Source organism: Hansschlegelia plantiphila, assembly GCF_027922265.1.
In the GTDB taxonomy this organism is placed as follows: Bacteria; Pseudomonadota; Alphaproteobacteria; order Rhizobiales; family Methylopilaceae; genus Methylopila; species Methylopila plantiphila.
Genome location: NZ_BSFI01000007.1, coordinates 667,716 through 716,959 on the forward strand (window position 1 = coordinate 667,716; position 49,244 = coordinate 716,959).

Below are 49,244 nucleotides of genomic sequence, written 5' to 3' on the forward strand. Positions count from 1 at the left end.
TCGGGCTCGCCGCGTCCTGGGCGATCGCGAAGTTCGACTTCCGCGGCAAGAGCTTCTTCGTGACGTTGATCGATCTGCCGTTCTCGGTGTCGCCGGTTGTCTCCGGGCTCTGCTACGTCGTGCTGTTCGGCGCGCAGGGCTATTTCGGGCCCTGGCTCGCGGCCCATGACCTGCAGATCATCTTCGCGCTTCCGGGCATCGTGCTCGCGACCGTGTTCGTCACCTTTCCCTTCGTCGCCCGCGAACTGATTCCGCTGATGCAGGAGCAGGGGACGAGCGAGGAGGAGGCGGCGCTGTCGCTCGGCGCCGGCGGCTTCCGCACCTTCTGGTCGGTCACGCTGCCGAACGTGCGCTGGGCGCTGCTCTACGGCGTGCTGTTGTGCAACGCCCGCGCGATGGGCGAGTTCGGCGCGGTCTCGGTGGTCTCAGGCCATCTCAGGGGGCTCACCAACACTGTCCCTCTGCAGGTCGAGATCCTCTACAACGACTACAATTTCGTCGCGGCCTTCGCCGTCGCCTCCGTGCTCGCGGGCCTCGGCCTCGTGACGCTCGCGATCAAGTCGGGCCTCGAATGGCGCTACGGGGACGAGATGTCCTCCGCCCACCGCCGCTGAAGAACGGACAAGACGATGGACCTCAAGATCCGCAACCTGCGCAAGGACTACGGCAGGTTCCCCGCTCTCAACGGCGTGAACCTCGACATCCGGTCTGGCGAGCTGATCGCGCTGCTCGGCCCCTCCGGCTCCGGCAAGACGACGCTGCTGCGCTCGATCGCAGGACTGGAGATTCCGGATGGCGGGCAGATCCTGTTCGGCGACGAGGACGCGCTGCAGAAGAGCGTGCAGGAGCGCAACGTCGGCTTCGTGTTCCAGAGCTATGCGCTGTTCCGCCATATGAAGGTGTTCGACAACATCGCCTTCGGGCTGCGCGTGCGCGATCGCGCCAGGCGTCCGGCCGAGGGCGAGATCCGCCGCAAGGTCCTGGAATTGCTTGATCTGGTGCAGCTCTCCGGCCTCGAAGGGCGCTATCCCGCGCAGCTTTCCGGCGGCCAGCGGCAGCGCGTCGCGCTCGCCCGCGCGCTCGCGATCGAGCCGCAGGTGCTGCTGCTCGACGAGCCGTTCGGGGCGCTCGACGCGCAGGTCCGCAAGGAGCTCCGCCGCTGGCTCCGCCAGATCCACGACGAGACCGGGCACACCACGGTGTTCGTGACGCACGACCAGGAGGAGGCGATGGAGCTCGCCGACCGCGTGGCGGTTCTCCATAAGGGCGACCTGCAGCAGGTCGGCACGCCGGACGACGTCTACGACCTGCCGGCGACGCCGTTCGTCTACGCCTTCATCGGCGAGTCGACCTCGCTGCCGGTGACGATCTCGCGCGGACAGGCCTCGCTCGACGGACGCCCGCTCGCGCTCGACCGCTTCGACGCGCCGGACGGTCCGGCGCGTCTGCACATCCGCCCTCAGGACGTGACGATCCAGAGCGAGGACGGCGCGGTGCTGACCGGCGCGGTCGTCGGCCTGCGCCGGTCCGGCCCCTATCGCCGCGCCGACATCTCGGTCGGCGCCGGCCATGCGCGGATCGAGGCGCTGCTGCCTCCGGACGTCGAGATCGCGATCGGCGACCGCGTCGGCCTCGCCTTCAGCCGCTCCGCGGTGTTTCCGGAGGACGAGAAGGTTCTGCGCAAGGCGGCGTGAGCGCGGCGCCTTCGCTGGCGGACGCCCCCAAGCGAGCGCGTGCGCCACTACTCCCGGCTCCCCGAGCCCGCTAAGGTCCCGCCCGCGCCGCGGTCTGCGGGGATTCGGCGCGTCCCTGAACCCGGAAGCGGCGCGATGACGGTTCATGTGGCGTAAGGCGGCGTCCGTCGGCGGGCTCACGCTGGTTTCGCGCCTGTTCGGCTTCGTGCGCGACATCATGATGGCGGCGATGCTCGGCGCCGGGCCGCTCGCGGACGCCTTCATGGTCGCCTTCCGGCTCCCGAACCATTTTCGCGCGATCTTCGCGGAAGGCGCGTTCAACGCGGCGTTCGTGCCGCGCTACGCACGAGCGCTGACGCGGGACGGGGAGGGCGCCGCCAAGGCCTTCGCTGAGGACGTGCTGGCGCTGACGCTCGCCGCCCAGATCGTCCTGCTCGTGCTGGCGCTGATCTTCGCGCCTTTCGTGGTGGCGCTGCTCGCGCCGGGCTTCGTCGAGGAGCCGGGTCAGCTCTCGCTCACCGCGAGCCTCACCCGGATCACCTTCCCCTACCTCCTGCTCATCTCGTGGATGACGCTCGTCGCCGGCGTCCTGAACGCGCATGACCGCTTTGCGGTCGCGGCCTCCGCCTCGATCCTGCTCAACATCTGCATGATCGGCGCGCTGCTGATGACCGGGCTGTTTCCGACGGTGGCGCATGCCCTCGCCGTCGGCGTGCTGGTCTCCGGCTTCGCGCAGCTTGGCGTCGTCTTGTGGGACGCACGCCGCGCCGGCGTGTCGCTCAGGTTCCGGCGGCCGCGGATGACGGAGCACGTCCGCAACTTCCTGCGCGGCTTCGGTCCGGCCGTGGTCGGCTCCGCGGGCGTCCAGATCGCGATGTTCGCCGACACGATCCTCGCCTCGTTCCTTCCGGCGGGCTCGGTCTCCTATCTGTATTACGCCGACAGGCTCTACCAGCTGCCGCTCGCGGTCGTCGGCATCGCGATCGGCACGGTGCTCCTGCCCGAGCTCGCGCGCCGCCTCGCCGCCGACGACCTTCCCGGCGCGCGCGACCGGCTCAACCGCGCGCTCGAGGGCGCGCTCGCTATGACCTTGCCGTTCGTCGCTCTGTTCGCGGCGGCCCCCGGTCCGATCGTCGCCGCGCTGTTCGGCCGTGGGGCCTTCGACGCGGCCGCCGTCGACGGTTCGGCCGCTGCGCTGCAGGCCTATTCGGTCGGGCTGCCGGCGATCGTGGCGCTCCGCTGCGTGACCCCGGCCTTTCACGCCTCGGGCGACACCGCGACGCCGGTGAAGGCGCTGGCGATCGCCACCATCGCCAACGTGGCTCTGAAGTTCGCGCTGGTCGGATCGCTGTTCAGCGCGGGCCTCGCCTTCGCGACCTCGGTCGGCGCCTGGGCGAACCTCCTGCTGCTGACCTGGCTGCTCGCCCGCCGCAGCGGCTTCGCGGCCGACCGGCGGTTCGTCGTCGCGATGGCGTCCCTCGCCGCCGCGACCGCGGCTTCGGCGCTCGCGGTCCGCTGGTCGCTCGGTCCCGCTGCGGGGTTCAGGGGATTGATCCCTCAGTTTCCGGACTTCGCGCCGGCGGTTGTGATCGGCGTGGTGGGCGTCGCAACCTACGGCGTGATCGCAGCCGCAGGCCTTCTGCTCGCACGGCGCGCCCGCTAGCCGCCGCGCTTCGCGATCGAGGCGTCGGCGTCAGGCGGCGCGGCGGAACGCCTCTCCAGACGGGATGCGAAGCGGCGTTTTCCGCCGCTCATAGGCAGCCGTCGCGGCGATGAAGCCCCAGGTCATGCCGAGCAGCGCCCACTGGTGACGCCAGTGATCGATGTCGATGACGGCGGCTTCCACCATCAGCACGACCCAGGTCGAAAAGGTGCAGATGAAGATCGGTCGCCACGGCGTCGCCGCCAGGACATAGCGGAAGCCGGAAACCAGCGTGAGGATCGTCATGACCGGCAGCACGACGCCGCCAAGCCAGCCGTAGGACATGAAGGCGTTGAGGTAGGTGTTGTGGACGTCGGCGCCGAAGCGCTTGGCGAACTGGAAGATCCCGATGCCGAACGGCTTGTCGAGCGCCAGGCGGAAACCCATCACATGGTTCGAGAACCGGCCGCCGTGCTCGGTGTCGTAGTTCTGCTCGAGGCTTGCGCGTTCGGCGAACAGGCTCGAGACCGACGGCAGGTGGATGATGACGGCGATCATCAGCGCCGCGCCAAGGGTCGCCGCGAGGCAGGTGAGCAGGATGCGCGCGCGCGCCGACGGCGTCGGGGCCGCGAGCACCGTCAGCACCGTCATCAGCGCGGCGGAGGCGATCAGATGGCCCCATGAACCGCGGGAGAAGCTGAGCAGGACGCCGGCCATGATGACGCCGAGGGGCGCGAGCAGCGCCAGCGACCTCCTCGCGTTGCTCGAATAGAGCCGCTGCATGAGCACCAGCGCCGGAAAGATCAGATGCGGCGCGAACACGTTCGGGTCCTTGAAGGCGCCCTTCGCGCGATTGTAACGCAGCAGGCTCTCGGAGAACGGGACGAGGTGGAAGTAGCCCGCGATCGCGAGCAGGCCGCTCGCGACGCCCGCGATCACCCAGGCGTTTGCGATCAGCTTCGCCCGGATCTCGGTGCGTTCGGCCAGAAACAGCGAGTAGAAGCAGCCGGTGCCGGCGAGGAATACGCCGACCGTCGTCCATTTTTGCGTGTCGGCGCGGTCGAAGACCAGGGTCAGGGTCAGGATCGCGCCGAGCTGATAGAGCGCCACGAGCAGCAGGAACGGCAGCAGCGTCCTCGGCAGCTTGAGGCCCGTCCCGACGAACAGCACGATCGCCACGATCATGATGAGGTCGTAGGCCGCGGGCTCGAACATCACGAAGAAGCTCGACGCGACGGCGAGCCACACCACTCCCTCGCGGAAGGACTCCGCGCTGATCGTCAGCGGACGGCGGCCCGCCCCTGCGTGAACGGCCCCCGTTCTGCTCAATAGGCGTTGTCCGTCCTGGCGAGCGCGAAGGGGGTTTTCATGAGGATGATGGCGTCGAACAGGATCGACCAGTTCTCGATGTAATAGAGGTCATGATCGACGCGCTTGCGCAGCTTGTCCTGCGTGTCGACCTCGCCGCGCCAGCCGTTGATCTGCGCCCAGCCGGTGACGCCGGGCTTGACCCTGTGGCGCGCGAAATAGCCGTCGACGACGTCGTTCCACAGCCGCTCGGAAGTGTGGGCGTTGACTGCGTGCGGGCGCGGGCCGACGAGCGAGAGTTCGCCGCGGAGGACGTTGAGGAGCTGCGGCAGTTCGTCGATCGAGGTCTTGCGGATGAAGCGGCCGATCCGTGTGACCCGAGAGTCGTTCTTGGTGACGACGGTCTTCGCTTCCGGGTCCGACATCTCGTGCCGGAGCGAGCGGAACTTGAAGACCTCGATGACCTCGTTGTTGAAGCCATAACGCTTCTGCCGGAAGAACACGGGACCGCGCGTGTCGAGCTTGATCGCGATCGCGGTCGCCAGCATCAGCGGCGAGAGCGCGACCAGCAGCAATGTCCCGACGACCAGGTCGAAGGCTCGTTTCGCGACGAAATCCCAGTTCTGGATGGGTTTCTCGGCGAGCTCCACCATCGGGATCGCGCCGACATACGAGTAAGCGCGCGGCCGGAAGCGGAGCTTGTCGGTGTGCGCGGAAAGCCGGATGTCGACGGGGAGCACCCAGAGCGTCTTCAGGATTTCGGCGACGCGCCCCTTCGCGCTCACTGGGATCGTGACGATCAGCAGGTCGATGTGGGCCAGCCTGCCGAACTCGACGAGTTCGGCGACGTTGCCGAGCTTCGGATAGCCGGCGACGACGGCGGGCGACCGGTCGTTGGACCGATCGTCGAACACGCCGCAGATGTGAACGTCGTTGCCGGGGGTCGATTCGAGCGAGCGGATCAGATCCGCGGCCGGCTCGCCGCCGCCGACGATCACGGCCTTGCGGCCGAGCCGACCTTGCTCCGCCCAGCGTTTCACGAGAATCGCGAGCGCCGTGTGGCCGATAATGAACCCGCCTGCGCCCAGCGCGAACCAGTAGCCGAACCACCGGCGATCAAGCATGCCGCCGAGGTCGAAGAACGCGCCGATCGCGGCGAAGCCGGCGAAGACCAGCGTCCAGGCGCCGATCATCCGGCCGATCTGGCCGCCGAGCAGGCGGAAGGCGACGACATTGTAAGCGTCGGCCGCCTGCGCGAACACCAGCGTGAGCACGAGCCCGCCGGTCATCGACACGAGGTACGGCCAGCCGATCCCGCCAAGACCGCCGAACGAAATGAAATAGGCCGCGAGACCCGCAGCGATCACGATGGCGGAATCGGCGAAGCGCGCGGCGCCGATCAGCACCACCGGCGAAATCGAGGACGCGCTGAAGCGCTCGGCGATCTCGCGCGCCTGTTCGTTCAGCCTTGCCTGCCGGCGCGTCGGAGCCGATTGAGGCTTCTCGCGAGCCTTAAGGTCGGCCATCGATAGGTGGGTCACGGTGTTCGGTTTCCGATCGGTCAGGAAAACCTTGCCGATAAACTCCCAACAACCCTTTACGCGCGACTCTTAAATATCGCTTTGTAATCGTTCGATCGCCGTGCGGTAAACTTTTTCGACGCGCGAGGACATTTCGGAGACCGAGAACTCGCCAGAGATGTGCCGCTTGCGCGCCGCCGCGCCCGCGGCGGCCGCGTCCGGATCGGCGATCAGCGCCGCCATGGCGGCCGCGAGCGCCTGAGGGTCGCCCGGCGCGATCAATTCTTCCGTGAAGGGCCCGAAAATCTCCGGTATGCCGCCCACCCGCGTCGCGATGATCGGAAGCGACGCCGCGATCGCCTCGAGCACGACATAGGGCATTGATTCCGCCCGTGACGGGACAACGACGGCGCGGCCGAGCGCAAAGGCCTCCCGGGTCGGCGTGGACGGCCGGAAATCGACGAGGTTGTCCAGTCGGAGCTCCGCCGTCATGGCGCGATAGCGGGCTTCCTCCGGACCGTCGCCCACGATGATCGCCGTCGCCGGCCGATCCGTCCCGGCGAGAAGCGCGACCGCCTGGATGAAGACGTCGACCCCCTTCAGGTCGCGCAACATGCCGAGATACAGGAAGTCTCGAGCGTCCGTGGCCGGGGCCACAGGCACGAACTCCTGCGGCGTCAGGCCGTTGCGGACCACGACGGCGGGGCAGCGCGGCTCGCCGACATGACTGACATAAGCTTGCCGCTCGTAGTCGCTGACGTGGATAAGCGCGTCGGTGAAGCGTTCGAGCGCGCGTTCGACGCGGAAATAGATCCACCCTTCCAGCGATTTCGGATCGTAGTGCAGGCTGCCTCCATGCGGGGCGTAGAGCCGCGCCACGGGTCGGCGGCGATTGAGCCATGCGCCGACGATCCGGCCGAAGGCGCCGCCCTTCGCGCCATGGCAGTGGATGACGTCAGGCTGCAGCGGCTCAAGAATTGCGCGGACCTGCGAGATCGCCCGGAAATCCGACGCGCTGATCTGGCGGGAGATCGGAACGCGGGTCGCGCCGAGCGCGAGCATCGGTTCGAGCGCTCGGATACGCTGGTCCTCGAACGGACCGCCGGTGAGGCTGTCGCAGACGAAGCCCACGAGGTGGCCGGCCGCCGCCTGCGCCGAGATCAGATCCGCGATGTGACGAAAGATCCCGCCGACGGGCGAGCGCACGAGATGGACGATCCGCAGTTGCCTTGCGTCGCTCATGGAAAGTCCCCGCGGATCGGAGCGCCCGCGTTGCGGTGCTTGTCGGACCGTTCGAGCGCCGCGAAGGGAAGTTCGGCCTAGAACCAGCGCTCTTCGACGGTGAGGGTGTCGCCGGGACGGATGGGATAGGTGAGGGGCACCTCGGCCTTGTAGACCCGGTCGCCGAGCCGGCGCGTGAGCTCCACGCGGTCGCGCATCGCCCGGGGCGTGAAACCGCTCGCGATCGCGACGGCGTTCTGCGCGGTCATGCCGGCGACGTAAGGGTACTGTCCGGCGGTCGTGACCTCGCCGAGGATGTAGAATGGGCGGTAGGACTCGATCTCCACGGAGACGCTGGGATCGCGGAGGAATCCGCCTTTGAGCTTGGCTTCGAGGCCGGCCCGCACCTGATCCGATGTCTTGCCGTCGACCTGATAGCGGCCGACGAGCGGCATCGCGATGCTTCCGTCGGGCTCGACCGCGTAGCTGTTAGACAGGTTCTGTTGGCCGAAAACGTTGACGCGCAGCTTGTCGCCGCTCGACAGCACGTAGGGCTCATTGAAGGTCGCGGCCAACTGCGGCGGCACCGCGCGCGGCGCGGCGCAGCCGGCGAGCGACGCGGCGAACGAGAGCGCGATCAGCGAACGGCGCGATCCCATGACGACGGTCCCCAAAACCCAAGATGCACCGTCGTAATCGCAACAGGGTTAACAATGTGTTTTCCTGAGTGCGGCGGCGGCGCGGGCGATTAACTCTGCGGCAACCATGTTTGTGCTGTTGTGCGAGAGCGAACGCTTTGAGTGCGAGAGTCGAGGACTAGGCATGGTGCAGCGCGTCAGCTACCGCGAGGAGGACGATCGCCCCCAGAGCGGGGAGATCGACCTGCGCGCGCTCGGCCGGGGGCTCTGGCGCCGCAAGCGCTGGATCATCGGGCCGACCGCGCTCGCCGCGCTGCTGGCCTTCGCCTTCGTTCAGTTGAGCTCGCCCTATTTCCGTTCGGCCGCTCTCATCCTGATCGAGAACCGAGAAGGCGCCGCGCCGCGGCCCGGCGGCGACCGCGACACGCCACTGCCGGACGAGCAGGCGGTCGCGAGCCAGGTTCAGCTGATCCAGTCGCGCGACCTTGTGCGCGACGTCGTGAAGGCGCTCGATCTCGGCGGCGATCCCGAGTTCTCCGGCCAGAGGGAGTCTTATGTCCGCAAGCTGTTCCGCATGGTCGGGCTGGGCGGCGCTCAGGACGACCTGCCCTATAAGGAGCGGGTCGTCGATAAGGTCGCGGAGAACCTGACGGTTTATCCGGTGCAGGGCTCCCGCGTCGTCGGCGTCGAATTCGTCGCGCAGGACGCGGACCTCGCGGCGCGTGTCGTCAACGGCTTCATCGACGCCTATCTCGCCATCCAGCGCGAAGCCAAGCGCGAGTCGAACAAGCAGGCGAACCAGTATCTCTCCGACGAGATCGCCAATCTGCGCGGCCGGGTCGGCGAGGCTGAGGATCGGGTGGAGACCTTCCGCTCGAAGGCCGGCCTTCTCGTGGGCACCAACAACACGACCGTCGCCGCCCAGCAGCTTGGAGACACGACGATCCAGCTTTCGAGCGCCCGGACCCAGCAGGCCGAGGCGCAGGCGAAGGCGGACATGATACGCTCCGTCATGCGCCAGGGCCGTCCGGCCGAGGCGCTCGACATCGCCAATTCGGACCTCGTCCGCTCGCTTTCCCAGCAGCGTTCGCAACTCGCCGCGCAGATCGCGAGCGACAGCCGGACGCTGCTGCCGCAGCATCCGCGGATGCGCGAGCTCCAGGCGCAGCTTTCCGGACTGGACGAGCAGATCCGCAGCGAGGCCGAGAAGCTCGCCCGCGCTTTCGAGAACGACGCCAAGACCGCGGGCGCACGGGTCGCGGCCTTCGGCAAGCAGCTCGAGGAACTGAAGAAGACCGCGTCGACCGCGAACGGTCAGGAAGTCCAGCTGCGCGCGCTCGAGCGCGAGGCTCGCTCCCAGCGCGACCTTCTGGAGCAGCTCCTCACGCGCTATCGGGAGACCTCGGCGCGCGACAATCCCGACGCGCTCCTGGCGGACGCCCGCGTGATCTCGCGTGGCGCGGCGGCGACCGAGCCGTATTTCCCCAAGAAGACGCCGACGATCGCGCTCGCGACGCTTGGCGCCTTCGTCCTCTCGCTGTTCGCAGCCGCTGCGGCCGAGGTGTTCGGCGGCCAGCGTCGCCCCGACGACACCGACGCCGCTCCGCCGCCCGCGATCGGCGCCGTGCCGGTGTTCGGACGGCTTCAGGAGCCGATGCGCATCCAGGGGCCGACGCCGCCCGGCGGTCAGCCGGGATCGGCGTCGGCGCCGGACGACGATCCTAAGGCCGACGGCGAGTCGGGCTCGGCCCACGGGGCTGATCCCGCTGCGCCGCTGACCGCCGCGGCCGAAGCTGTCTCCAGCGAAGCGCCGCGCCGCAATGCAGGCCGGGCGGCGACGATCGAATGCGCGGATGCGACGCTCGTCGCTGCGCTCGCACGGCAGCTCGCCTCGATGCCGACGGGCGAGGGGGCGCTGCGCATCCTCACGACCGGCGCGGCGCCAGATCTCGCCGTCAGGTCGGTCGCGGCCGAGCTCGCGGCCACCATCTCGGCCTCCGGCCGCCGCGTCGTCGCGATCGACGCAGGCGGCGGCGTGCCACGAGGCGGAGACGTGCCCTCCGAGCCCGGCCTCTCGGACCTTCTGACCGGCGCCGCCACATTCGCCCAGGCGATCCATCGCGATCCGGGCTCGCGGGTTCACATCGTTCCGCGCGGCTCGGAGAGCTTCGACACGCTGGACGCGGCCGCTCAGGGCAGGCTCGGCGTGGTTCTCGAGGCGCTCGCCCTGACCTATGATTTCGTGATGCTGATGGCCCCGAGCGGTCCCGGCGGCGCGGACGTGTTCGCCGTACACTGCGGCGCGGCAGTGCTGGTCTCCAACGCCGGCGCCGCCGACTTCGTGACGGTGGACGCCCACGAACGCCTGAAGGCGACCGGCATCGAGGACGTCGTGGTCCTGCTCGTCAGCGACGGCGGCGGCGCGCCAAAAGACCGCTCACTCGCCGCTTGAGGCATGTCAGTCGTCTGCTGCGGCCTCCGGCTCGGAGCGCTGTCGCGCTCGAAGGCCGCGCAGGCGCGTCACCAGAGCGTAGGCCCGCGGGTTCGACTTCACCCAGGTCGTGGCCGCTGTCCGGGCTGAAAGCACGCCAGCGACGGCGCGGCCGATCGGCGTGACGCCAAGCAGGGTGTCGCGAAGGATCTCGACGTTCGGGCAGTACATCGTCTTGTAGCCGGCGGCCCCGACGCCGAGGTCGAAGGTGCGCGCGCCCCGGCGGATCTGTTCGGCGACGACGAAGTTCAGCAGCATCTCGCCGGGGCTGTATTTGGCGTGCTCGCCGCTGGTGATCGACAGCAGCATGCCTGAATAGCGGCCGTCATGGATGAGGCCTCCAGCGACAGCGATCGCCTCGCCCTCGACGTCGAAGCCATAGAGGTCCAGCGCCGGCGGGCGGCCACCGATTCCGGCCGCGCTCGCGAGAAAATCGCGCACGCCGGGTTTGTCGAAGACGTCGCCGACGCCTCGGCCCGCGAACTGGCGCGCCTTCTGGTCGAGGAAGGCGTCGATCAGCCGGCGCCGGTCCGCGTCGTTGTCCGCGTGATAGAGGCGCGTCGAGCCGCGCTCCTCGAAGCGGCGCATCTTGCGGCGCTGCTTCGAGCGGGCCTTGGCGGAGAAATTGAGCCGCTCAAAGTCCTCGAAGCTTGGCGCGAGCGGTCCGCTATAGGCGGGATCCGTCGAAGGGAGGCTCGGCAGGGCGGCGAAGGGATTGGCTTCGCCCTCCCACTCGGCGGGCTGGCGGCGGAGAACATAGAGATCGACGCCGGTCTGGCGGGCGGCCTCGGCGAGGAGCCTCAACGACTCGTCTCGGGTGAATCGGGCGAGGGCGTCGCGACGGATGACCGGCGCGTTGTAGTTCACGTGGCTGCCGCCAAGGAATTCGGCGATGCGCGCTCCAAGCTGACGGCGGCGGCCGAGAGGCAGCAGCGCGACTGCACGACCCTCCTCGTCGCGCGCGACGACGATCATCGGCCGCACGCCCTCGTGCGCCGCGACATTGTCGACCCACGCCTTGAGGAAGGACGGGTTCTGATAGGTGCTCACGAACGCCGTCTGGATCAGCGCGGTCCAGATGGGTTGCGCCTTGTCGATGTCGTCATAGACCTCGATGGAGGCGAACGCGCCGCCGGGAACGGGCGTCATGGCGCTGCAAGCCTCCGCGGCGCGCGGTCGGACGGACGGGATTTTCCCCTGTCCAGCGTCCGTTCGCCCGGACATCTTTGGCGCCCTGAGGGCTGAAGAAAGCACGTCCATCGTCTCCCGCCGCGCGCCACGCCTACTTGCTGACGCGCAGGTTCGACAACGATCCGGCGATCGTCTGGAAGGCTGCGGTCAGCGATGTCGAATCGCCAGCGTCGAAATAATAGGCGGTCGTGGTCGCGCAGCTCTGCAGCAAGGACTTCGTGGCCTTTGCCGGGTTGTTGAAGGCGATGGTGTACAGCACGATCCCCTTGGCTTTGATCTTGCCGCAGACGGTCGTCAGGCGGGTGTCGAGTTCGGTCTCAGCGGAGCCCGCATTCCGGGTGCCGAGATTGCCTTCCGAGAGGTAGCCATAGGCGGTGTAGATGCTGGAGCTCATCGTATTGTCGCCATCGGTCATCAGCACCATGGCCTTGTTCATATTCTTCGTTTCATAGTTCAACGGCAGGATTGTCCCGTTCCACGCCAGAGTTCCCCAATAATTGCGCCATGATGGCGAGATCATGCGCCATCCCCACACTGCGCCAAGGTTGATGTGCGTGTTGCCGTCGGCGGTCATCTTTCCAACGGCGGTCTTGATGGTCGCCTTGACGTTCGTCATGGGCGTTATTTCCTTGGGGCAGTAAAGGCTGCCGCCATTGTTCGGATAATAATAGTCAGTGAATTTATATGTGTTGCTTGATGGCGGGTCGTCCGTCTGGTCGAGGCCGCCGCTCCGCGCCATGACGCAACCCTTCCAGTTCGACTTGGACGAATTTACGAAATTCACCCAGCTCGAACGCGACGTGCCGATGTTGACCGTGTGCGAGAACGGCACGAGGCCGATGAAGAGGTTCGTCGCCGTGGTGTCCGAGCCGAACAGGATGTCGATGAGGCTGTTGGCCGCGTTCTTGAGCGACGTCATCGACCCGGACATCGATCCCGTATTGTCGAGCGCCAGCACGAGCTCGAGACCCGTCGTCTTGCGCGTGATCTCCGAAGACGCCTTCACGGTGACGGACTTCGTCCCGAAGAGCTTTATGAAAGCCGTCGGCATCGTTGCGGTCGCCGTCAGCGTGATCACGCTCTTCGAGGCGTTCGGAGTGGCGGTGACGTTCGTGACGGTCGCGCCGCTGTAGTTCGCCTTAAAGTTGGCGCTGACGAATTTGAGGGCGTCCGCGTTGAAGTCGGTCGTCGCCAGTCTTGCGCCGACGGCGAGGCCGGCCGCGTCCAGCGCGTCGGCGAGCCGCGCCTTCACCAGCACCGAACGGCCGACGTCGATCCCAAGGCCCACGCAGCCGATGAGCGCCAGCATCATGAAGCCGAGCAGCGGGGCGACGGCGCCGCGATCCGACCGTCGGAAGCGGCTCAGAAGGCTGTCATGCGGACGGCGCGGACGGGTGGTCATGGGAACTCAGCAGGGTTTGGTGGTGAGGGCGCCGAGACGGGGGCGATACATCGACGACGTGTAGATCATGAAACCGTTCTTGAAGAACTGCGAGAATAGTGGCGTGAATTTATAGTATACTTCAGCGACCATCAGATTGTCGTTGACGTCGGCGAGCAAGGCGGAGTTGACGGCGGCGGTTCCAGCCTCGACGCCGATCTTGCTCTTCCAGGCGGCGCCGGCGCTACTGTAGCACTGCCATTTTACCTTGGCCTTGCTGCTGGAATCCAAGTAGACGGACGTCAGGATCGTCACCCCGTTGGTTCCGGAGACATAGGACGGCATGCTCGACCCGGTGATCTTGAAGATCTGGGTCATCGAGGCGGCCGACAGCTCCTTGTACTGCGACGTCACGTCCGCGACGGAGAAGCCGACCTTGTCGACATTGGAGCGGATGCCGACGAAGCGCGCGACGTCGTAGCCGCCAAGCAGCAGCAGCGCGAGGAACGGCGCGCACAGCGCGAGCTCCAGGGCGGCGACGCCTTTTTCCGAGCGGCGAAATCGGCCGAACACGGCTTTCAGCGCGCGCGATCTCATGAATAGGGCTCGTTCTTGACGACGATGCGCGACTTCAGGGGAACGACGCCCTTCACGCCGATAACTTTTCCCAACAGCGGGGTGAACAGCTTCCAGCTGTAGGTCGCAGTGTAGACGACGATCTGCGCCGACGCGCCATAGCCGCTCGCGCCCTGGTCGGCGTCCCATTTTCCGTTGCCGTTGACGTCGGTGAAGGATTCCCCGGCGTCCCATTTGCCGTTGCTGTTCTTGTCGGTGAACGGCTCTGGTTGGCCGATGTTGCCGTAGTCGGCGTAGGCGAGGCTCGTCACCGTGATCTTGGCGGGATCGAGAAGCGTTGACGCGGCCTTCTTCACCGCGGCCGTAATCGTCTGAGCCTGCGTTGAACCGCTCGCGGAATAGCCGGTCTTGCCGACGCGCGAGGCGGAGAACGAGGCGTTGTCGAGGATGTTCTGCGCCGTGACCATCAGTCCGAGCTCGACGATCCCCATGATGAACGTGATCAGCACCGGGGCGATCAGTGCGAATTCGACGACGGTCACGCCATCGGCGTCGCGTCGAAACCGTCCCAATACGCGTGCCGTCGCGGAAAACGTCATGTCGTGGCGCTGTTATCCCGGGCCCCGAGCCCGTCAGGCGGCGACGCTAGGAAGAAAAAAATCTACATTCAGTGAAAGTAGCTGGATAAAACTTGATGTAATTGCTCGCGACTTAGGTCCGATCGGTCGTGCGCCGCGGCCGGGAAGCAAGCGATGACGCCGAAAAGTCGGCGCTGCATCGTCGGTTGCGTCTCGATCGCCCCAGTCGTCATTCGGCGATACATTTCGTTCACTCTCCTCTCCGAAAGTGACGGGCTGAGACCGACGCGGGGACTGAGATCATGAGCGGAGCGCGGACGCGCCTTTTCAGCGCGGCGTTCCAGGCGCTTCACGCGACCGGCGCGAACCGGGTTCTCACGAGACACGCGCAAGGCCTCGGCGTCATCCTCACCTTGCACCACGTGCGGAAATGGTCGGGCAAGGCGTTCGCCCCGAACAGGCTGCTCGAGGTCGAGCCGGACTTCCTCGACGCGACCCTGACGCGGGCGCGGGAGCTCGGCTTCGATTTCGTTTCGCTCGACGAGGCCTGGCGGCGCGTCACGACGGGCGTCTCGGTCCGGCCCTTCCTGCACCTCACCTTCGACGACGGCTACCGCGACGTCCGCGACAACGCGCTGCCGATCATGGAGCGGCACGGCGCGCCGGCGACGCTCTATGTGACGTCGGGATTCGCGGATGGCGACGCTGGCGTCTGGTGGCTCGCGCTCGAGGAGGCGATCGCGCGCGCGAAACGCCTCTACGTCGATCTCGGCGCCGGCGAGTCAGTGCTGGCGACCGGCACGCCCGCCGAGAAGAGCGCGGCATGGTCGGCGATCTACTGGCGGCTGAGGGCAGGGCCCGAGGAGGCGCTCCGCGCCGAGGTGGACCGGCTGGCGTTGGAGCAGGGCGTCGATCTCGGGTCGTTCGCGCGCGAGCTCTGCATGCGCTGGGAGGAACTCGCCGAGATCGCGAAGAACCCGCTGGTCACGATCGGAGCGCACACCATGACGCATCCGATGCTGGCGAAGCATCCGGTCGAGACCGCCCGTGCGGAGATCGCGGGAAGCCGGGACGCGATCCGCGACAGGCTCGGCGCGGCTCCCGCCCATTTCGCCTATCCCGTCGGCGACCTTTCCGCCGCCGGTCCGCGCGACTATGCGCTTACGGCCGAACTCGGCTTCACCACCGCGGTGACCACCAGGCCGGGGCACGTGGCCGCGGCGCACAGGAGCCAGCCGACCGCGCTGCCGCGCGTCTCGCTCAACGGGCTGTTCCAGACACGGGCGGCGATCGACGCGCTGCTGTCGGGGGCGCCGTTCCTGGCGATGGAAGGGCTGCGGCGCCTGCGCCGCCGCGGCTGAAGTCAGCGAGGGCGGTCGACCCGCTCCATCCAGCGGATCAGCAGAGCCGCGGGCACGATCCAGATCAGCCCGAAGAACGCAAAGAAGGCGAGCTGCGCGACCGGTCCGGACTGCGCCAGCTTCAGCTGGCCGACCATCATCACGACCAGCGCGTAGACTATGACGCCGACGATGAGCGCCGGCATGCCGATGAGCTTCTTCACGCGCGGCCGCATGGGTCGCTCCTGCGGGAGGGGAGACGTCGCGTCGCCTTGCCCGCGCCGCGGAGCGGACTTAAAGCCGGGCGCCCAGAACGATCAACCCGCTTCTCCGTGAGCCGTCCGTCTCGTGACCCAGACCGCAGCATTTCGACCCCGCCGCCGCTTCGTCTGCGCGTGGCTCGCGCTCACCGTCGCGCTGGTCGCGCTGATGGTCGTGGTGGGCGGCGCCACCCGGCTCACCGGGTCGGGGCTCTCTATCACCGAGTGGCGCCCCGTCACCGGCGCGCTCCCGCCGATCGGGGAGGCGGCGTGGCGCGACGAGTTCTCCAAGTATCAGGCCAGTCCTCAGTACAAGCTGCTCAACGAGGGCATGTCGCTCGGCGACTTCCAGTTCATCTATTGGTGGGAATGGAGCCACCGGCAGCTCGGCCGGCTGATCGGCTTCGTGTTCGCGGGCGGGCTGCTGATCGCCGCCCTAACGCGGCGCGTCAGTCTCCGCGAGGGGCTGACGCTGTTCGCGATGGGACTGCTGCTCGGAACGCAGGGAGCGATCGGCTGGATCATGGTGGCGTCCGGCCTCCAGCCCGGCATGACGGCGGTGGCGCCGGTTAAGCTGACCCTTCATCTCGGCTTCGCCTTGCTGTTCTTCGCAACGCTCGTCGCCTTCCTGGCCTATCTCGGCCGCTTCGGCCGCGACCGCGCGTCGCTGACGCCGGGTCTTCGGGCGGGGGCTTATGCGGTTCTCGGACTGTCCTTCGTGCAGATCCTGCTCGGCGGACTGGTGGCGGGCTCGCGCGCCGGCTTCGCGTACAACACCTGGCCCTCCATGGGAGACGGCTTCGCCCCGCCTGCGAGGGTGCTGTTCACCGTCACGCCATGGTGGGAGAACTTCGTCGACAACATCGCGCTGGTGCAGTTGAACCACCGGCTTGGCGCTTACGCGCTGCTGATCGTGACCGCCGCCTACGCCTTCGCGGTCGCGCGGTCGCGGCTGTCATCCGGCGCGACCGGCCGGGCGCTGGCGCTCGCCGCCGTCATGATCCTGCAGGCGTGCCTCGGGATCGTGACCCTCGTCGCGGAAGTGCCTCTCGCGCTCGGTCTCGCCCATCAGTTCGGCGCCGTGGTGGTGTTCGGCCTCGCCGTTGCGAACGCCGCGCTGGTCTATCGGCTTGGCGCGGCCCCTGAGGCGAGAGGCGCCGTCGAGGGGCGGGGATCGGCGCGCCCCGCCGAGTAGGCTTTCCTCAGAGGCCCAGCCGCGGGATCTCTATCTTGGGGCAGCGGTTCATGATCACGGTCAGGCCCGCGGCCTCGGCACGCTCGGCCGCGGCGTCGTCGCGGACGTCGAGCTGGGTCCAGATGACCTTCGGAAGCGGCGAGAGCGCAAGCGCCTCCTCGACCACGCCCGCGACATGCTCGGATGCGCGGAACACGTCCACCATGTCGATCGGCTCAGGAATGTCGGCGAGCGTGGCGAAGGCCGGCAGGCCTGCGATCTCGCCACCGCCATGACCGGGATTGACCGGAAACACGCGGTAACCGCGGTCGGCCAGGAACCGCGCCACATAGAAGCTCGCCCGCTCCGGGTTCGGGCTCGCCCCGACCACGGCGATCGTCCGCGCGGACGTCAGCACCGCGCGGAGCAGATCGTCGGAATACGCGTCGTGACTCACGCTCAGTCAGCCCCGTTGTCGTCGCCGAACAGCGTCTTGATCTTGGGCAGATAGGGCTTCACGGCCTCGACGTTGCCCGGGATCGGCTGGAAGCTCTCGAGCGCGGCGAACTGTTCGTCGAGGTCCTTCAGCGCGGACTTCTTCTCGTCCTCGGACAGCGCGGCGTCGCTCTCGATCTCGGACTGCACCTTCTTCTTCTCGGCGCCGAGATCGGTCTCGCCGCCGTCCGGGTCGCTCGCTCCGAAGGCGAGCAGCACGGACTGGGCGACATCAGCCCAGTCCGAATAGGTGGCGAATTCGTGCTTCGCGAGAATCGCCTCGATCTGCGACTTGGCCTCGGGCTTGTCGAGATAGGCGGCGAGCGCGCCGACCGGATCCTCGGCCTCGCCGACCTCGGCCTCGTCGCTTTCCGGCTGGTTGTTGGGGTTCTTGTCCTGCTCTTTGGACTGCGGGTTCTCCGCCGTCAGCTTCTCGCGCAGCGCCTCGAATTCGGGCCAGGCCGCGATGAAGTTCTCGATCAGCTTCGGATTGAGCGGGATCTGCTTGGGCTCGAGGTCGCCCGAGCCGGGATCGGCCTGTTGCGTGTCCTGCGGACTAGGCTTCGCGTCCTGCGCCATGGCGGGAGCCGCCGTCATCCAGGCCGCGGCGGCGCCCGCAAGCAGGATCAGGCGCAGGGAACGGGAAGCGGCGACGATGGGCATTGACGTCCTCCAGGAGACGCGTGACGCCGCGCGGGTCTTGCGGTGAGGCCGAAGCGGCTTCATCACGGGCGCGCCGAGCCCCGCGCCCAAGGGTTTGGGGCGGTCTTTTTCGAGTCGGGACTATGGCCCTGTAAAATGGACGCGACCATGACGGAAATGCCACGCCCACCCGCAGATCGCACCGCACGCATGACGCTGGCCGACGTCGAATCTTTTCTCGACGCGGAATTCCCGCAGATCGCGCACGGCGGCGTGACTTACGTGCTCGAGGATGTCGGCTACGGGTCGGCCCGGATGCGGCTGCTCTTCCACGAGCGGCATCTGAGGCCCGGCGGCACGTTGTCCGGCCCATCCATGATGGCGCTGGCCGACGTCGCGCTCTATGTCGCGCTGCTCGCCGCGATCGGGCCCGTGAAACTCGCGGTCACGACGAATCTCACCATCAATTTCCTTCGGAAGCCCGAGCCGCGCGACCTCGTCGCGAACTGCCGCTATCTCAAGGTCGGACGCAGTCTCGCAGTGGGAGAGGCCGATCTCGTGCAGGACGGTTCGGACGAGAGGGTCGCGCATGTCGTCGCGACCTATTCGATTCCGCCACGGACCTGAGGCGCATTACAGCGGCGCAACAGCCGGGTTTGAGAGAGGTTATATAATACCCTTTTTATAAGTCATTGTTTTTAAAAGGTTTTGGCTGCAGACGCCCCGTTGATTTCCGTTCGGTCTTCGGCTATTACCCCTCTCGTCGCGCAGGGCTTTCCCTGCGCGTTCTCGTTTTCCAAGTCGAGGCTTCTCCCATGCGACCCCAGCCGGCCCGATCCTTCGTGGCCAAACCGGCCGACGTCGAGAAGAAGTGGATCGTCATCGACGCGGACGGCCTTGTCGTAGGTCGTCTTGCGTCGCTGATCGCTCTTCGTCTCCGCGGCAAGCACCTGCCGTCCTTTACGCCCCATGTCGACGACGGCGACCACATCATCGTCATCAACGCGGCGAAGGTTCAGTTCACCGGCAAGAAGCGGGACGACAAGTCCTACTTCTGGCACACCGGCTATCCGGGCGGCATCAAGGAGCGCAAGGCGCACCAGATCCTCGACGGCCGGTTCCCGGAGCGCGTGATCGAGAAGGCCGTGGAGCGCATGCTTCCGCGCGGTCCGCTCGGCCGCAAGCAGCTCGGCAACCTGCGCGTCTACGCCGGCGACAGCCACCCGCATGAGGCCCAGCAGCCGACCGCCTTCGACGTCGGCGTCCTCAACCGCAAGAACGTCCGGAGCGCCTGATCATGGCCGACAACATCCAGTCGCTCGGAGAGCTTGGCGGCGCCCTCGGCGGCGCGCAGGCGGAAGCCCCGAAGCACGTCAAGAAGGTCGATCAGTTCGGCCGCGCCTACGCCACCGGCAAGCGCAAGAATGCGGTCGCCCGCGTTTGGATCCGCCCGGGCTCCGGCAAGGTGCTGATCAACAAGCGGTCGCTTGAGGTCTATTTCGCGCGGCCCGTGCTGCGCATGATCCTCGAGCAGCCGCTCAACGTCGCGAACCGCAAGGGTCAGTACGACATCACCGTCACGGTCGCCGGCGGCGGCCTTTCGGGCCAGGCGGGCGCCGTCCGTCACGGCGTGTCGAAGGCGCTGACCTATTTCGAGCCGGAGCTGCGAGGCGTCCTCAAGAAGGGCGGCTTCCTCACCCGCGACAGCCGCGTCGTCGAGCGCAAGAAGTACGGCCGCGCCAAGGCCCGCCGCAGCTTCCAGTTCTCGAAGCGCTGAACTCGACAAGAAGTCAGGTACTGCGTACCGGAACAGGCGGGCCCATCGTGGCCCGCCTTTTTCGTTAGCGGTCGCGGCGCCCCGGATGCCGGCAGGCCGATCCGGGATCGTCATCCGGGTGGGGCGCTGCTATTGAGCGTGCTCCCATTGACGATCCCGGCTCTGCGCATCGCGTCGGGCGGGATGACGCCTTGCTCCGCGAGTTCATGGCCAAAGACCCTCTCCATCCCCGCCCCGTCGACGACGCGCTCGATCCCTCCCGCCGCTATGGCGAGTCGATCGAGTCGAACTACGCCGGGGCCGTATCCTTCCTTCGACGTCCATACGCGCGCTCGGCGGACGGCGCCGACGTCGCGGTCTGGGGCGTCCCGCTCGACACCTCGGTCTCGAACCGGCCGGGGACGCGTTTCGGACCCCGCGCCATTCGCGAAGCCTCGACCGTCAACGTCGGCGATCCGGCCTATCCCTTCGGCTTCGACATCTTCGCGGACATGGCGGTCGTCGACACCGGAGACTGCTCGCTCGATTATGGCCGCATCGACGAGGCGCCCGCCGCGATCGAGGCGCAGGCCGCGGCTCGGCTCGGTTCGGGCGCCCACCTCGTCACTCTGGGCGGCGACCACTTCCTCACCTATCCCGTGCTGAAGGCGCTGGTGGCGAAGCTCGGGCGGCCGGTCGCGATGGTCCAGTTCGACGCCCATCAGGACACCTGGGACGACGACGGCAGCCGCATCGACCACGGAACGATGATCACCCGCGCCGTGCGCGAGGGCCTGATCCTTCCGGAGCGCTCGATCCAGATCGGGATCCGCACCAACGCGCCGCAGGATTACGGGATCTCGATCGTCGACGGGCTGCTGGCGCAGGAGCTCGGGCCGCTCGCGACCGCCAGTCGCATCCTCGGCCATGTCGAGGATACGCCGGTTTACGTGACCTTCGACATCGACTGCCTCGACCCGGCCTTCGCTCCCGGCACGGGCACGCCGGTGCCGGGGGGCTTCTCCTCGGCCTTCGCGATCTCCTGTCTGCGCCGCCTCGGCGCGCTCGACCTCAAGGGCTTCGACATCGTCGAGGTCTCTCCGCCTTACGACCATGCCGGCGTCACGGCCCTCGCCGGCGTTTCGATGGCCCAGATCTATCTCGGGCTGCTCGCGGAGCGGAAACGGGCGGGAAAGGCGATCCGGCCATGAGCATGAGGTTTCCGCTGATCCCAGCTGTTCTCGCCGTGTCGCTGGCTGGCTGCGCCGGTGAGAAGCTCTGGATGAAGGCGGGCGCCGGGCCGGTCGAGGCCAATGACGACGAGATGTCGTGCGCCGCCTCGTCGGAGGGCGGCAGCGGCGTTTCGATCAACGCCACAGGCGCCGGCTTCGCGCCGGACCAGTTCAGCATGCGCTATTCCTGCCTGCGCAGCCGCGGCTACAAGCTCGTCGCCGTCACACCGGAGGAAAGCGCAAAGCTCCGCGCGCTGTCTGGCGAAGAGCACGAGGTCTATTGGCGCTCGCTTCAGGTGAAGTATGGAGTCGCGCCGGCGGCCGCGCCCGTGACTCCGCCCGTTCCCTGATCAGGCTTCACGCCGCCTCGGCGTCGTGCGCGACCACCGCGTCGCGCAGCGCCTGCACCTCATTGTTGAGCCGGCCGAGATCCTTCGGATCCATGCCGGATGCGCCCAATAACGTCATCGGCATGCAGGTCGCCCGCTCCTGCAGCGCGCGGCCCTTCGTCGTCAGCGCGACGATGACCTGCCGCTCGTCCTCCGCGCTCCGGCGACGAGAGACGAGCCCCTGGGCCTCGAGCCGCTTGAGCAGGGGAGTGAGCGTGCTCGATTCCAGCATCAGCCGGTCGGCGATCTCCTTCACGCCCAGCCCGTCGTGCTCCCACAGCACGAGCAGCGCCAGATATTGCGGATAGGTCAGGCCAAGCTCCTCCAGCGCCGGCTTGTAGGCGCGGTTGATTGCGAGCGCCGTGGAATAGACGGCGAAGCAGAGCTGGTCCTGCAGACGCAGGCTGGGCGGGGGCGCCATGTGGGACTCCTCGGCGGGCTTCCGATATATAATAGATATCGCGATAATGATTTGCATAGCCGCCATGCGCGATGGGCGGTTGAGTAATTTATCGCGATAATGAATATCGCAACAGCGAAACGCGGCGGCCGACGGCGCCGCCCTTCACGAGGAGGCAGACATGAAAGTGCTTTACCAGACCGAAGCCGTCGCAACCGGCGGCCGCACAGGCTCCGCCGCGACCACGGACGGCGCGCTGAAAGTCGATCTCGTCACGGCCAAGGAGCTCGGCGGTCCGGGCGGCGCGGGCACCAACCCGGAGCAGCTTTTCGCGGCGGGCTATTCCGCCTGCTTCCTCGGCGCGCTGAAGTTCGTCGCGTCGAAGGAGAAGGTGAAGATCCCCGACGACACGACGGTGGCGGCCAAGGTCGGCATCGGCCCGCGCGACGACGGTCAGGGCTTCGGTCTCGCGGTGTCTTTGACCGTCACGATTCCCGGCCTCGACCATGCCCAGGCCGAAGACCTCGCCGCCAAGGCGCACGTCGTGTGCCCTTATTCGCATCTCGCGAAGGCCGGCCTCGACGTCGGCGTCTCGGTGGCCTGAACCGCGTCGCGATGGTCGGGCAGGGCGGGTCGTCCGCCCGTCCCGGCCGTCTGCGGCTTAGCCGACCTGGATATCGAGGCCGAGATCGAGCGTCGGAGCCGAGTGGGTGATGCGGCCGACCGAGATCAGGTCGACGCCCGACTCGGCGATCGCGACGACGGTCTTGAGCGAGACGTTGCCCGAGGCCTCCGTCAGCATCCGGGTCCCGACGCGGCGCACCGCCTCGCGCAGCGTCTCGGGGGGCATGTTGTCGAGCAGCACGACGTCGGCGCCCTCGGCGATCGCTTCGTCGAGCTGATCGAGCGTGTCGACCTCGATCTCGATCTTCACGAGATGGCCGGCTGCGGCCTTCGCGGCCCTGAGCGCCGCCGCGATCCCGCCTGCGACGGCGACATGGTTGTCCTTGATCAGGATCGCGTCGTCCAAGCCGAAGCGGTGGTTCACGCCGCCGCCGCAGCGGACGGCGTATTTCTCGAAGGTCCTGAGGCCCGGCGTCGTCTTCCGCGTGCAGCAGATCCTCGCGCGCGTATGGGCGATGAGATCGGCGTAGACCGACGTCGCGGTCGCGACGCCCGAAAGATGGCCAAGGAAGTTCAGCGCGGTCCGCTCGGCCGAGAGCACGGCGCGGGCCGGCCCCTCGATCCGCGCGACGACGTCGCCGGGCGTCAGGCGCGCGCCGTCCGCCATCGCGGCCTCGAACGAGACGCCAGCATCGAGCGCGACGAAGGCGGCTTCCGCCAGTTGAAGGCCCGCGAGGCGGCCGCTCGCGCGCGCGACGATCGCGACGCGGGCCCGCGCGTCAGCCGGGATGGTGGCCGCGCTCGTGATGTCTCCGGCCCGGCCGAGGTCTTCGGCGAGCGTCGCCTCCACCGCCCGGCGGACGGAAATCGGGTCGAGAGGCGCGGGCGCGCTCACGAGGCGACGAGCCGCGTATCCGGCTCGGATAGCCCTGCGAGCGCGCCGTCGAGGGTGAGCGTCGAGCGATGCGCCAGCGCCTCGACTGGCTGGTCGAAATCGGACCGGAAGTGCGCGCCGCGGCTCTCCTCCCGACGCTCGGCCGCGACCGCGACGAGGAGCGCCGTGGTCGCCATGTTCCTGAGATCCGGCTGGCGCGCGTCCCTGCGGATACGATTGATCGTCTCGATCGCGCCGCGCAGCCGCGCGCCGTCGCGGACGACGCCGACCGAGTCGGTCATCGTCCGGCGGAGCTGGGCGACGGTCGCATCGTCCGGCTTGGTCGAGCCGGCGACGACCCGGAGCGCGCTCGCCTGCGCCGGGGCGGGCGCTGCGGGCATGAGGCCCAGAATGTCCTCGGCGATGCGCGCGCCGAACACCACCGCCTCGAGCAGCGAGTTCGAGGCGAGGCGGTTCGCGCCGTGCGCGCCGGTCGACGCGGTCTCGCCGCAGGCCCAGAGCCCATCAAGCGACGTGCGGCCGTTCGCGTCCGTCAGCACGCCGCCCATGTGGTAGTGCGCGGCCGGAGCCACCGGGATGACCTCATGTTCCGGGTCGATGCCGGCCGCCCGGCAGGCCGCGAACACCGTCGGGAAGCGCGCGGCGAAATGCGCGCCGACGCTGTCGCGCGCGTCGAGAAAGGCGCCGCCGGAGCGGGCGGCTTCGTAGACCGCCCGCGCCACGATGTCCCGCGGGGCGAGGTCGAGGTCGGGATGCACGCCCTCCATGATGCGCCGGCCGGCGCGGTCGACGAGGATCGCGCCTTCTCCGCGAAGCGCCTCGGTCGCGAGCGGCGCCGGGTCCTGGCCGATCGCGATCGCGGTCGGATGGAACTGCACAAATTCGAGGTCGGCGAGCACGGCGCCCGCGCGCGCCGCCATCGCCAGACCGCCGCCGCGCGCCTCGACCGGATTGGTCGTGACCGCATAGAGATGGCCGACGCCGCCGGACGCCAGCACGACGGCGCGGCTCGCGAGCCGGAGCGGGGTCGCCCTCAGGTCCCCGAGTTGGCGGGCGACCACGCCGGTGACGAACCGGCCTTCCGTGATCAGCTCGTCCGCCACGAAGCCTTCAAGCACGCGGATCGACGGGGTCCTGCGGACGGCGGCGACCAGCGCCGTCATGATCTCGCGGCCGGCGAGATCGCCGTTGACGCGCACGATGCGGCGCTCGCTGTGCGCCGCCTCGCGCGACAGCGACAGCCGGCCGTCCGCGTCGCGGTCGAACGGCACGCCGTAGGACAGCAGGTCGGCGATGCGGGCCGGCCCTTCGCGGGTCATCAGCCCGGCGATCTCCGGATCGACGATGCCGGCGCCCGCCGCGATCGTGTCCGCCGCATGGCTCTCGGCGCTGTCGCCGAGGCCGACCGCGGCCGCGACCCCGCCCTGCGCCCAAGCCGACGACGCGCCCGAGCCGAGCGGCGCCGCGGCGACGATCGTCACCGGCCGCGGAGCGAGTTTCAGCGCGCAGAACAGGCCGGCCAGTCCGCCGCCGACGATGATGACGTCGTCCGCGCCGGCCCAGGACATCGGCGCAAGATCGGAGAGTTCGGTGAGGTCGCGGGTGTCGTTCATGGCGAAGGCTTTCAACGCGTTGCGACGAAAGATCAGCGAAGATGCGCCGCGTTAGCGCCCCGGCGTCAGGCCGGGACCCAGATCCACGACGTTGCAGAAAGACGCGCGGCAGGCTCCGGGGACTTCCGTCAGCCGCCGCCGTCCGGGTCCGCCGTCAGATCTTCAGGTTGACCATCCGCTCGACGCTAAGGCGCGCGCGCGCGGCGATGACGGGATCGATCGTCACTTCGTCGCGCATGTGCACGAGCGACTCGAGGATCTTCGGCAGCGTGATCCGCTTCATGTGCGGGCAGAGGTTGCAGGGCTTCACGAACTCGGTGTCGGGAGCCTCCGCCATCACGTTGTCGGCCATCGAGCACTCGGTGATCATCACCACCTTCCTCGGCTTCCTCACCTTCACGTAGTCGGCGAGCTTCGCCGTCGAGCCCGTGAAGTCCGCCTCGGCCAGAACATCCGGCGGGCATTCGGGGTGGGCGAGAATCACGACGTCGGGATCGGCCTCGCGATAGGCGCGGAGCTCCGCGCCGGTGAAGCGCTCGTGGACCTCGCAGGCGCCGTGCCACGAGATGATCTTCACCGCCGTCTGCGAGGCGATCCACATCGCGAGATACTGGTCAGGCAGCACCATAACTTCCGGAACGCCGAGCGATTCGACGACCGCGACGGCGTTGCCGGAGGTGAGGCAGATGTCGGCCTCGGCCTTCACCTCGGCCGTGGTGTTCACATACACGGCGACCGGAACGCCGGGATGCTTCAGCCGCAGCGCGCGGATGTCGGCGGCGGTGATCGAGGTCGCGAGCGAGCAGCCGGCGCGGCTGTCGGGGATCAGCACCGTCTTCTCGGGATTCAAGATCTTCGAGGTCTCGGCCATGAAGTGCACGCCGCACTGGACGATGACGTCCGCGTCGGTCTTGCCGGCCTCGCGCGCCAGCTGGAAGCTGTCGCCGACCACGTCCGCCACGCAGTTGTAGATTTCCGGCGTCTGGTAGTTATGCGCCAGGATCACGGCGTTGCGGACGCGTTTGAGCTCGTTGATCGCCTTGACGTATGGCGCGAAGAACGGCCACTCGATCGCAGGGATCACCGTCTTGACGCGCTCGTAGAGATGCGCCGTCGCGGCCTCCACCTCCGGCGTCCATTCGAGCGAGGGCATCGCGACCGGAGCAAACCGGCGCGGCGCTTCCGCATAAAGCGGAAGAGGACGTGCGAGAGTGGCGGCGAGCGGGGACATGGCGTCCTCCAATGATCGAACCGACGTTATGCTCAGTTAGAGCATAACTATAATAGTGCTCCTCACAGGATTTTTGAAGAGGCTCGCTGCGAAAACGCCATGACGATGGCGTGGGGCGGATGGAAGGGCTCCAGAGATTTGAGGTCGGCTGTCCGGACCGGCTTCGCGTCGTGGTCGAGCCGGATCGCGATGAGCTCGATTCATGGAGCGCCGCCGCTGCGGGATGACGAAACCGTCTCCCGCCTCTATGTAGCCGTCTCCGAGCTCAGTCCGACGAGGTCCGCCTCATGTCCACCTTCCGCGCGTTGCGCATCGACAAGGGCGATGGAGGCCAGACGGTCTCGACCGTCGACTTCGACGAGGCCGACCTGATGGACGGCGACGTCGTCGTGCGCGTCTCGCATTCGACGGTGAACTACAAGGACGGCCTCGCGATCACCGGCAAGTCGCCCGTGGTGCGGCGCTTCCCGATGATCCCGGGCATCGATTTCGCCGGCACGGTGATCTCGTCGACAAGCAGCGAGTTCGCGGCGGGCGACGGCGTCATCCTCAACGGGTGGGGCGTCGGCGAGACCCATCTCGGCGGCTACGCCGAGATCGCGCGCGTGCCCGCCGGCTGGCTGGTGCCGCTGCCCGCCAACATGACGCCGGCCGAGGCGATGGCGATCGGCACCGCCGGCTACACTGCGATGCTCTGCGTCATGGCGCTGGAGCGCCACGGCGTCACGCCGGAGCGCGGCCCGGTTCTGGTGACCGGCGCATCGGGCGGCGTCGGCTCGGTCGCTGTCGCGCTGCTCGCCAAACTCGGCTTCGACGTCGTCGCTTCGACCGGGCGGCCGGAGGAGGCGGAGTATCTGAAGGGCCTCGGCGCCTCGTCGATCATCTCGCGCGATGAGTTGGCGACGCCTGGCAAGCCCTTGCAGAAGGAGCGTTTTGCGGGCGTGGTCGACAGCGTCGGCTCCGTGCCGCTCGCCAACGCGATCGCACAGACGATCTCCGGCGGCGCGGTCGCGGCCTGCGGGCTCGCGGCCGGCATGGACCTGCCGACGTCAGTCGCGCCCTTCATCCTGCGGGGCGTGTCGCTGCTCGGGATCAACAGCGTGACGGTGCCGAAGCCGATCCGCATCGAGGCCTGGAGCCGCCTGGCCCGCGATCTCGACCGCGACAAGCTGAAGGCTCTGACCGAGACGATCGGCTTCGACGACATCGTGCCGACGGCGAAGGCCATTCTCGAAGGCAAGGTCCGAGGACGCGTCGTCGTCGAGATCTGACCCGACGCATTGGCGTCCTCCCGGATACGCCATAGCCGCGATCCGGAACCGTCATCAGACTAGAACAGCTTTCGCCTTAGACCGCCGCATCCCGCTCACGATCCCGGCTTTCCGCTACGCTGCCGCCGGGACGCTTCCGCCGGACTGATACAATGACCGACCCCATCGACGTCGCGATCCTCGGCGCCTCCGGCTACACCGGCGCGGAGCTCGTGCGCCTGCTGCTGCGTCATCCCCACGTGCGCATCGCCGCGCTGACCGCAGACCGCAAGGCCGGTCAGGCGATGGCGGACGTGTTTCCGCAGTTCTCAGGAATCGAGCTGCCGCGGCTCACGACCATCGCGGAGGTCGATCTCGACGCGATCGACCTCGTGTTCTGCGCGTTGCCGCACGGCACGACGCAGGGCGTGATCGCGGACCTGTTCGCGCGGAAGCCGTCGCTGAAGGTCGTCGACCTCTCGGCCGACTTCCGGCTGGCGGACCCCGCGGCCTACGAGACCTGGTACGGCCATCCGCATCAGCAGCTCGCGCTGCAGGAGGAGGCCGCCTTCGGCGTGGTCGAGCTGAACCGCGAGGCGATCGCCAAGGCGCGGCTGGTCGCCAATCCCGGCTGCCATTCGACGACGTCGATCCTGCCGGTGGTTCCGCTTCTGAAGGACAAGCTGATCCACCCCGATCAGATCGTCATCACGTCGGCGACCGGCATGTCGGGCGCCGGACGCGCGGCCAAGGAGGAGATGCTGTTCTCGGAAGTCTCCGAGGGCGTCCACGCCTATGGCGTCGGAAAGCACCGGCACACCGCGGAGCTCGACCAGGAGTTCGACAAGGCGGCGGGCCGGCCCGCGCGCGCGACCTTCACCCCGCTGCTGATCCCGATGAACCGGGGCATCTACGCAACGATCACCGTGACGCTCGAAGGCGGCGCGACGGCAGAGCAGCTCCACGAGACGCTGGCGCGGACCTATGCGGGCGAGCCCTTCGTCACGGTGCTGCCGTTCGGGAAGGTTCCGCAGTCCAGACATGTGCGCGGTTCGAACGGGGTTCAGCTCGGCGTCGTAGCGGACCGCGGGCCGGACCGGGCGGTCCTGATCTCGACGCTCGACAACCTGACCAAGGGAGCCTCGGGGCAGGCCGTGCAGAACATGAATCTGATCTGTAGGTTTCCGGAGACTTCGGGGCTGGAGCAGCTGGCGATCTTCCCGTGATCGGCGGAAAGCGTCCGAATCGGATATCGGATCCGCTGATTTTAGTCGGTGGCGCTTAGGTCGAACGCAAGGAGACGCACGGTTTGTTGAAACGAGTTCTCGGGGCTTCGCTCATCGCCTTCGCCGCCGCATCGGCGGCCGAGGCGCAGACCTGCGAGTCGAATTTCCAGGTGAGCGGCGTGCCCATGCTGACGGCGCTGTCCTACAGGACGTCGCTCGACTTCCCCAAGATCAAGCCAGACCAGGCGCTCAGGCGGCTCGCGCAGGCCGTCGCCGCCGAAGGGTTTTCCGGCGTGCGGCTCAACAAGTCTCTCGGTTCGATCGACGCTTTCCAGGAGACGACGGGATCAGGACGGCCCCAGACTCTGCGGGTGGTCGCCCGGAAGACCGGCGCTGGAACACGCGTCGACGCTGTGTTCGACATTCAGCAGGGGCAGCTCACCTCTGAAAGCGTCGTCCGGAAAGGGCTTTGCACGATCGTGCGCTCGGCCGCGGAATGATCCCGGCGTAGCCGGCGCCGGTTACGCCGTCGGACGTCAGGGGCTTAGGCCTTCATCTTCACGTAGCTGCCCGGAGCGTCCTCGATCGCGGGATACGGACCCTCTCCGGGCACCCGGGCGGCCACCATCGTCCCGTCGGCGGCGGCGAGCCATGCGCGCCAGTCCGGCCACCACGAGCCGGGCTTTTCCTCGGCCGCTGCGATCCAGTCGTTCAGGTCGCCGGTCGGAGCCTCGCCCGTCCAGTGCTGGTACTTCATCCGCGCGGGCGGATTGACGACGCCGGCGATGTGGCCGGAGCCCGCGAGGACGAAGCGCACGGGCCCTCCGAACAGCTGCGAGCCGAGGAACACCGACTTCGCCGGCGCGATGTGATCCTCCCGCGTCGCGACGCTGTAGATCGGCGTCTTCACCTGCTTGAGGTTCAGCGTCACGCCGAGGATCTCCATCTTTCCGCGGGCGAGGTCGTTCTTGAGATAGCAGCGCCGCAGATAGAAGGAGTGGTTCGCCGCCGGCATCCGCGTCGCGTCCGAGTTCCAGTAGAGCAGGTCGAACGGGAAGGGGGCGCGGCCCTTCAGATACGAGTTGACGACATAGGGCCAGATCAGGTCGTTCGAGCGCAGCATGTTGAAGGCGTTCGCCATGCGCCCGCCCTCGAGATAGCCGGCCTCCGCCATCCGCGCCTCGACGGCCGCGATCTGGTCCTCGTCGACGAACACGCGCAGGTCGCCCGCGTGGGTGAAGTCGACCTGCGCCGTGAGCAGCGTCGCGCTCGCGATCCGGTCGTCGCCCGTTGCGGCCATGTAGGCCATCGTGATCGACAGCAGCGTGCCGCCGACGCAGTATCCGGCCATGTCGACCTGCTTCGTCCCGCAGATCTCGGACGCCACGTCGATCGCGCGCATGATGCCGTCGCGCATATAGTCGTCGAAGCTCTTCGTCGCGTGGCGCTCGTCGGGATTGACCCACGAGACGCAGAACACGGTCAGCCCCTGTTCGACGCACCACTTGATGAGGCTCTTCTCGGGGGTGAGGTCGAGGATGTAGAACTTGTTGATCCACGGCGGCACGATCACCACCGGACGGGTGCGCGCCATCTCGGTCGCCGGCGCATACTGGATCAGCTCGAACAGCTCGTTGCGGAACACCACCTTGCCCGGCGTCGTCGCGAGGTTCCGGCCGACCTCGAAGCCGGTGGGATCGGTCTGGCGGATGCGCAGGTCGCCTTTGCCGGCGTCGATGTCCTCGGCCAGCATCCGCATGCCGCGCACGAGGTTTTCGCCCTTGGTGGCCAGCGTCTCGCGGATCAGCTCCGGATTGGTCGGCACGAAGTTGGACGGCGAGACCGCGTTCGCGATCAGCTTCACGTAGAACGAGGCCTTGTGGCGGGTGTGCGGATCGAGCTCGTGGGCCTCGTCGACCATGCGCTCCGCCCAGCGCGAGGTGTGCAGATAGGCCTGTTTGAGGAAGTCGAAGACCGGGTGCTCGGTCCACTCCGGATCCTTGAACCGGGCGTCCTTGGGATCGGGCCGTACGATCGGTTCGGCGGGTTCGCCCGAAAAGCGCTTCAGCGAACCCGCCCATAGCTCGAGGAAGCCGCTGGCGAAGGCGCGCTGAGCTTCCGCGGCCCGGGCGGGCTCCGCCATCCAGCGCTCGGCGACCTGCCCAAGCGTCTTGACGACGTCGACAGCCTCGTCCGCGCCGTTCGGCGGCCGCGCGCCGCCTTCGCGCGGGCGCATATAGGCCGACATCGCCTTGCCGCTCTCTTCCCAGAACCGCGCCATATTGGCTGCGAACTGCTCGACCTCCGGGGTCAGGAACGGGTTCTCGGCGGCTTTCGACTCCGCGCCTCCCGCGTCTCCTTGAGGGCCGGAAGAGGGCGGCGGCTCGTGGGGAGGCGGCGCGGCGCTCTCGCGGGCGCGAGGCGACGCCTTCACCTTCGCCTTCTGCGGGGAGGATTTCGGAGCGGGCTTCGCCTTGCGGGCCGCCGCTGCGGGCGGGGGCTTCGGCGCGGCTGCAGGCTTCGCGGCGGTCTTCTGCACCGCCGCGCGTTTGGTCTTCGCGGCTTTTTCCGGCGCCGGCGGGCGTTTCGCCGTCTTGGCTTCCGCCGCAGGCGTCGCCGGTTCGGCTGGCGCAGGGCGGGCGCGGATCGGCTTCGCTCCCGTGGCCTCGGCGTCGCGGGTGGATTTCGTCTTCGGATCGGCCGGCGCGCGCGGGGCCGATCCGGCCGGCGCTGGCGTCGGCGATCGGCTCAAGGCCCTTCGGCCCATGCGCGTGTCCTCCTCGGTGGCGTCTCCGCAGTTACGATCGACCGAAGCCGGCCGTTCCGCGGGTTGCTTCCGTCCCTGTTCCCGTGAGAATAGGCGCAAGCCGTGCGGCGCGCCACGGGCGGCTTTCATTCTGGTATTGGAAAATGGCGCCGCATTCCCTCTCCATACCGAGAACAGTCCAGATGACAGCAGCCGGTTGGGTCGTACGCGCGGGCGTTGTCGCAGCGGCGGTGCTTGCGCTTGGCGGTTGTGGCGGCAAATACGGGCCGCATGGCGACAGGGGCCTGCCCCCGCCCCCGGCGAACCTCGCCTATCCCAATGTCTATCGCACCGAGCCTGACCGCCATCACGGTCTGAAGTCGGCGGAGGAGCAGAAGCGGCTGCAGGCCGACCTGCTAGCCCACAAGCCGCAGCCGAGAAAGAAGCGCTGAACCGTCAGGAACGCAGCGCGCCGCCCGCGATCGCCGACGCCATGCCGACCCTGGAGAGATCGGCGGCCGGTGGGGTGAGGGGCCATATGGCCCCGAATCCTCTGATCCACGTTGACGCCTCACGTTTGCCCGCGATCCCGGCGTAGGCTATTTCCTCGGGACTCGGGCCGCCGTCCTCGTGGCCTCAACCGCCGAAGCGTCGCCATGACCGAATTTCACTCCGTTCGCCGCCTGCCCCCCTACGTCTTCGAACAGGTGAACCGCGTGAAGGCCGCCGCCCGCAAGGCCGGCGCCGACATCATCGACCTCGGCATGGGCAACCCCGATCTTCCGACGCCCGACCACATCAACGCCAAGCTGATCGAGGCGATCGGCAAGCCGCGCACCAACCGGTATTCGACCTCGAAAGGCATTCCCGGCCTTCGCCGCGCGCAGGCCGCCTATTACGGCCGCCGCTTCGGCGTGAAGCTCGATCCCGACACGCAGGTGGTCGCGACGCTGGGCTCGAAGGAAGGCTTCGCCAACATGGCGCAGGCGATCACGGCGCCCGGCGACGTGGTGCTCGCGCCCAACCCGAGCTATCCGATCCACGCCTTCGGTTTCCTGATGGCGGGCGGCGTCATCCGCAACGTGCCGGCGACGCCGGGGCCGGAGTATTTCCGCGCGCTTGAGCGGGCCGTGATGCACTCGATCCCCAAGCCGATTGCGATCATCACCTGCTACCCCTCGAACCCGACGGCCGAGGTCGCCGACATCGAGTTCTACAAGGACGTCGTGCGCTTCGCGAAGCAGCACGACCTCTTCGTGCTGTCGGACCTCGCTTATTCCGAGATCTATTTCGACGGCAATCCGCCCCCTTCGATCCTGCAGGTGCCGGGCGCGATGGACGTCGCGGTCGAGTTCACTTCGCTGTCGAAGACCTATTCGATGCCGGGTTGGCGCGTCGGCTTCGCCGTCGGGAATGAGAGGCTGATAGCGGCGCTCGCCCGCGTGAAGTCCTATCTCGACTACGGGGCCTACACCCCGATCCAGGTGGCGGCGTCCGCCGCGCTCAACGGGCCGGACGACTGCATCGTCGAGGCGCGCGAGATCTACAAGAAGCGCCGCGACACGATGGTCGATTCATTTGGCCGGGCCGGCTTCCCGGTGCCGAGCCCGCGCGCCTCGATGTTCGCATGGGCGCCGATCCCCGAGAAGTTCCGTGCGCTCGGCAGCGTCGAGTTCTCCAAGCTGCTGGTCGAGAAGGCGTCGGTCGCCGTCGCGCCCGGCATCGGCTTCGGCGAGCATGGCGACGACTATGTCCGCATCGCGCTGGTCGAGAACGAGCACCGCATCCGGCAGGCCGCCCGCTCCATCCGCCGCTTCCTTGAAACTGCGGACGAGACGTTGCACAACGTCGTCCCGCTCGCCGCGGCCCGCTAGCCTCACGCCGGCCGGGTCGCCGGCGCATCATTCGAAGAAACGCCTCAGCGGACTGTGGCGCAGCTTTCGGGGCGGCCCGTCGGGCTTTCCGAAGCGCGCGAGCGGCCTCCCGGCCGCTCTCCCACGTCGCTTGGCGTCCTGAACGGAACAGCCTGATGACCGCTCCCCTCAAAGTCGGCGTCGCCGGCCTCGGCACTGTGGGCGCGTCCGTCGTCCGCATCCTCGGCGCGAACGCGGAGGAGATCGCGGCGCGCGCCGGGCGGCCGATCGTCGTCGCCGCCGTCTCCGCGCGCGACAAGGGCCGCAACCGCGGGCTCGACCTGTCGGGCGCGTCCTGGCACATGGACCCGAGCCAGCTCGCGCGCTCGAACGACGTCGACGTGGTCGTCGAACTGATCGGCGGCGCGGAGGGCGCGGCGCGGGCCTGCGTCGAGACCGCGATCGAGGCCAGGCGTCCGGTCGTGACCGCCAACAAGGCGTTGCTCGCCAAGCACGGCGTCGCGATCGCCCGCGCGGCCGAGGCGGCCGGGGTCACCGTCGGCTTCGAGGCCGCGGTCGCCGGCGGCGTTCCAATTGTGAAGACGCTGCGCGAGGGCCTCGCAGGCAACCGCATCAGCCGCGTGTTCGGCATCCTGAACGGCACCTGCAACTACATCCTGACCCGGATGGAGAAGGACAAGCTCGGCTTCGCGGAATGCCTGGCGGAGGCCCAGCGCCTCGGCTACGCCGAGGCAGACCCCACCTTCGACATCGGCGGCTTCGACGCCGCCCATAAGCTGGCGCTGCTCGCCTCCCTCGCCTTCGGAACGGAAGTCGACGCCAACGGCATCTATGTCGAGGGCATCGCCTCGATCACCCCGTTCGACCTCGCCATGGCCGAGGAGCTCGGTTTCCGTCTGAAGCTGCTCGGGATCGCGACGCGGACGGACCAGGGCGTCGAGCAGCGGGTGCACCCCTCGATGCTTCCCAAGGACAGCGCGATCGCGCGGGTCGACGGCGTGACCAACGCGATCGAGATCGACGGCGACGCGGTCGGCGCTCTGGTCCTCGCCGGACCCGGCGCCGGCGGCGACGCCACGGCGTCCGCCGTCATCGCCGACATCATCGACATCGCCCGTGGAATCCACATGCCGGTGTTCGGCGCGCCGGCTTCGAAGCTGACCGCCCCGGTGCGGGCCCCGATGGGCACCCATCACGGGGGCTACTACATCCGGCTTTCCGTCATCGACCGGCCGGGCGCCGCCGCAGCGATCGCCACCCGGATGGCGGAGCAGGGCATTTCTCTGCGCAGCATCGTGCAGCGGGGACGGGAGCCCGAGATCGACCGCCCGAATCCCGACCCAGTGGCCGTCGTGCTAATTACCTACGCCACCAACGAAGCGGCGCTGCGCGTCGCGCTGGACGCCATCGAGGCCGACGGGCATATCGATGGTGCGCCTCAGGTCATACGAATCGAAAAGCGCTGAGGTAATGGCGTGCAACGTCACGCCGAGGAAACGCTGAAATGGCCAAGAACGCCGTCGTTCGCCGCAACGTGGTCCCGCTGAAGCGGCCGCGGAGCGCAGCCTATTCCGGAAACGAGGTCATCGGCCGTTCGCTGATGATCGAACTGGTCTGCGTCACCGAGCGGGCGGCGGTCGCGGCCGCACGGCTGCGGGGACGCGGCGACGAGATGGCGGCCGACAAGGCCGCAGTCGACGCGATGCGGCAGGAGCTCAACCGGCTTCCGATCCATGGCACGGTGGTGATCGGAGAAGGCGAGCGCGACGAGGCGCCGATGCTCTACATCGGCGAGGTGGTCGGCGATCTCAGCGGTCCGCGCGTCGATATCGCTCTCGATCCGCTCGAGGGCGCGACGCTCTGCGCCAAGGCGCAGCCGAACGCGATCGCCGCGGTCGCGATCGCTCAGCCCGGCACGCTGCTGAACGCGCCCGACGTCTACATGGACAAGATCGCCGTCGGCCCCGGCTACCCCGACGGCGTCGTCCACATCGACTCCTCGCCCGCGGACAACATCCTGCGCCTCGCCCGCGCCAAGGGCGTGCGCGTCGACGAGATCACGGCCTGCATCCTCGACCGGCCGCGCCACGCCAGGCTGATCGAGGCGGTGCGCGCGACCGGCGCCGCGATCCGCCTGATCAGCGACGGCGACCTCGCCGGCGTGATCGACGCGGCCGATCCGGCCGAGACCGGCGTCGATCTCTATATCGGCGTCGGCGGCGCGCCCGAAGGCGTGCTGGCGGCGGCCGCGCTCAAATGCATGGGCGGCCAGATGCAGGGCCGGCTGATCCTCGACGACCCGACCAGCCGTCGCCGCGCGAGCGAGATGGGCATCAAGGATTTCACGCGGATCTACGACGTGGCCGACATGGCGCAGGGGGATGTGCTGTTCGCGGCCACCGGCGTCACCAGCGGCGGCCTGCTCGCGGGCGTCCGCTTCGGGGCGAACGTCGTGTTCACCGAGACGATCGTGATGCGCTCCTCGACCGGCGCCCGCCGCCGCATCCGCGCCGAGCACCGCCTGGTCGGCGAGACCTGTCTGGATTGATCCTCGGGGAATAAGCGCCCGTCCAGGGCCGGAACAGGCGAGGGATAACGGTTCGCCGGCGATGCCTCCGCCGCCGCCCTGCCGTATGCTCACGCCATGGCGAATCAACCCGCATGACGGCCGCGCTTGCTTCGAGGCGTGCGCCTGAAGCCGCCTTCCTCGGCGTCGAAGCCTCGTTCGCGGGCCGCGTCTGGCGCGACCGACTCGACCTGAAGGGGAGGGCCTCCGCGGCGGAGATCGTCCGCGACCACGGCCTGTCCGATCTGCTCGCCCGCGTGCTGGCGGGCCGCGGGGTTGCGAGCGCCGACGTCCCCGCCTTCCTTGATCCGTCGATCCGCGCGCTGATGCCGGATCCCTCGACGATCACCGACATGGACGCGGCGGCGGCGCGGCTCGCCGACGCCGCTGAGCGCGGCGAGACGGTCGCGGTGTTCGGCGACTACGATGTCGACGGCGCGACCTCCGCGGCGTTGCTCGCCGGCTTCCTGCGCGACGCGGGCGCCATCGTCCGCACCCACATCCCCGATCGCATCTTCGAGGGCTACGGCCCGAACGTCGGAGCGATCGACATGCTCGCGGACGGCGGCGCGACGCTGCTCGCAACCGTCGACTGTGGCTCCACCAGCCTCGACGCGCTAGCCCATGCGCGGTCGCGCGGCATGGACGTCGTCGTGCTCGACCACCACCAGGTCGGCGCCGAACTCCCGGCGGTGACGGCGCTCGTCAACCCCAACCGCCAGGACGACCTGTCGGGCCTCGGCCATCTCGCGGCCTGCGGCGTCACCTTCATGACGCTGGTCGCGGTTGCGCGCGAACTCCGACGCCGCGGCTTCTGGGCTGCACGGGGCAGCGAGCCCGACCTGCTGGCGGCGCTCGATCTGGTGGCGCTCGGCACGGTCGCCGACGTCGTGCCTCTGACCGGGCTCAACCGCGCCTTCGTCGCCAAGGGCCTGATCGCGATGCGCCGCCGTGAGCGCCTCGGCCTGCGCGCGCTGATGGACGCATCCCGGCTCGACGGACCGCCCGCGCCCTACCATCTCGGCTATCTGCTCGGCCCCCGCATCAACGCCGGCGGGCGCATCGGCGACGCCGGGCTCGGTTGCCGCCTGCTGCTGTCGACCGACGAGACCGAGGCGCTCGCGATCGCAGCCGAGCTCGACCGGCTGAACGGCGAGCGGCAGGCGATCGAGAAGGCCACGCTCGAGGAGGCGGAGGCCGAGGCCAACGTCGCGCTGGGGCTCGACGGGGAGGGGGCCTCCGTCGCCGTCGTCTCGGGCGAGGGCTGGCATCCCGGCGTCGTCGGCCTGGTCGCGTCGCGGTTGAAGGAGCGCCACCGCCGCCCCGCCTTCGCCGTCGCCTTCGCGGCGGACGGGACGGGCACCGGCTCCGGCCGCTCGATAGCAGGCGTCGATCTGGGCTCGGCGGTGCGCGAGGCGGTGGCCGAGGGGCTGCTGATCAAAGGCGGCGGCCACGCCATGGCGGCGGGCGTGACGCTGAAGGCCGACCGGCTCGGCGCGTTCCGGGCCTTCCTCGACAGCCGGCTGGGCGCAGCGGTCGCCGCGGCCCGCGGCGAGCGCGCCTTGTCGATCGACGCGGCGCTCACCGCCGCCGCCGCGACCACCGATCTCGTGCGCGACCTCGACCGCGCCGGCCCCTTTGGCTCGGCGGCCCCCGAACCGATGCTCGCGCTCGCGGGCCACACGGTCTCCTCCGTCGAAATCGTCGGCCAGGGCCATGTCCGGGTGCGCCTGAGGGCCGGCGACGGCGCCTCGGTCGGCGCCATCGCCTTCCGCGCGGCCGAGAGCGACCTCGGGCGCGCCCTGCTCGCGATGCGGGGAGAACGCGTCCATGCGGCCGGCTCGCTGGCGATCGATCGCTGGGGCGGCTCGGAACGCGTCAGTCTCCGGCTCGTCGACGCGGCGCGCGCGGAGTTCTGAAAGCGTCCTCCCGCGCTTGCGGAAATCGTCCGGAGCGCCACCTCAACTCCATCGTTTCCATTTATCCTTGGCAAACAGCGGCCTGAGCCGCGGAACCGAGAGCCCCGGAGCCGCCCGACGTGCTTGCAACGCCCCCTTCCGTCGCCCCGCCTTCGGACAGGACGACGGACGCGCCTCCGCGGCGCGGCTTCTCCGATGTGCTGCGCGAACTTGGCGAGAGCGACCGCGAGCGCGTCAGCGTCGGCGCGATTCTCGACGCGTTCGGAGACCGGGCCTTCGGAGCGCTGTTGCTGGTGTTCGCGCTGCCGAACGCCTTGCCGATGCCGCCCGGCACCTCCGCCGTCCTCGGCGCGCCGCTGGTGTTCATCGCCTTCCAGATGATGATCGGGCGTCCCGTGCTGTGGCTGCCGCGCTTCATCACCGAGCGTTCTCTGAAGCGCGAGGACTTCGCGACGCTCGCCTCCAGAATCGAGCCCTGGATCAAGCGGCTGGAGCGCCTGCTGAAGCCCCGCGCGATCGCCTTGACCTCGCCGATCGCCGACCGGCTGACGGGCGCCGCCTGTTTCATGCTGGCGCTGATTCTGTTTCTGCCGATTCCCTTCGGCAACATGCCGCCGGCCGCCGCGATCACCGCCTTCGCCCTCGGCATGATCGAGCGAGACGGCGTGGCGATCGCCGTCGGCTGGTTCGGGACCATCGCGAGCTTCGCGATCCTGTTCGCGCTCGGCGCCGGGATCTTCGCTTTCGCGGCCCCGGTGATGCGACTTTTCGGAGGATGAGCGGGCGAGGCGCGCGCGGCCTTGCCCGACGTCCTGAACCCCCCTATACGTCCCGCGTCCCGCGCCCTTCGTCTATCGGTTAGGACGTCAGCCTTTCACGCTGGAGAGACGGGTTCGACTCCCGTAGGGCGCGCCACGGACATCAAGGTCTTTTCGCAGGAATGGGACAGGTCGGCGTCGCTGACTGATCTTCGCCGTTAGGCCTGCCCGCCTTTCATCACGCTGCGCGCTGGGCCGCGCTCAGGAGGTCGCCGCCGACGTCCATCGATCGGGCTCCTCCAGGGTGGGCGCGAGGCGCGGCGTTTCGCCGGAGACCTCGGCAAAACCCGGGCCGAACGTCGGCAGCAACAGCTCCATCACGCGTTCGCCGAACAGCGGGTTCATGTGGCGGTATTCGCCGACCTCATGCAGCGTGTCGAAGCCGGCGAGCATGCGGATCGAGCCGCTGGCGTAGGCCGGAGCGGTGAAGTAGCGCTCGACGCGGGTCTCTTCGGGATAGGGAGCCACCTTGATCGCCCGTTTGTGCTCCAGCACCGCGATGAACCGCTCCATCTCCGCCTCGAGCTTCGGCCCGGCGACCGCTGCGTCGTTCCAGACGGAGCGGTCTCTTTCTCTCAGGACCTCCTGCGAATAGTAAGGCTGGCGGATCAGGACGATGGGGCGCCTGGACTGCGCGCGGATCTCGCGCGCGATCTGCACCGCCCGGCACGTCCTGAGCGAGTTCATGCAAGCGCGCTGGAACACCTCGGTTGAAATGAGGTGCGGCGGCTGGACGGTCCCGATCATGTCGACCGTCCGTTGGAACTTGCTGAGGTGGAAGAGACGGATCAGCCCGAACCCCATCCCGACCAGCGCGAACGCGTCATAGTCGGCGAGCACGATGCGATCGAGACCGCCTGAGGTGAGGAGGATGTCCTGACGGAGTTCTTCCGACGCCGGGACGAGGGCGCCCCGCTTATCGGAGCGAAGCCTCTTCATCTTGCCGCCGGCGCCGCCGAAGAAATCGATCTCGACCTCCGGATAGCGCGCCCGGATGCGTTGCCAGCCGAGACGGAGCGCGGCGATATGGGAGTCGCCGATCAGGCAGATCCGCTTCACTGCGCAAACGCCTCCAGCATGGCTTCCTCGCAGACGAGCTCCTCGTGTTTCTTTGGCGGGGCCGCCGTCGCCGGGGAGGGGGCCGGCTTGGAGCTCCTCGCCTCCGCCTTGGGCGCGGCGAGCGCGTGCTGCTCGAAGAAGGTCTTCATCACCACCGACACGCCGGCGGCGGCGACCGAGCGCAGATTGCCCTCGTAGAAGAACCCTCGGGCCGGGTGGCTTGCGATGATCTCGTAGGACGGGAAGTAGTCGATGTCGGCGCATGTCTGGGCGAGCTCGCCGGCGACCCCGCGCAGCACGGATTTCGAGTAGAGGGTCGCCGCAAGCACATGCTCGCCGCCGGCGGTGGCGGTCAGCGGAACCGGCGACACGGTGAGCAGGAATTTGACCCGCGGGTTGCGCTGCTTGACCGCCTCGCGGAACTTCAGGAAGTCGCTGAGGCATTCCGAATGGGTCAGGTTGCGGAACCGCACCGTTTCCGGATCGTGGCGTCCCGCGATGACGCCGGGCGCGGTCGGGTAGACCGTGCCGGAAGCGACGTGCTCCCACGTCTCGGTCAGACCGAGCGTGAAGATGATGATGTCGGCGGAGGTCAGCATGTCCGCGACATGGCGGAGGTGACTCGCGCGATGCAAAGCGACTTCGCGCTCGGAGGCGAGGCCGTTCGGCTCGACCGAGGGCCGCAGAGCGTCGAAGAAACGGTCTTTCTTCGTCCATACGACGTTCGCCGGCTCGAACTCGCCGAACGCCTCCAGCGTCAGCTGGAGAAGCTGCCGCGTAGTATAGAGGTTGCCGTATCGGGCGGAGTAGAGCCCGTAGCCGTATTTTGAGGCTTCGGCCTCGGCGAGGCCAAGCGGCTTCGGCTCCTTGTCGATCACTTGATAATTATGCAGCCGAAGATGTTTCGCGATGTGCTGCGCGAAGCAGCTGCCGGCGGTCGCGATCTGATCCGAGGGCTTGATCGCGAACTTCTTTCGATAGAGGTCGACGGGGGCTGTCGGATGCTGCTCGGTGACTCCGAGGCGCCAATAAGACCGCGACGGCAACCCTGCATATGGCGACATCGGCTTCCCCAGAAACTGCTGAGGGGAAAGCTTCAACCAGCGGCGCCAGCTCGTCAACCGGCGAACGACTGTGCCCGGAACTCTCAAAGACGGGTCTCGATTTCGGGCCGCCATGTGACGATCGCCCTGGGAGGGGGACGCGCCGATTTTCCAGAGAAGCGGTCTGAGCTGCGCCTTCCTGCCGTCAGCTTCAGGGCTCAGCAGAAGAGTAAGGTTCGCAGCCGTTCGCCCGGTCATGACGGTCACGATAGGCGCCGAACAGCGCCGGCCCGCGCCGCGTTCGACTACGACGCGAGTAGCGCTATCGGGCGCAACCGAACTCTGTAAGATCGCCACGGTTCTTGTGAGCGGGGAGCGCGCGCATGGCCTTGGACGGTGTGGTCGAGCCGATGCGCGCTACCCCCATCGAGGCAGCCCGCGCGCGTTCCTCGTCCCGGGTCGCGGAAAGGCGGCCGCCCGGCGGGCCTTTCGCCGCACGCGGCCTCCGCCGCAGATGGATCTGCCACACAGGGCTCCTCTCCCACGAGGCTCAGGGGCTCGACCGCCGTCCGATCGCGGGGAGCGACTGCGCCATGAAGAAGGAATTCTCCAAACTCTACGCCAGGGGCGGCTGGAAGCGCGGCGACGGCGAGACCGCGTCCGGCGCGGGCTCGACGCTTCAATATACCGAGCAGATCAGGAACGAACTGCCGGCCTTGTTCGCGAAGTACGCGGTCAAGACGCTTCTCGACGCGCCCTGCGGCGACTTCAACTGGTTCTCCCATATCGACGTCGGAGCGATGGACTACATCGGCATGGACATCGTCGATGCGATGGTCGCCGACAACACGAGGAAGTACGGCTCCAGACAGCGCAGGTTCATCTCCGGCGACGCGTCGACGACGCCTCTGCCGAAGGCCGACATGTTGCTCTGCCGCGACCTGATGCGGCACATCAAGCTCGAGGCTTCGCTCGACGTCCTGCGGAATTTCGTGAGGTCGGGCACGCCCTGGCTGCTCGCGACGTCCTACGTCGTGCGGCACAACGCCGACATCGAGAAGAATTTCGGCTCGCGCCCGATCAACCTGATGATCGAGCCGTTCTTCCTGCCCAAGCCTCGGCTGAAGATCTACGATTCGATAGAGGGTTTCCGGAAGCGCTACCTCTGCCTGTGGAGCCGCGAGGAGGTCGAGGCTGCGCTGGCGAGGTCGGCCACGGCAAGGACCGCCCGGATCGACGCCGGCGCGCGCTCCCTCGACGCGCTTTACGACGAGATCACGGCGTTCCAAGCGACGCGAGAGAAGCTGAGCGGCGGTTCGCGCCGCGACGAAACCCTCGTCATGCTTGAGGCGATCCGCGAACTCATCAAGGCCATGGGCGCCGAGGTGAACTGAGACGTCGGCGACGTTTCGAGGCAAGCGGGCAGGGCGGCCGCCGTGCCCGCGGAGGCGTCGTCATCGCGTCGGCCCGTTCAGACGCCGAAGCGCGCGCCCTTCTCCAGGGCCGCGGCCTTCGCGTAATCGGCCGCCGGGGCCTTGGCCTCGCCCTCGGGCTGCACGCGGGTCACCTTGAAGCGGCCATCGGCGCAGACCACCAGGAAGCCGTCCTGCTCGACGCCCGCCACCTCGCCGAGCTTGCCGGCGATATCCTTGGGCGACTTTGCGGGAAGCGGCGTCGCGTCGAGGATCTTGAGCGTCTTGCCGTCGAACGTCGTCCACGCGCCGGGCGCGGGATTGCAGCCGCGGATCAGCCGATCGATCTGCTCCCAGGGCTTGCCCCAGTCGATCTTCGCGTTGGCCGCGCGGCACAGGCCCTCATAGGTCGCGAGCGCCTCATCCTGCTTGATGCGCGGCGCGCGGCCCGCCTTAACGAGGTCGACGGCCTCCAGCATCGCCTCGACGCCCATCGGGAACAGCCGGTCGAAATAGACCGAGCCGAGGGTGTCCTTCGGGCCGATCGGCGTGGTCTTCTGGAGAAGCACGTCGCCGGTGTCGAGGCCGTCGTCGGGCCAGAAGATCGACAGTCCGGTCTCGGTCTCACCCTTGATGATCGGCCAGTTGATCGCGGACGCGCCGCGATAGGCCGGCAGCAGGGACGGATGGTACTGGATCGAGCCATGGGTGGGGATGTTGAGGAAGGCCGAGGGAACGAACAGCGTGACGAAGGCCATCACCTGCAGGTCGGGCTTCAGGGCGCGGAACGCCTCCGCCACCGCCTCGTCCCTGTAGGAAGAGGGCTGTCTCACCTCGAGACCGCGGCTCAGCGCCGCCTCCTTCAGCGGGTCGGGCTTCTGGCCGTCCTTTTCGGGCGCGACATAGACCGCGACCACGTCCTCGCCGCGCGCGAGGAGCGCCTCGAGCACGGCCTTGCCGAACGCCTGCTGTCCATGGACGACGATGCGCATGGGTTCTCCTTATCCTGTGGCCGTGCGGTATCGGAGATCGTCCGCCCCCTCAACCCGAGCGATGGGGCCTTCCGACCTCTCGTCCGGGGGGAGGGAAGAGGCGCCGTCGCATCGCTCTCGCCTCGCCGAGGAGCGAGACGCCGGCCCGCATGGCCGAGCGTATTGAAAAGCAAAGCCCCGCCATCGTGAGATGGCGGGGCTCGATTGCGCAAGCTCGGACGTTTACTCCGCCGCGAGCTTGGTCACGCGTCCGACCGCGCCGGAGCCTTCGATCTCGGCGATCTCGTTGTCGCGATAGCCCAGCACCTCGCGCAGGATCTCCTCGGTGTGCTCGCCCAGCAGCGGAGAGCGCGTCACTTCCGCGGGGCTCGCCGACAGCTTGATCGGGTTGCCGACGGTCAGGTACTTGCCGCGTGTCGGGTGGTCGACCTCGACCACCGTGCCGGTGGCGCGAAGCGAGTCGTCCTCGGCGATCTCCTTCATCGACAGGATCGGTCCGCAGGGGATGTCGTACTTGTTGAGGATGTCCATCGCCTCGAACTTGTCGTGCTTCATCGTCCACGCCTCGATGCGCGTGAAGATCTCGTTGAGATGCGGCAGACGCGTCTTCGGAGAGGAGTAGAGCGGGTCGGTCTTCCAGCCGGGCTCGCCGATGATGTCGCAGATCGGCTCCCAGACCGCCGCCTGCGTGATGAAGTAGATGTAGGCGTTGGGATCGTGCTCCCAGCCCTTGCACTTCAGGATGCGGCCCGGCTGGCCGCCGCCGGAATCGTTGCCGGCGCGCGGCACGGCGTCGCCGAAGGGGATGTCCTCGCCGAACTGGCTGTATTCGCGCAAGGGGCCGTGGGCGAGACGCTGCTGGTCGCGCAGCTTGACGCGGCAGAGGTTGAGCACGCTGTCCTGCATGGCGCAGTCGACGCGCTGGCCGACGCCGGAATGGGTGCGGTGGTAGAGCGCCGTGACGATGCCGAGCGCGAGGTGCAGGCCGGTGCCGCTGTCGCCGATCTGGGCGCCGGTCACCATCGGGATGTCGTCGCGGAAGCCGGTGGTGGAGGCCGAGCCGCCGGCGCACTGCGCGACGTTCTCATAGACCTTGCAGTCCTGGTAGCGGCCGGGGCCGAAGCCCTTGACGGACGCCACGATCAGCTTCGGATTGGCCTCCTGAAGCTTCTCCCAGCTGAAGCCCATGCGGTCGAGCGCGCCCGGAGCGAAGTTCTCCACCAGCACGTCGCACTCCTTCACCAGCCGCCAGAGGACTTCCTTGCCCTTGGGGTTCTTGGTGTCGATCGTGATCGAGCGCTTGTTGTGGTTCAGCATCGTGAAATAGAGGCTGTCGACATCGGGGATGTCCTGCAGCTGCTGACGCGTCGCGTCGCCCGCGCCGGGACGCTCGACCTTGATCACGTCGGCGCCGAACCAGGCGAGCAGCTGCGTGCAGGTCGGGCCCGACTGCACATGGGTGAAGTCCAGGATGCGGACCCCTTCGAGAGCCTTGCTCATATCGTCTTCTCCTCCCGTCTTGGGCCGTTTGGTATGCTGGTGTCTGGCACGCCAGTGAATTTCAGCGAAAATGACGGCGCGGGGGGCGCCCCGTCAATTTGCATTAAGCCGCAGCAGCTGAGACTTAAGTCTCAGCGCTCGTAGACATCGGGCGGCTCAAACCGCCCGCGCGCAGACGTTCGCGCCGCCCCCGACATCCACCATCGTTCGAAAAAGCGGGCATCGACGCTTCGCCGGTTCACGCCCGTTTCCGCGAATCTCCAGCCGGTTTCCCGGCGCGTCTTTCCCGAAGACGCCGCTTTCGCGGAGCGGCGCTCGCCGCCGATCGACCCGGCGGGGCAGGGGCGCCGCCCGGCTCCGGCGGGCTGAACCGGATGACTGGACGCCCAAGCATGCCGGAGAATCACGCATGCCGTAACCGCAGCTGTCAACGACGCGGCGCGGCGCCGTTAACGGGCGGGAATGCTGCATTGCGAAATTCGCAGGGCAGCCGAGCGACGATCGCCATGGTATGCCGACCGCTGGCATGCCAAATACCACTCAAGTTAGACTTTAGTTCAGGCAACTGGAGATTCACCATGCCGACCACCCTCGCCGCCGCCCCGCGCGCACCGTTCTCTTTCCGTGAGCTTCTTGGCGCCGCGCTCGATCGTCTCGCCGTCAGCGCCGCCCGCAGCGGCGCGGTCGAGCCGTTCGGCCTCTGATCGATCCAAGTTTCGCGGGCGGCGGAAAACGCCGCTCTCCGCAACGCCGCGCCGGGTTCCTCCCCTCGGCGCGGCGTTTTTTTTACTGAACGTCCACAATGGTATCCGTCGAATTGATACCTTGTGCGAAGGCTGTTCTCTAAGCGCCTATTCGTTTCGCGCTTGCCCAAGTGGCATCAGGCATACCAGGATGCTTTCCAAGAGCGGCATTGAACCGCTTGGGTAAAACAAAGCGCCAAAGGGGTAGGAAATGGAAACTTCGATTCAGGCCGGAGGATCGGCCCCGCGGGTCAGCGACGGCTTTCGCTGGACCCAGCTCGCCGTCGGCGTGCTCTGCATGGTGATGATCGCCAACCTGCAATACGGTTGGACGTTCTTCGTTCCAGACATTCAGAAGAAGTTCGGCTGGGATCGCGCCGCGATTCAGTGGGCCTTCACATTGTTCGTTCTGTTCGAGACCTGGCTCGTTCCGATCGAAGGCTGGTTCGTCGACAAATACGGCCCGCGGCTCGTCGTGATGTTCGGCGGCGTTCTTTGCGGCGTCGGCTGGGTGATCAACGGCTACGCCGATTCTCTCAGCCAGTTTTATCTGGGCCAGATCATCGCGGGCATCGGCGCCGGCGCCGTCTACGGCACCTGCGTCGGCAACGCTCTGAAGTGGTTCCCCGACAAGCGCGGTCTCGCGGCCGGCATCACCGCGGCCGGCTTCGGCGCCGGCTCGGCGCTCACCGTCGCCCCGATCCAGTCGATGATCGCGAATTCGGGCTTCCAGGCCGCCTTCATCAACTTCGGCATCGGGCAGGCGGTGATCATCCTGATCGCGGCGTTCTTCCTGCTCGGCCCGAAGGCCGGCCAGGTTCCCGCGCCGATCGTGAACAGCGCCATCATCCAGTCGCGCCGCAACTACAGCCCGACGGAAGTGCTGAAGCAGCCGATCTTCTGGCTGATGTATCTCATGTTCGTCGCCGTCGGCGCCGGCGGTCTGATGGTCACCGCGAACCTCAAGCCGATCGCCGCCGATTTCGGCATCGACAAGCTGGACGTCACCCTCGTCGGCCTGACGATGACGACCGTGACCTTCGCGGCCACGATCGACCGTATCCTCAACGGCCTCACCCGGCCCTTCTTCGGCTGGATCTCCGACAAGATCGGCCGCGAGAACACGATGTTCATCGCGTTCGGCTTCGAGGGCGTCGGCATCTACATGCTCTACCTCTACGGCCACGACCCGGTGATGTTCGTCATCCTGACCGGCCTCGTGTTCTTCGCCTGGGGCGAGATCTACTCCCTCTTCCCGTCGACCTGCACGGACACCTTCGGCTCCAAGTTCGCGGCCACCAACGCCGGCCTGCTCTACACGGCGAAGGGAACCGCGGCTCTCCTGGTGCCGTTCGCGAACATCCTGCAGCAGTCGTCCGGATCGTGGGACGGGGTGTTCCTGGTCGCGGCGGGCGCCAACATCGCGGCGTCGCTTCTCGCCATCGGGGTGTTGAAGCCCTGGCGTCGCAGCATCGTCGCGAACGCCAGAGCCGAGACGCAACCGACTCCGAGCGTCGCCGCCGTCTAAGCGACATCCTCGAGGGGGCGGGGTCTGTCCCGTCCCCTCGAGCCGAAACAGAAGCCCCGGCGGTCTCCGCCGGGGCTTCTTTGTATGCATCTACCGGCGAGCCTCGGTCGTTTTTGAAGTCCAGACGCAGAGCCTCAGGGTTCTGCAAGGTTTCATAAAGACTTACCGCAGCGCAATACAGGTTGTCCCCAGAACAGGCCTCTGTGAGCTTGACAGAAGACCTTCCTGGCATGCCAAATCCCAATAAGGCCTTGCGACGAGCGCGACGCGGATTTCGACAGCCGGGCGCGATCGGACAGCGGGGCCACGGGAGGAACGTCGCCTCTTCGCCATCCGCTGCGCCGGTCGGGGGCTCGCGCGGCGGGTGGCGGCGCGGTCTTCCCTAAATTGCCCGTCGACGGCGAGACGCCGGGCCGCGCGGTGGTTCAAAGGCTGACGGCCGCTCCTCCGGCGGCCCCAGGCTCGTCACGCCCGGGCTCGTTCCGGGCGTCCATGGCTTGGGTAGGGCACGACCTAAGTCATGGATGGCCGGACCCAGTCCGGCCATGACGTGCGGCCGCCCACGGGTTAAAGGTTTCGGGCTTCCGACTTTCTTGAGGATCAGTGTCAATGAATATCCACGAATACCAGGCGAAGGGCATTCTTCGCGAGTATGGCGCGCCAGTGCCGAACGGGTTTCCGATCTTCACGCCCGACGACACCGAGAACGCGGCCAACGCGCTTGGCGGCCCCGTCTGGGTGGTGAAATCGCAGATCCACGCGGGCGGCCGCGGCAAGGGAAAGTTCAAGGAAGCCACGGCTGGCGACAAGGGCGGCGTGCGCCTCGCCAAGTCCGTCGATGAGGTCAAGCAGTACGTCGCCGAGATGCTCGGCGCCACGCTGGTGACCAAGCAGACGGGCGAGGCCGGCAAGCAGGTGAACCGCCTCTATGTCGAGGAAGGCTCCGAGATCCAGAAGGAGTTCTACCTCTCCGCGCTGGTCGACCGCACCACGGGCCACGTCGCCTTCGTGGTCTCGACCGAGGGCGGCATGGACATCGAGGAGGTCGCGCACTCCTCGCCCGAGAAGATCGTCACCCTGACCGTCGATCCCGCCACCGGCGTCATGCCGCATCACGGCCGCTCGGTCGCGAAGGCGCTGAATCTGACCGGTGACCTCGCCAAGCAGGCCGGCAAGGTCGTGGAATCGCTCTACGCCGCCTTCGTCGGCACGGACATGGCGATGCTGGAGGTCAATCCGCTGATCGTCACCAAGGACGGCAAGCTGCGCTGCCTCGACGCCAAGGTGACCTTCGACTCCAACGCGCTCTACCGCCACCCCGAGCTTGCGGACCTCCGCGACCTGACGGAGGAGGACGAGAAGGAGATCGAGGCGTCCAAGCACGACCTCGCCTACATCGCGCTCGACGGCACCATCGGCTGCATGGTGAACGGCGCCGGTCTGGCGATGGCGACGCTCGACATCATCAAGCTCTATGGCGAGGAGCCCGCGAACTTCCTCGACGTCGGCGGCGGCGCGACGGAGGAGAAGGTCACGGCGGCGTTCAAGATCATCACAGCCGATCCGAACGTGAAGGGCATTCTCGTCAACATCTTCGGCGGGATCATGAAGTGCGACGTGATCGCGAACGGCGTGATCGCGGCCGTGAAGGCGGTCGGCCTGCAGGTGCCGCTGGTGGTGCGCCTCGAGGGCACCAATGTCGAGGAAGGCAAGCGGATCATCAACGAGAGCGGGCTCGACGTGCTGCCGGCCGATGATCTCGACGACGCCGCCCAGAAGATTGTCGCCGCCGTGAAGAAGGGCGTCTGAGCATGTCGATCCTGATTGACGCCAACACCCGCGTGATCTGCCAGGGTTTCACGGGCAAGAACGGGACGTTCCATTCGGAGGCGGCTATCGCCTACGGGACGAAGATGGTGGGGGGCGTTGCGCCGGGCAAAGGCGGCCAGACGCATCTCGACCTTCCGGTGTTCGACACCGTCGCCGAGGCCCGCGAGGCGACCGGGGCCGACGCCTCGGTGGTCTATGTGCCGCCGCCAGGCGCGGCGGATGCGATCTGCGAGGCGATCGCGGCCGAGATTCCGCTGGTGGTCTGCATCACCGAGGGCATTCCGGTGCTGGACATGGTGCGGGTGAAGCGCGCGCTGGAGGGTTCGAAAACCAGGCTCATAGGCCCGAACTGCCCGGGCGTGGTGACGGCGGGCGAGTCGAAGATCGGCATCATGCCGGGCAACATCTTCTCGCGCGGCACGGTGGGGGTTGTGTCGCGCTCGGGCA

At 67.9% G+C, this 49,244-nt stretch carries 46 protein-coding genes and 1 tRNA gene (1 of these 47 only partly in view); 27 read left to right on the forward strand and 20 right to left on the reverse strand.

Annotated features, from left to right (window positions below):
* From cysW to murJ, 3 genes are all read left to right on the forward strand, one after another.
* Positions 1-614, forward strand: the 3' portion of a protein-coding gene (cysW, locus tag PKE75_RS09560) for a sulfate ABC transporter permease subunit CysW (protein WP_271168478.1). Its footprint begins 241 nt before the window's first position; 614 of the gene's 855 nt are visible here — the last part of the coding sequence; its start codon lies beyond the left edge, outside the window; it ends in the stop codon at positions 612-614.
* Between the two features lie 15 nt (positions 615-629).
* Positions 630-1,694, forward strand: coding sequence for a sulfate/molybdate ABC transporter ATP-binding protein (locus PKE75_RS09565; protein WP_271168479.1), 1,065 nt, complete (start codon positions 630-632; stop codon positions 1,692-1,694).
* Between the two features lie 145 nt (positions 1,695-1,839).
* Positions 1,840-3,357, forward strand: coding sequence for a murein biosynthesis integral membrane protein MurJ (murJ, locus tag PKE75_RS09570; protein WP_271168480.1), 1,518 nt, complete (start codon positions 1,840-1,842; stop codon positions 3,355-3,357).
* A 30-nt stretch (positions 3,358-3,387) separates the two neighbouring features.
* Here murJ and PKE75_RS09575 read toward each other — a convergent pair whose 3' ends face one another.
* The 4 genes from PKE75_RS09575 to PKE75_RS09590 form a co-directional block, all read right to left on the reverse strand.
* Positions 3,388-4,665, reverse strand: a complete 1,278-nt coding sequence (locus PKE75_RS09575; RefSeq protein ID WP_271168481.1) for an O-antigen ligase family protein — start codon at positions 4,663-4,665, stop codon at positions 3,388-3,390.
* Complete coding sequence (locus tag PKE75_RS09580) at positions 4,662-6,170, reverse strand: undecaprenyl-phosphate glucose phosphotransferase (protein WP_271168545.1); 1,509 nt, start codon at positions 6,168-6,170, stop codon at positions 4,662-4,664. Before PKE75_RS09580 ends, PKE75_RS09575 begins: the two co-directional genes overlap by 4 nt.
* A gap of 84 nt (positions 6,171-6,254) precedes the next feature.
* Complete coding sequence (locus PKE75_RS09585; protein WP_271168482.1) at positions 6,255-7,406, reverse strand: glycosyltransferase family 4 protein; 1,152 nt, start codon at positions 7,404-7,406, stop codon at positions 6,255-6,257.
* 77 nt (positions 7,407-7,483) lie between these two features.
* Positions 7,484-8,044 (reverse strand): polysaccharide biosynthesis/export family protein, encoded by a 561-nt coding sequence (locus PKE75_RS09590; RefSeq protein WP_271168483.1) that lies wholly within the window; start codon positions 8,042-8,044, stop codon positions 7,484-7,486.
* Positions 8,045-8,207: 163 nt separating this feature from the next.
* On the opposite strand from PKE75_RS09590, the gene PKE75_RS09595 reads away from it, so the two are divergent.
* Complete coding sequence (locus tag PKE75_RS09595; RefSeq protein WP_271168484.1) at positions 8,208-10,475, forward strand: GumC family protein; 2,268 nt, start codon at positions 8,208-8,210, stop codon at positions 10,473-10,475.
* A 6-nt stretch (positions 10,476-10,481) separates the two neighbouring features.
* Here the strand turns inward: PKE75_RS09595 and PKE75_RS09600 are convergent, their stop codons facing one another.
* The 4 genes from PKE75_RS09600 to PKE75_RS09615 all read right to left on the reverse strand — a co-directional run bounded on the left by PKE75_RS09600 (position 10,482) and on the right by PKE75_RS09615 (position 14,204).
* Positions 10,482-11,663 (reverse strand): GNAT family N-acetyltransferase, encoded by a 1,182-nt coding sequence (locus tag PKE75_RS09600; RefSeq protein WP_271168485.1) that lies wholly within the window; start codon positions 11,661-11,663, stop codon positions 10,482-10,484.
* A 133-nt stretch (positions 11,664-11,796) separates the two neighbouring features.
* Positions 11,797-13,107, reverse strand: coding sequence for a vWA domain-containing protein (locus PKE75_RS09605; protein WP_271168486.1), 1,311 nt, complete (start codon positions 13,105-13,107; stop codon positions 11,797-11,799).
* Between the two features lie 6 nt (positions 13,108-13,113).
* The gene (locus tag PKE75_RS09610; protein WP_271168487.1) at positions 13,114-13,683 is read right to left on the reverse strand and encodes a TadE/TadG family type IV pilus assembly protein; all 570 of its coding nucleotides are present in this window, start codon (positions 13,681-13,683) and stop codon (positions 13,114-13,116) included.
* Positions 13,680-14,204, reverse strand: coding sequence for a TadE family protein (locus PKE75_RS09615; RefSeq protein ID WP_271168488.1), 525 nt, complete (start codon positions 14,202-14,204; stop codon positions 13,680-13,682). Before PKE75_RS09615 ends, PKE75_RS09610 begins: the two co-directional genes overlap by 4 nt.
* Before the next feature lie 338 nt (positions 14,205-14,542).
* On the opposite strand from PKE75_RS09615, the gene PKE75_RS09620 reads away from it, so the two are divergent.
* Positions 14,543-15,601, forward strand: a complete 1,059-nt coding sequence (locus PKE75_RS09620) for a polysaccharide deacetylase family protein (RefSeq protein ID WP_271168489.1) — start codon at positions 14,543-14,545, stop codon at positions 15,599-15,601.
* Between the two features lie 2 nt (positions 15,602-15,603).
* Here PKE75_RS09620 and PKE75_RS09625 read toward each other — a convergent pair whose 3' ends face one another.
* Positions 15,604-15,816: a DUF2842 domain-containing protein gene (locus tag PKE75_RS09625; RefSeq protein WP_271168490.1), complete on the reverse strand. Its 213-nt coding sequence runs from the start codon at positions 15,814-15,816 to the stop codon at positions 15,604-15,606.
* Between the two features lie 112 nt (positions 15,817-15,928).
* Here PKE75_RS09625 and PKE75_RS09630 point away from each other — a divergent pair, with 112 nt between their 5' ends.
* A complete protein-coding gene (locus PKE75_RS09630) occupies positions 15,929-17,035 on the forward strand; it encodes a COX15/CtaA family protein (protein WP_271168491.1) in 1,107 nt (368 codons plus the stop codon).
* Positions 17,036-17,042: 7 nt separating this feature from the next.
* Here PKE75_RS09630 and PKE75_RS09635 read toward each other — a convergent pair whose 3' ends face one another.
* Both PKE75_RS09635 and PKE75_RS09640 read right to left on the reverse strand, forming a co-directional pair.
* Positions 17,043-17,471 (reverse strand): CoA-binding protein, encoded by a 429-nt coding sequence (locus PKE75_RS09635; RefSeq protein WP_271168492.1) that lies wholly within the window; start codon positions 17,469-17,471, stop codon positions 17,043-17,045.
* Between the two features lie 2 nt (positions 17,472-17,473).
* Positions 17,474-18,172 carry a hypothetical protein gene (locus PKE75_RS09640; protein ID WP_271168493.1) on the reverse strand — a complete coding sequence of 233 codons (699 nt, stop codon included), beginning with the start codon at positions 18,170-18,172 and terminating at the stop codon, positions 17,474-17,476.
* Between the two features lie 189 nt (positions 18,173-18,361).
* On the opposite strand from PKE75_RS09640, the gene PKE75_RS09645 reads away from it, so the two are divergent.
* The 5 genes from PKE75_RS09645 (at position 18,362) to PKE75_RS09665 (ending at position 21,489) form a co-directional block, all read left to right on the forward strand.
* Positions 18,362-18,778, forward strand: a complete 417-nt coding sequence (locus PKE75_RS09645; RefSeq protein ID WP_271168494.1) for a PaaI family thioesterase — start codon at positions 18,362-18,364, stop codon at positions 18,776-18,778.
* A 188-nt stretch (positions 18,779-18,966) separates the two neighbouring features.
* Positions 18,967-19,446 (forward strand): 50S ribosomal protein L13, encoded by a 480-nt coding sequence (gene rplM, locus PKE75_RS09650; protein WP_271168495.1) that lies wholly within the window; start codon positions 18,967-18,969, stop codon positions 19,444-19,446.
* Between the two features lie 2 nt (positions 19,447-19,448).
* Positions 19,449-19,928 (forward strand): 30S ribosomal protein S9, encoded by a 480-nt coding sequence (gene rpsI, locus PKE75_RS09655; RefSeq protein WP_271168496.1) that lies wholly within the window; start codon positions 19,449-19,451, stop codon positions 19,926-19,928.
* A gap of 206 nt (positions 19,929-20,134) precedes the next feature.
* Positions 20,135-21,118 carry an agmatinase gene (gene speB, locus PKE75_RS09660; protein ID WP_271168497.1) on the forward strand — a complete coding sequence of 328 codons (984 nt, stop codon included), beginning with the start codon at positions 20,135-20,137 and terminating at the stop codon, positions 21,116-21,118.
* Positions 21,115-21,489, forward strand: coding sequence for a hypothetical protein (locus PKE75_RS09665; protein WP_271168498.1), 375 nt, complete (start codon positions 21,115-21,117; stop codon positions 21,487-21,489). The genes speB and PKE75_RS09665 overlap by 4 nt, the downstream gene beginning before the upstream one ends.
* A 7-nt stretch (positions 21,490-21,496) precedes the next feature.
* Here PKE75_RS09665 and PKE75_RS09670 read toward each other — a convergent pair whose 3' ends face one another.
* Positions 21,497-21,949: a MarR family winged helix-turn-helix transcriptional regulator gene (locus PKE75_RS09670; RefSeq protein WP_271168499.1), complete on the reverse strand. Its 453-nt coding sequence runs from the start codon at positions 21,947-21,949 to the stop codon at positions 21,497-21,499.
* A gap of 160 nt (positions 21,950-22,109) precedes the next feature.
* On the opposite strand from PKE75_RS09670, the gene PKE75_RS09675 reads away from it, so the two are divergent.
* A complete protein-coding gene (locus PKE75_RS09675) occupies positions 22,110-22,532 on the forward strand; it encodes an organic hydroperoxide resistance protein (protein ID WP_271168500.1) in 423 nt (140 codons plus the stop codon).
* Positions 22,533-22,589: 57 nt separating this feature from the next.
* Here the strand turns inward: PKE75_RS09675 and nadC are convergent, their stop codons facing one another.
* From nadC to nadA, 3 genes are all read right to left on the reverse strand, one after another.
* Positions 22,590-23,447, reverse strand: a complete 858-nt coding sequence (nadC, locus tag PKE75_RS09680) for a carboxylating nicotinate-nucleotide diphosphorylase (RefSeq protein WP_271168501.1) — start codon at positions 23,445-23,447, stop codon at positions 22,590-22,592.
* A complete protein-coding gene (locus tag PKE75_RS09685; protein WP_271168502.1) occupies positions 23,444-25,060 on the reverse strand; it encodes an L-aspartate oxidase in 1,617 nt (538 codons plus the stop codon). The genes nadC and PKE75_RS09685 overlap by 4 nt, the downstream gene beginning before the upstream one ends.
* 154 nt (positions 25,061-25,214) lie before the next feature.
* Positions 25,215-26,291 carry a quinolinate synthase NadA gene (gene nadA / locus PKE75_RS09690; RefSeq protein ID WP_271168503.1) on the reverse strand — a complete coding sequence of 359 codons (1,077 nt, stop codon included), beginning with the start codon at positions 26,289-26,291 and terminating at the stop codon, positions 25,215-25,217.
* Between the two features lie 287 nt (positions 26,292-26,578).
* On the opposite strand from nadA, the gene acuI reads away from it, so the two are divergent.
* The 3 genes from acuI to PKE75_RS09705 all read left to right on the forward strand — a co-directional run bounded on the left by acuI (position 26,579) and on the right by PKE75_RS09705 (position 29,267).
* Positions 26,579-27,562 carry an acrylyl-CoA reductase (NADPH) gene (acuI, locus tag PKE75_RS09695; protein WP_271168504.1) on the forward strand — a complete coding sequence of 328 codons (984 nt, stop codon included), beginning with the start codon at positions 26,579-26,581 and terminating at the stop codon, positions 27,560-27,562.
* A 152-nt stretch (positions 27,563-27,714) separates the two neighbouring features.
* Positions 27,715-28,767 carry an N-acetyl-gamma-glutamyl-phosphate reductase gene (gene argC, locus PKE75_RS09700; RefSeq protein ID WP_271168505.1) on the forward strand — a complete coding sequence of 351 codons (1,053 nt, stop codon included), beginning with the start codon at positions 27,715-27,717 and terminating at the stop codon, positions 28,765-28,767.
* 86 nt (positions 28,768-28,853) lie between these two features.
* Positions 28,854-29,267: a hypothetical protein gene (locus PKE75_RS09705; RefSeq protein WP_271168506.1), complete on the forward strand. Its 414-nt coding sequence runs from the start codon at positions 28,854-28,856 to the stop codon at positions 29,265-29,267.
* Positions 29,268-29,311: 44 nt separating this feature from the next.
* On the opposite strand, the gene PKE75_RS09710 is transcribed toward PKE75_RS09705, so the two are convergent.
* On the reverse strand, positions 29,312-31,534 hold the full coding sequence (locus PKE75_RS09710; protein WP_428979125.1) for a PHA/PHB synthase family protein: 2,223 nt from the start codon (positions 31,532-31,534) through the stop codon (positions 29,312-29,314).
* A 182-nt stretch (positions 31,535-31,716) separates the two neighbouring features.
* On the opposite strand from PKE75_RS09710, the gene PKE75_RS09715 reads away from it, so the two are divergent.
* The 7 genes from PKE75_RS09715 (at position 31,717) to PKE75_RS09745 (ending at position 38,787) form a co-directional block, all read left to right on the forward strand.
* Positions 31,717-31,965, forward strand: coding sequence for a hypothetical protein (locus tag PKE75_RS09715; RefSeq protein ID WP_271168507.1), 249 nt, complete (start codon positions 31,717-31,719; stop codon positions 31,963-31,965).
* 204 nt (positions 31,966-32,169) lie between these two features.
* A complete protein-coding gene (locus PKE75_RS09720) occupies positions 32,170-33,387 on the forward strand; it encodes an LL-diaminopimelate aminotransferase (protein ID WP_271168508.1) in 1,218 nt (405 codons plus the stop codon).
* Between the two features lie 155 nt (positions 33,388-33,542).
* On the forward strand, positions 33,543-34,853 hold the full coding sequence (locus tag PKE75_RS09725; RefSeq protein ID WP_271168509.1) for a homoserine dehydrogenase: 1,311 nt from the start codon (positions 33,543-33,545) through the stop codon (positions 34,851-34,853).
* Between the two features lie 134 nt (positions 34,854-34,987).
* Positions 34,988-35,935 (forward strand): class II fructose-bisphosphatase, encoded by a 948-nt coding sequence (glpX, locus tag PKE75_RS09730; RefSeq protein ID WP_271168547.1) that lies wholly within the window; start codon positions 34,988-34,990, stop codon positions 35,933-35,935.
* A gap of 113 nt (positions 35,936-36,048) precedes the next feature.
* Positions 36,049-37,872 carry a single-stranded-DNA-specific exonuclease RecJ gene (gene recJ / locus PKE75_RS09735; RefSeq protein WP_271168510.1) on the forward strand — a complete coding sequence of 608 codons (1,824 nt, stop codon included), beginning with the start codon at positions 36,049-36,051 and terminating at the stop codon, positions 37,870-37,872.
* 119 nt (positions 37,873-37,991) lie between these two features.
* Positions 37,992-38,651: an exopolysaccharide biosynthesis protein gene (locus PKE75_RS09740; RefSeq protein WP_271168511.1), complete on the forward strand. Its 660-nt coding sequence runs from the start codon at positions 37,992-37,994 to the stop codon at positions 38,649-38,651.
* A gap of 61 nt (positions 38,652-38,712) precedes the next feature.
* Positions 38,713-38,787: transfer RNA gene (locus tag PKE75_RS09745), tRNA-Glu, on the forward strand.
* A gap of 104 nt (positions 38,788-38,891) precedes the next feature.
* Here the strand turns inward: PKE75_RS09745 and PKE75_RS09750 are convergent.
* On the reverse strand, positions 38,892-39,749 hold the full coding sequence (locus PKE75_RS09750; protein WP_271168512.1) for a hypothetical protein: 858 nt from the start codon (positions 39,747-39,749) through the stop codon (positions 38,892-38,894).
* A complete protein-coding gene (locus PKE75_RS09755) occupies positions 39,746-40,849 on the reverse strand; it encodes a GSCFA domain-containing protein (protein WP_271168513.1) in 1,104 nt (367 codons plus the stop codon). The genes PKE75_RS09750 and PKE75_RS09755 overlap by 4 nt, the downstream gene beginning before the upstream one ends.
* Positions 40,850-41,385: 536 nt before the next feature.
* On the opposite strand from PKE75_RS09755, the gene PKE75_RS09760 reads away from it, so the two are divergent.
* On the forward strand, positions 41,386-42,186 hold the full coding sequence (locus PKE75_RS09760; protein WP_271168514.1) for a class I SAM-dependent methyltransferase: 801 nt from the start codon (positions 41,386-41,388) through the stop codon (positions 42,184-42,186).
* Between the two features lie 77 nt (positions 42,187-42,263).
* Here PKE75_RS09760 and PKE75_RS09765 read toward each other — a convergent pair whose 3' ends face one another.
* Together PKE75_RS09765 and frc are read right to left on the reverse strand one after the other, a co-directional pair.
* On the reverse strand, positions 42,264-43,196 hold the full coding sequence (locus PKE75_RS09765) for a methionyl-tRNA formyltransferase (RefSeq protein ID WP_271168515.1): 933 nt from the start codon (positions 43,194-43,196) through the stop codon (positions 42,264-42,266).
* 222 nt (positions 43,197-43,418) lie between these two features.
* On the reverse strand, positions 43,419-44,696 hold the full coding sequence (gene frc, locus PKE75_RS09770) for a formyl-CoA transferase (RefSeq protein ID WP_271168516.1): 1,278 nt from the start codon (positions 44,694-44,696) through the stop codon (positions 43,419-43,421).
* A gap of 578 nt (positions 44,697-45,274) precedes the next feature.
* Between frc and PKE75_RS09775 the strand changes: the two genes are divergently transcribed.
* The 4 genes from PKE75_RS09775 to PKE75_RS09790 form a co-directional block, all read left to right on the forward strand.
* Positions 45,275-45,400: a hypothetical protein gene (locus tag PKE75_RS09775; RefSeq protein ID WP_271168517.1), complete on the forward strand. Its 126-nt coding sequence runs from the start codon at positions 45,275-45,277 to the stop codon at positions 45,398-45,400.
* A gap of 250 nt (positions 45,401-45,650) precedes the next feature.
* Positions 45,651-46,967 (forward strand): oxalate/formate MFS antiporter, encoded by a 1,317-nt coding sequence (oxlT, locus tag PKE75_RS09780; RefSeq protein WP_271168518.1) that lies wholly within the window; start codon positions 45,651-45,653, stop codon positions 46,965-46,967.
* A 609-nt stretch (positions 46,968-47,576) separates the two neighbouring features.
* A complete protein-coding gene (sucC, locus tag PKE75_RS09785; RefSeq protein ID WP_271168519.1) occupies positions 47,577-48,776 on the forward strand; it encodes an ADP-forming succinate--CoA ligase subunit beta in 1,200 nt (399 codons plus the stop codon).
* 2 nt (positions 48,777-48,778) lie between these two features.
* Positions 48,779-49,244, forward strand: a 466-nt coding sequence (locus PKE75_RS09790) for a succinate--CoA ligase subunit alpha (RefSeq protein ID WP_428979126.1), incomplete at its 3' end; no start/stop codon positions are given.

What these genes read in the sequence shown, in the direction of transcription:
- PKE75_RS09565 (WP_271168479.1), top strand. Translation starts at nt 630, where the DNA reads ATGGACCTCAAGATCCGCAACCTGCGCAAGGACTACGGCAGGTTCCCC.
- murJ (WP_271168480.1), top strand. Translation starts at nt 1,840, where the DNA reads ATGTGGCGTAAGGCGGCGTCCGTCGGCGGGCTCACGCTGGTTTCGCGC.
- PKE75_RS09580 (WP_271168545.1), bottom strand. Translation starts at nt 6,170, where the DNA reads ATGGCCGACCTTAAGGCTCGCGAGAAGCCTCAATCGGCTCCGACGCGC.
- PKE75_RS09585 (WP_271168482.1), bottom strand. Translation starts at nt 7,406, where the DNA reads ATGAGCGACGCAAGGCAACTGCGGATCGTCCATCTCGTGCGCTCGCCC.
- PKE75_RS09590 (WP_271168483.1), bottom strand. Translation starts at nt 8,044, where the DNA reads ATGGGATCGCGCCGTTCGCTGATCGCGCTCTCGTTCGCCGCGTCGCTC.
- PKE75_RS09595 (WP_271168484.1), top strand. Translation starts at nt 8,208, where the DNA reads ATGGTGCAGCGCGTCAGCTACCGCGAGGAGGACGATCGCCCCCAGAGC.
- PKE75_RS09600 (WP_271168485.1), bottom strand. Translation starts at nt 11,663, where the DNA reads ATGACGCCCGTTCCCGGCGGCGCGTTCGCCTCCATCGAGGTCTATGAC.
- PKE75_RS09605 (WP_271168486.1), bottom strand. Translation starts at nt 13,107, where the DNA reads ATGACCACCCGTCCGCGCCGTCCGCATGACAGCCTTCTGAGCCGCTTC.
- PKE75_RS09610 (WP_271168487.1), bottom strand. Translation starts at nt 13,683, where the DNA reads ATGAGATCGCGCGCGCTGAAAGCCGTGTTCGGCCGATTTCGCCGCTCG.
- PKE75_RS09620 (WP_271168489.1), top strand. Translation starts at nt 14,543, where the DNA reads ATGAGCGGAGCGCGGACGCGCCTTTTCAGCGCGGCGTTCCAGGCGCTT.
- PKE75_RS09625 (WP_271168490.1), bottom strand. Translation starts at nt 15,816, where the DNA reads ATGCGGCCGCGCGTGAAGAAGCTCATCGGCATGCCGGCGCTCATCGTC.
- PKE75_RS09640 (WP_271168493.1), bottom strand. Translation starts at nt 18,172, where the DNA reads ATGCCCATCGTCGCCGCTTCCCGTTCCCTGCGCCTGATCCTGCTTGCG.
- PKE75_RS09645 (WP_271168494.1), top strand. Translation starts at nt 18,362, where the DNA reads ATGACGCTGGCCGACGTCGAATCTTTTCTCGACGCGGAATTCCCGCAG.
- rplM (WP_271168495.1), top strand. Translation starts at nt 18,967, where the DNA reads ATGCGACCCCAGCCGGCCCGATCCTTCGTGGCCAAACCGGCCGACGTC.
- rpsI (WP_271168496.1), top strand. Translation starts at nt 19,449, where the DNA reads ATGGCCGACAACATCCAGTCGCTCGGAGAGCTTGGCGGCGCCCTCGGC.
- speB (WP_271168497.1), top strand. Translation starts at nt 20,135, where the DNA reads ATGGCCAAAGACCCTCTCCATCCCCGCCCCGTCGACGACGCGCTCGAT.
- PKE75_RS09665 (WP_271168498.1), top strand. Translation starts at nt 21,115, where the DNA reads ATGAGCATGAGGTTTCCGCTGATCCCAGCTGTTCTCGCCGTGTCGCTG.
- PKE75_RS09670 (WP_271168499.1), bottom strand. Translation starts at nt 21,949, where the DNA reads ATGGCGCCCCCGCCCAGCCTGCGTCTGCAGGACCAGCTCTGCTTCGCC.
- PKE75_RS09675 (WP_271168500.1), top strand. Translation starts at nt 22,110, where the DNA reads ATGAAAGTGCTTTACCAGACCGAAGCCGTCGCAACCGGCGGCCGCACA.
- PKE75_RS09685 (WP_271168502.1), bottom strand. Translation starts at nt 25,060, where the DNA reads ATGAACGACACCCGCGACCTCACCGAACTCTCCGATCTTGCGCCGATG.
- nadA (WP_271168503.1), bottom strand. Translation starts at nt 26,291, where the DNA reads ATGTCCCCGCTCGCCGCCACTCTCGCACGTCCTCTTCCGCTTTATGCG.
- acuI (WP_271168504.1), top strand. Translation starts at nt 26,579, where the DNA reads ATGTCCACCTTCCGCGCGTTGCGCATCGACAAGGGCGATGGAGGCCAG.
- argC (WP_271168505.1), top strand. Translation starts at nt 27,715, where the DNA reads ATGACCGACCCCATCGACGTCGCGATCCTCGGCGCCTCCGGCTACACC.
- PKE75_RS09710 (WP_428979125.1), bottom strand. Translation starts at nt 31,534, where the DNA reads ATGGGCCGAAGGGCCTTGAGCCGATCGCCGACGCCAGCGCCGGCCGGA.
- PKE75_RS09715 (WP_271168507.1), top strand. Translation starts at nt 31,717, where the DNA reads ATGACAGCAGCCGGTTGGGTCGTACGCGCGGGCGTTGTCGCAGCGGCG.
- PKE75_RS09720 (WP_271168508.1), top strand. Translation starts at nt 32,170, where the DNA reads ATGACCGAATTTCACTCCGTTCGCCGCCTGCCCCCCTACGTCTTCGAA.
- PKE75_RS09725 (WP_271168509.1), top strand. Translation starts at nt 33,543, where the DNA reads ATGACCGCTCCCCTCAAAGTCGGCGTCGCCGGCCTCGGCACTGTGGGC.
- glpX (WP_271168547.1), top strand. Translation starts at nt 34,988, where the DNA reads ATGATCGAACTGGTCTGCGTCACCGAGCGGGCGGCGGTCGCGGCCGCA.
- recJ (WP_271168510.1), top strand. Translation starts at nt 36,049, where the DNA reads ATGACGGCCGCGCTTGCTTCGAGGCGTGCGCCTGAAGCCGCCTTCCTC.
- PKE75_RS09760 (WP_271168514.1), top strand. Translation starts at nt 41,386, where the DNA reads ATGAAGAAGGAATTCTCCAAACTCTACGCCAGGGGCGGCTGGAAGCGC.
- PKE75_RS09765 (WP_271168515.1), bottom strand. Translation starts at nt 43,196, where the DNA reads ATGCGCATCGTCGTCCATGGACAGCAGGCGTTCGGCAAGGCCGTGCTC.
- frc (WP_271168516.1), bottom strand. Translation starts at nt 44,696, where the DNA reads ATGAGCAAGGCTCTCGAAGGGGTCCGCATCCTGGACTTCACCCATGTG.
- PKE75_RS09775 (WP_271168517.1), top strand. Translation starts at nt 45,275, where the DNA reads ATGCCGACCACCCTCGCCGCCGCCCCGCGCGCACCGTTCTCTTTCCGT.
- oxlT (WP_271168518.1), top strand. Translation starts at nt 45,651, where the DNA reads ATGGAAACTTCGATTCAGGCCGGAGGATCGGCCCCGCGGGTCAGCGAC.
- sucC (WP_271168519.1), top strand. Translation starts at nt 47,577, where the DNA reads ATGAATATCCACGAATACCAGGCGAAGGGCATTCTTCGCGAGTATGGC.